The following is a 43551-nucleotide window of genomic DNA, read 5'->3' as shown; positions in this document are numbered from 1 at the left end:
GACCTGTCTCAGGCAAGAATGGCCCACGGCCCCAGCAGCATCAGCGTGCACACAGCCCGAAGGAGCGGCCATGAGCATCACGACCCGCACCCTGCGGTACCCCACCGGCAGCGAGAGCAAGCCCCTCGACGTCTACACGCCCGCCCGACCCGGCGGCCCGTGCGTGCTGCTGTGGCACGGCATGGGACCCGACGAGCGGGACGTACTGGCCCCGCTAGCCCGGGAGATAGCCGGGCTGGGCCCCACCGTCCTGGTCCCCGACTGGCGTGCGGACCAGCCCGACGAGGGCCGCGCCCATCTCACCGACACCCTGCGGTTCGTCCGTGACCAGGCACGTGACTTCACCGACGACTCCGAACGGATCGTCCTCGCGGGCTGGTCGGCGGGGGCGGGCGCCGCCCTGGGCGTGGCCCTGCACCCGGAGCTGTTCGACGGCTGGCGGCCCGCCGCGGTGGTCGGCATCGCGGGCGGCTACCTGCGCCCGGCGCGCACCACGGGCGTCCCGCCCCTCCACGCGCTGGACCGTGCGGTGGCGCCGGTGCCGGTACGGCTGGTGCACGGCACCGCGGACACCGTCATCCCCTGGCAGTCCTCACGGGAACTGCACGAAACGCTGCTCGCCCACGGCTGGGACTCACAGCTCAGCGAACCGGCCACCGACCACGCCGGGGTGCTCGGCTGCACCTACGATCGCGCGACGGCCCGGTGCGTTCCGGCATCCGACGCTCCGGTACGGGACCTCGGGCGGGCGACGGCCCGGATCGTGGCGGACGTGGCGCGGTCAGCCGGGCGGGGGTGAGGGCGTTCCGGACACGAAGCCGAGAATGTCGCGAACCGCTTCGCCCAGACTCCCTGCCGTTCTTGACGATGATGTCGATGTACTCGGCTCGGTGACTTCGCCTTCGGTGAAGATGTACACCTGACGGGGGCGGCTCCCACGTCCCTTCGCGCGCCTTTCTTGCGGGAAACGCTGTCCCCTCCCCTTGGCCTCGCCATCAGACGTCGTCCGCCTCCGTTCGTGCCAGCTCGTCCGTCCGCAGCAACCGCCGCCCGATCTGCTCCTCCGACACCTTCGGTACGGCCCCGAAGGAACCGGCGAGGTACGACGCCATCAGGTCCTCTTCATCCGTCGGTTCCCACTCGGAGATCGACGACAGCTCCGTCGCGCCCCGCTCGTCCTTCTCGGTGAGCCAGAGCTGACCGGGCGCTACGAACGAAAGCTCCTGCTCGTCGCGCAAGGACCGGACGTTCGCCACCCTGAACCTCGGCAGCATCCGGTCTCCTTCGTGACGCCCAGATCAACCATCCCGCCCGGTCCTACCGGCCCATGCCGCCGGATACGCGGCGGCGGCCGACCTGTCCAGCAGGTCGGCCGCCGCGCGATGCCATCCGGTGAAGGGTCCTGCTAGACGAACGAGTTGATCTCGATCGTCTCGGTACGGCCCGGACCCACACCGATCGCGGAGATCGGCGCGCCGGACATCTCCTCCAGCGCCTTCACGTACGCCTGCGCGTTCTTCGGCAGGTCGGAGAAGGTCTTCGCCTTGGTGATGTCCTCGGTCCAGCCCGGCAGGTACTCGTAGATCGGCTTCGCGTGGTGGAAGTCGGTCTGGCTGAACGGGAGTTCGTCGACGCGCTTGCCGTCGATCTCGTACGCCACGCACACCGGGATCTGCTCCCAGCCCGTCAGGATGTCGAGCTTGGTGAGGAAGAAGTCGGTGAGCCCGTTGACCCGGGTCGCGTAGCGCGCGATGACCGCGTCGAACCAGCCGCAGCGGCGGTCACGGCCGGTGGTGACGCCGTACTCGTGGCCGATCGAGCGCAGCTTGTCGCCGTCCTCGTCGAACAGCTCCGTCGGGAACGGTCCCGCGCCCACCCGCGTGGTGTAGGCCTTGAGGATGCCGATGACCCGGGTGATCTTCGTCGGGCCGACGCCGGTACCGGTGCAGGCGCCGCCCGCGGTCGGGTTCGACGAAGTGACGAAGGGGTACGTGCCGTGGTCGACGTCCAGGAGCGTGCCCTGGCCGCCCTCCATGAGGACGACCTTGTTCTCGTCGAGCGCCTTGTTGAGGACCAGCGCGGTGTCGGCGACGTACGGCCGGATCTGCTCGCCGTAGCCGAGCAGCTCCTCGACGATCTGTCCGGCCTCTATGGCCCGCCGGTTGTAGAGCTTGGCGAGGATCTGGTTCTTGCCGTCGAGCGCGGCCTCGACCTTCTGCTCCAGGATCGACTCGTCGTAGAGGTCCTGGACGCGGATGCCGACGCGGTTGATCTTGTCGGCGTAGGCCGGGCCGATGCCGCGGCCGGTGGTGCCGATCTTCCGCTTGCCGAGGAACCGTTCCGTCACCTTGTCGACGGTCGTGTGATACGGCGTGATCAGGTGCGCGTTACCGCTGATCAGCAGCTTGGACGTGTCCACGCCCCGCTCGTTGAGTCCGCTCAGCTCGGAGAGCAGGACCGCTGGGTCGACGACGACACCGTTACCGATCACCGGAGTGCACTCCGGTGAGAGGATTCCGGAAGGGAGGAGGTGGAGCGCATACTTCTGGTCGCCTACGACAACCGTGTGGCCGGCGTTGTTGCCGCCCTGGTAGCGCACCACGTAATCCACTGATCCACCGAGGAGGTCGGTGGCCTTTCCCTTGCCCTCGTCACCCCACTGAGCACCGAGCAGCACAAGTGCGGGCACAGGCGTACACCCCTTCCGGGCGGGGCATGTCCAAGGTCAGGGGGCGCACGTCTGGCGTACGCCGATACCCGAACCGTCGAACCGGCTGCCCCGGAATAGACGAAGCCCCTGGCGCAATAGCGCAAGGGGCTCTTGCACAAGGATGCTACCCGAGGAAGGACCGAGGTGTCGGCTCCAGATCCCGCAGCGAGCACCGAGCATCAGCTGCTGGTGGTCATCGACCCGGTCGCCCGCCGTGCGGACGGCGAGTCCGTACGGATCGCGAAAGACGTGTTGTGCGCCGGGGCGCACGCCAAGATCTGCCTGCCCGAGGGGCCCGAGGAGTTCGCCCGGGTGCTCGGCAGACGGGGCAACCGGCGGCTGGTGGTGATCGGCGACGACCGGGCCCTGGTCAGATCGGTGACCCTGTTGCACCGGGAACGGGACAGGGCCCGCGGCGCCCTGTCCCTGGTCCCGGTCGGCCCGCCGCCCGCACTGGAGCTGGCCAGATCACTGGGCGTCCCGGTCGGCGCGGTGGCCGCCGCCCGGTCGGTCCTCGACGGCGCCGTGCGCTGGCTGGATCTGCTGGTGGACGACAGCGACGCGGTGGTCCTGGGCGGTCTGCGCCTCCCCACCGCGGACCCCGCGCCGCCGGGGTGGGGCCGGACACCACCGGGTTCGGTGTGGCATGCGTGCCGCTCCCTGGTACGCACGCTGGTGGGCCCCGCCCCGGCCCGTGCGGCGCCCCCGGCGCAGCGGCTGCGCGTGGAGGCGGACGGGGTGCTGCTCACCGACCTGCACCAGCCGGTGACGGGCGTCTCCGTCTCGTCACGCGGCGGCGCCGGGAAGGCGGAGGTGGTCGTCGAGCTGCCGTCGGGCGACCTGATGACAGCGGAGGCCCTGGCCGTGACCGTCTCCGGCGCGGACTTCCGGTACCGGCGGGACGGGGTGGTGGGCGGCCCGGTACGGACCCGGACCTGGACGGTACGGGCGGGGGCGTGGGGGCTGACGTTGCCGGTGGGATGAGTCCGGTGGGCGGCGCTGACCTGCCGAAACGGTCCTGGATATCCTCGCCGGGAGGGGCGGAAAGAGCACGAACAGGGTGGGGATCTCATGAGCGAACCGGCGGACTGCGACAGACCCGGGCCAGTACCTGCGGCACTGGACCTGCCCATGACCGCGCAGGCCCTCGACCGCTACCGGTCACGGGGCCGCACCCTCTCGCTGACCGGCGCGGGCACCTGGATTCTGTGGGCCGTCGCTGTCCTGGTCGGGCCGGGAACTCTCGGAGGTCTTACTCCGCTCCTCGGGATCACCGCCCTGACCCTCGTACTGACCGGGCTCGGCACCCTGCTGCGGGCCCGGACGATGCGGCGGACACTCGCGGCCCGGCCCTGGGTGGCGTGCCGCGCGGATGCGGCCCCGTACCAGTGGCTGGGCAGCGCGACCGCGGTGGTGCTGTGCGACCCGCAGGACGGCGGGCTTACGGTGCTGAACATTTCCGCTCAGCGACAGCGCCTGCATCTGGCGCTGCCCGGACCGGACGGGGTGCTGTGGTGGTGCGGCGACCCGAAGTCGGGCGGCGTGCTCATGCGACCGGGCACCTGGCAGTTGGTGCGCGGCACCCCGATCCGGCGCCGGCACATCAGAGAACGGCTCGCGCGGGCGGCGCAGGCGCGGGGGCTCATGGCCCTGCCCCCGCCTTCACAGCCCCAGCCCCACCTCCAGCCACAACCATGGCCCCAGCAGCCCCCCGTCGCCGCAGGCCCGCCGACCTCGGCCCCGGCCGCCGGTAGCCCGTTCCAGGACGGGCACGGACGGCGACGGCGGTTCGGGATCTTCCGATGGGTCGCCCTGCTGGGGGCCGTCCTTCTGGGGTTCGGGATATACGCCGAGGTGGCGTCGGAGCACGATCCGCAGATCGACCTGCACGTGGTGAGCGAGAGCCCGGCCGGACACTGCACGGTCCGGTGGACCGACCCCTGGGAACACCGCACCCGCACCGGTCCGTTCCGGTGCGACCCGGACCGGGGCGCGCTGCTCGCCGACTGGGACACCGGCTGGCTGGTGTCGTACGGACCGTGGAAGGGCGACCTCTACAACTCCGACCTGATCGGCAGCCCCGCCAACGACGCCGTCGTCCCGATCGAGCTCATCGGCCTGCTGATCTCCGGCGGGGGGCTCGTGGGCGGCACGGTCGCCTCCGTACGCAGACGGCGTCCAGGAGCACACGCGGCAGGCGCCGCACATGCGAAGGCGATGGGGACGGCGGCGGAGGTGCAGGCCCGGATGAAACCCGGCGCCGGGCCCCCGGCCCGGACGACCTACGCGGCGCTGGCAGAGCGGGCGCGACTCCAGCACGTCGCGGATGAACGCGCGCGTCCCGAGGCCGATGTCCGCGAAGTGGCGTGGTGGCGGGTGCGGGGGCTGCGCAGGACCAGCGGGCTGACGGCCGTCGCAGGTGCGCTGGGCGTGGCCGTCCTCCCCTGGGTGGTGTACGCCGTCCGGGGCGGGATCCCGTTCAACATGAAGGTGCTCGCGGTGGTGTGGGCCGCCCTCGCCGTGCTCAATTCCTGGCGGGCGTGGAACAACGGGATCCCGGCCGCCCGCCTGATCGCCCGCGCGGCCCGCGCCCCCGTACCGGTGCCGAAGCGGTACGTGCTGCTGTCCGCTCCCGACGGCAGCAAGCACGCCCTGGTCCTCTTCCCCCCGTACGGCGGGGACGACGACCAGCCCGAGGCGATGATCCAGCTGGTGCCCGGAAACGCGAAGAAGCCCTGGCGCGGGCTGCCCGGCGAGCCGGTCGGCACGGTGGAGCTGCGCGGCTGGGTCGACGTGAACCCGCCGGTGGTCGTGGGGTGGATCGACGGCCGGGCGTACTGGCCCCAGGAGCCGTACCAGGAACTGAACCCGAACAGCCCGGACCTGTCGGGGTTCTGACCACCCCGCGTCCTGACCCGGCGTGATCCAAACGAGAGGCCCTAGCCGAAGCGTTCCTCCCGGTACGCCCGCCACCGCTGCATCATCGTCCCCAGCTCGCCCTCCAGGAACTCGAAGAAGGCCAGCGTCTCGCCCATCCTGCGCCCCGCGGGCGAGTCCGGGCCGAGGTTCTCGACGCCCTCGCGCAGGGTGTTCTCCCAGCGCCTGAGCACCAGGTCGCGGTTGGTCAGCGACTCGTACCACTGGTCGCTGTGCACCCGGAAGCGGTCCCGGCGTGATCCCGGTTCCCGTTCGCGGGTGATCATGTTCACCTGCGCGAGGTAGCGGACGGCGCCGGAGATCGCGGCGGGGCTGACCTTGAGCTGCTCGCCCAGTTCGGCCGTGGTCAGCGCGCCCGAGTCGGAGGCGAGCACCGCGGCGAAGATGCGGGACGGCATCCGCTGCATGCCCGCCTCGGTGAGCTGGGCGGCGAAGCGTTCGACGAACCGGGAGACGGCGTCGTCCACAGGCTGTGCACGGCCGGGGCCATGAGAACCGTCCGCACCGTCGGCCGTGTCGGCTCCGTCCGGTCCGGCGTGCTTCGTCGTCATCCTTGGATCGTCTCCCCAACTCGTATCGCGACGGCTCGCGACGGCCGTATCGCGGCAGTCCGTCACGCGACAGCCTGCCCGCATCGCGGTCCCGAGTTTATACGGCTCCTTTTCATACGCTTCCTTAACTTCACAACTTTGTGAAATCCCGGTACTTTCAGAAGCATGACCCTGGCCGATCCTGCCGACGACGTAGCCGTCGAAGTAACCGCACTGCACAAGTCGTTCGGGCGGACCCCCGCCCTGGACGGCCTCGACCTCACCGTCCGGACCGGCGAGGTCCACGGCTTCCTGGGCCCCAACGGATCCGGGAAGTCCACCACCGTCCGCGTCCTGCTCGGACTGCTGCGCGCGGACTCGGGCACCACCCGGCTGCTCGGGCGCGACCCGTGGCACGACGCGGTGGAACTGCACCGGCGCATCGCCTACGTGCCGGGCGACGTCACCCTGTGGCGGAGCCTCAGCGGCGGCGAGATCATCGACCTGTTCGGCAGGCTGCGCGGCGGGCTCGATCCGGTGCGGCGGGCCTCGCTCGTCGAGCGGTTCGAGCTGGACCCGACGAAGAAGGGCCGTACGTACTCCAAGGGCAACCGGCAGAAGGTCGCCCTGGTCGCCGCGTTCGCGTCCGACGTGGACCTGCTGATCCTCGACGAGCCGACCTCCGGTCTCGACCCGCTGATGGAGGAGGTCTTCCAGCAGTGCGTACGGGAGGAACGCGACCGGGGGCGGACCGTGCTGCTGTCCAGCCACATCCTGAGCGAGGTCGAATCGCTCTGCGACCGGGTGAGCATCATCCGCAAGGGGCGGACCGTGGAGACCGGTTCGCTCGACGAGCTGCGGCATCTGACCCGGACCGCCATCGTCGCCGAACTGGCGCGCGTGCCCGACGGGCTGGCGCAGCTGGCCGGGGTGCACGACCTCGACGTCCGCAGCACCCACCTCCAGGGCGCCGACGTCCAGGGCACCCGCGTCCAGGGAACTCACGTCCGGCTCCAGGTCGAGACGGACCAGCTGGACGCGGTACTCAGATCGCTCAGCGCCGCCGGGGTGCGGTCGCTGACCAGCGCGCCGCCGACGCTGGAGGAGCTGTTCCTGCGGCACTACGCGGCCGGGCCGGTCGACCCGCCGGAACCACACCGGAACACCCGGCCCCCGAACGCCCAGCCGCCGACCACCCCGAGCGGGAACGCCTCGCAGCCGAATCCCTCACACCCGGACACCCCGCACGACAACACCCCTGCCGAAGAAGGGACGGTGTCCCGGTGACCGCCGTCGCCCTGCCGCCGCGGGCCGGCACGGCCTCCCGGAGTTCGCGCCCGTTCGCGGGCACCGGGGTCCTGTGGAGGCTGGCCCTGCGCCGCGACCGGATCATGCTGCCGGTCTGGGCGCTGGCTCTCGGCGGCTCCTACGCGTCCGTCGTCTCCTCCCTCTCCTCGCTGTACGGCACGGCTGCCGAGCGCGCCGATCTCGCCAGGTCCATGAACGCCAACAGCTCGCTGCGCGCGCTGTACGGGCCCGCGTTCAGCGACTCGCCCGGCGGGCTCACCGCCTGGCGGATGGTCGCCTTCGGGGCCGCGCTCGCCGCCGTACTGAGCCTGGTCGTCGTCGTACGGCACACCCGCGAGGAGGAGGAGACCGGCCGTCAGGAACTGCTCTCCTCGGCCATGGTGGGGCGGCGCGCACCCCTCACCGCCGCGCTGCTCACCGCGCTCACCGCGCAGGCCGCACTGGCCGCGGTGACGGCCGCGGGTCTGGTCGCGTCCGGTGTACCGGGCCGCGGTTCGGTGGCGCTGGCCCTCTCCGTGGCGGGTGTCGGGGCGCTCTTCGCCTGCACGGCGGCCATCGCGGCGCAGTTCACCGAGAGCGCGCGGGCCGCGAAGGGGATCACCGCTGCGGTGATCGGCGCGGCGTACGTACTGAAGGCGGCGGGCGACGCCACCTCCGACGACGGTTCGGCCGTGTCGACCTGGCTGTCGCCGATCGGCTGGGCCGAGAACGTACGCCCCTACGCGTCCGAACGCTGGTGGGTGCTGGGGCTCCTGGCGGCAGCCGTCGGTGTCCAGGCCGTCCTCGCGTACGCCCTCGCGGGCCGCCGTGACGTCGGACTGAGTTTCCTGCCGGCCCGGCCGGGGCCCGCGCGGGGCGGACTCGGCACGGCGGGTGCGCTGGCCCGGCGGCTCCAGCGGGGCAGCGTCCTCGGGTGGCTCGCCGGGTTCCTGGTGACCGGGGTGGTCTTCGGCGGCATGGCAGACGGCGCCGCGGATCTGGTCAGCGGCAACTCGGGTGCCAGAGAGATCTTCCAGCGGATGGGCGGCCACGCCGGCCTGACCGATGCGTTCCTCTCGGCGATCACCGGGATGCTGGGCATGGTCACGACGCTGTTCGTCGTCGCCTCGGTGCTGCGGCTGCACGGCGAGGAGACCTCCCAGCGCGCCGAACCGCTGCTCGCCAACGCGGTCGGCCGGCTGCGCTGGGCCGCGGGCCATCTGGTCGTCGCCTTCGCGGGATCGGCGGCCGTACTGCTCGCGGGCGGTGCGGGCATGGCCGTGGGGTACGGGCACCGCCCCGGCCCGGTCGTCGGCGCCGCCCTGGTGCAGCTCCCCGCGGTCTGGGCACTGGGCGGCCTCACCGTCCTGCTGTACGGAGCCGCCCCGAAGGCCGCACCGGCCGCCTGGGGGGTGGCCGGGCTCGCCCTGGCCCTGGGGTGGATCGGCCCGGTGCTGAACCTCCCGCAGTGGGCCCTGGACCTGTCACCGTTCGGGCAACTGCCGAAGCTGCCGGGCGCGGCGATGGACTGGACACCGGTGCTGGTGCTGACCGGGGTCGCGGCGGCGCTGGTGGCCGCGGGCCTGACGGCGCTGCGCCGCCGCGACCTGAGCTGCTGAGCACGGGGTCCCTCTCAGCCCGGGGTCCGTCTCAGCCCGGCCCCTCTCGGCCGGGGGTCCCGCTCAGCCCGGTCCCGCTCAGCCCGGGGCCGGCGTGGCCGCCGCGTCCTCCGGGGGTGCGGCCGAGCGCAGCGGCACCTCCCGTACGTACCAGGCGACCGCGCACCCCACCGCGGCCAGCACCGCGCACCCGGCCGCCACCCCGTGCAGCCCGCTCGCCGCCGCCTCCGGGAAGCCCGCGGCGCCCGCCGTACGGCCACCGAGTCGGGAGGTGAAGACCGCGCCCAGCAGCGAGACCCCGAGCGAGCCGCCGATCGTCCGCAGCAGCATGACGGTGCCGCTGGCCGCCCCCATGTCGCGCGGTTCGGCGCTGTTCATCGTGATGACCATCGTGCTCTGCATCAGGAACCCGATGCCGAACCCCACCACGACGGTGAGCGCCGAGGCGACCACCGTCCCCGTGTGCGCGCCGAGCAGCAGCAGGAGCAGCGCGCCCAGCGTCAGGACGGCCCCGCCCAGGAGGGGGTAGACGCGGTAGCGGCCGGTGCGGCTGATCAGCCGGCCGACCGTCAGCTGCACGGCGAGCATGGCGAACATCAGCGGGAGCAGCAGCAGCCCCGTCTCCGTCGCCTCCGCGCCGCCGACCAGTTGCAGGTACTGCGGCAGGTACGTCATGACGCCGAGCATGACCGCGCCGGAGAGGAAGCTCAGGATCTGGGCGAGGGTGAAGTTGCGGTCGCGGAAGAGGCGTGGCGGGATGACGGGTTCGGCCGCGGTGCGTTCGACCCGTACGAACCAGACCGGTGCGGCCACCCCGACCGCCCCCAGCGCCAGGATCTGCGGCGAGGACCAGGCGTACGTGGAGCCGCCCCAGGTACCGAGCAGCGTGAGCGCCAGGATGCCGGTGGTCAGCAGCAGGACGCCCGCGACGTCGATCCGCGCCCTGATCCGCTCGCTGCGCAGCGGAACGCACAGGCCGACGATCAGCAGGGCCGCCGCCCCCGCGGGCACATTGACGTAGAACGTCCAGCGCCAGCTCAGCCGGTCGGTGAGGAACCCGCCGATCAGCGGGCCGCCGATGAACGCCACCGGCATGATCACGCCGATCATCGACTGGACGCGCCCGCTCTCGCGCGGCTCGATCAGCACACCGATGACGGCCATCGCACCGACCATCAGGCCGCCCGCGCCCAGCCCCTGGAGCGCGCGGAAGGCGATGAGCTGCGCCATGGACTGCGCGAGTCCGCAGAGCATCGAACCGGCCAGGAAGAGCGCGACCGCGGCGAGGAAGGCGCCCTTGCGGCCGTACAGATCGCCGACCTTGCCCCAGACCGGGGTGGCGACCGCGGTGCAGAGCAGATACGCCGTCACCACCCAGGAGAGATGGTCGAGTCCGCCGAGATCGCGCACGATCGTGGGCAGGGCGGTCCCGACGACGAGGCCGTCGAGCATGGCCAGGAACATGCCGAGCAGCAGCCCGAGGACACCGAGTCTCAGTCGTGCGTCCATGGCGGTCAGCCCTGGTAGGGGCGGACGGCCTTGGCGTCACGCAACGCGTGTGCCCACCAGGTGAGTTGGTCGAGCATCGAGGTGGCCGCCGCGTCGCTCGCCGGGTCCCTGACCCGCCCCTCCTCGTCGAAGCAGCTCCAACCGCCGTGGAAACTCACGGTGTTGCGCACGGTCACCGCGTGCAGCTCGGCCAGCACCCCCCGCAGGTGCTCCACCGCGCGGAGCCCGCCGGACACCCCTCCGTACGAGACGAACGCGACGGGCTTGGCGTGCCATTCGGTGTGGTGCCAGTCGATGGCGGCCTTCAGCGGCGCCGGGTAGCTGTGGTTGTACTCGGGCGTGACGATCACGAACGCGTCGGCCGCCGCCAGCCGGGGCGAGATCGCGGCGAGCGCCTCGGTGGTCCCTGCGGGCGGGGGACTCCCGAACGCCGGGAGCACCGTGGGCAGCGGGATCTCGGCCAGGTCGACGGTTCCGGCGGCCAGATCGGTGCGCCGGTCGAGATGGCCGCGCATCCAGTCGGCCACGACGGGGGCGAACCGGCCCTCGCGGGTGCTGGCCACGATCATCGCGACGCTCAGACGGTCCTCGCCGGGGCGGGTACGGGTATCGGCCGGGCTGTTCTCGCTCATGGGTCCCCCAGGGTTCGGCCCGCGTCGGCAGCGTGTACGCCGTATCGGGATGCGTACAACGTACACACCAGCGCGTACGCCGTCCACCGCTGATACGTTGTACACATGACGGCCGAAGAGCACGCGCAGCCCCAGCGGCAGAAGTCCCTCTGGGAACGGCTCGACCGCCCGGCCCCCGCGCCCCGCGCCTCGCTCTCCCCCCGGCAGATCGCCGACGCCGCGGTACGGATCGCCGACGCCGAGGGGCTCACCGCGGTGACGATGCGCCGACTGGCCACGGAGCTGGGCGTGGCCCCCATGGCCGCGTACCGCTACGTCTCCGGCAAGGACGAACTGCTGGAGCTGATGATCGACCGGGTCTACGTGGACGCCGACCTCTTCGGCGACGCCACCGGCTGGCGGGAGACCCTCCGCGCCCTCGCGCTCGGCACCCGGCAACTCGTCCTGGCCCACCCCTGGCTGGGCCAGCTCGCCTCACCGCGGGCATCGGTCGCGCTGACCCCCGGCCGGTTCGCCGTACTGGAGCGGGCACTGACCTCGCTGGACGGCCTCGGCCTCGACCCGGACACGATGCACGCGGTCTTCGTCACCGTCAGCTCCTTCACCCTCGGCCAGGCGTACGCAGAGGTCGCGATGCGACAGCTGATGGCAGCCGAGGGCTGGGCCAGCGGCGACGACGTACGCGGAGCGCTGGCCCCGCAGATGACGTACCTGATGAACACCGGCAAGTACCCGACGTACCGCAAGGTGCTCCAGGGGAGCGCGCGCAAGGACGACCCGCTCTGGCAGTTCGAGACCGGACTCGACTGCGTGCTGGACGGGATCGCGGCCCGGACGGGGATCTGAGCGGCGGGCCCGTCCGGAGCCGGCCGGCGGCGGCGATCCACCCGGCCGCGACCCGGCCGACGGACGCTCAGCGGATGTAGCTCTTGAGCTCCTCGGTGTCCAGGTCGATACCCACCGGGTCGGGCAGCTTCAGCTTCGCGCCGAAGTCCACCCCGTGCTTGTCCCGGTAGCGACCGCTCGCCGGGTCCGGGTCGCTGAACACGGTCACCGTGCACGCGTCACGGTCGATCAGCAGATACAGCGGAATCCCGGCGCCCGCGTAGGCGGCGGGCTTCTCCTTGCGGTCGCGGCGGTCGGTGTCGGAGTCGGAGTCGGAGTCGGAGTCGTACGAGGTGATCTCGACGGTCATCAGCACGCCGTCCGGTTCGGCCCACTCCCCCTGTCCGGCGAAGTTCCCGATCCGGGCGAGGGAACCGGCCGGACGCGCCCGGCCGTTTCGGTACGAGTCGACCTTCAGTCCCAGGTCACCTGCGTACAGCCCCAGTTCGGGCCGGAGCTGCATGCACCGCTTCTGCAGCCACCTGACGATCTCGGAGTGATTCCCGTCCGTCATGCCTCTGACGCCGATCCGTCCGTCGATGAACTCCAAGCGGACCGCGTCGGACTCCCGGTCGACGAGTTCGGCGATCCGCTCGAACTCGTCGACCGTCATCTGTGACGTGTGCTCTGTCCTGCCCGCCATGCGGCGCCCCCTTACGTGCGGGCAGCCAGTGTGAACGGGCCACAGCCCCACCGGACGGACACCAGCCCCTTCCCACTCGTCCGAGTGACCGTCACCCCGGCCTGACCAGCCCCGCCTCGTACGCGAACACCGCCGCCTGGGTCCGGTCGCGCAGCCCCAGTTTCACCAGGATCCGGCTGACATGGGTCTTCACCGTCGACTCGGCCACGATCAGCCGGGAGGCGATCTCCCCGTTCGACAGACCCTGCGCGATCAGGACGAGCACCTCCGTCTCGCGCTCGGTGAGGTCCCCCACCGTGGCGAGTGTCGGCTGCCGGGGGGAGTCGGAGAGCCGGGAGAACTCGATGATCAGCCGCTTGGTGACCGTCGGCGCGAGCAGCGCCTCGCCGGAGGCCACCACCCGTACGCCTTCCGCCAGTTGACGGGCTGAGGCGTCCTTCAGCAGGAAGCCGGAGGCGCCCGCGCGCAGCGCCTGGTAGACGTACTCGTCCAGGTCGAAGGTCGTCAGGACCAGCACCTTCGCCGACGCGTCCGCCGCCACGATCTCGCGGGTCGCCTCGATGCCGTTCAGTTCGGGCATCCGGATGTCCATCAGGACGACGTCCGGGCGCAGCGCGGCGACCTGCGCCACCGCTTCGAGGCCGTTGACCGCCTCGCCGACGACCTCGATGTCCGGCATCGCGTTGAGCAGGACCGAGAAACCCTCGCGGACCATGATCTGGTCGTCGACGATCAGGACCTTGATGGTCGGTGCCGCCTGGGCTCCGGCATTCGTTCCGGCATTCGTTCCGGCGGTCGCTCCGGCATTCGTTCCGGCGGTCATGCGGACTCCTCCACGGAGCGCTGCACCGGGAGGAACGCCGCCACCTCGTAGCCACCGTCCTCCGTGGCCTCGGCCGTCATCTCGCCGTTCAGCATGCTGACCCGCTCCCGCATCCCGGTGATGCCGTGCCCCGCGCCCGGTATGGGGTGCTCCCTGCCCGCCGGGGGCGGCTTGTCCGGCGCGTGCTCGACCGGGCCGCTCGGCGGGCCGTTGACCACCCGCAGGCCCAGCCCGCCGAGTACGTAACTGATCTCCACCCGGGCCGCCGCCCCCGGCGCGTGCCGCAGGACGTTGCTCAGCGCCTCCTGGAGGATGCGGTACGCCGACAGCTCGACGCCCTGCGGGAGTTCACGTACCGCGCCGGTCACCGTCTTCTCGGTCGTCAGGCCCGCGGCGCGCACATTGGTGAGCAGCCCGTCCAGTTCGGCGAGTGTGGGCTGCGGGGCGTCGGGCGCCTCGTAGTCCTCCGCCCGTACGACACCGAGCACCCGGCGCAGTTCGGTCAGCGCCGCGACCGCGTTCTCTCTGATCACCTCGAACGCCCTGGTCAGCTCAGGCGGCGGGTCGGTGACCCGGTAGGGGGCCGCCTCCGCCTGGATGGCGACCACCGACATGTGGTGGGCGACGACGTCGTGCAGTTCGCGGGCGATGGTGGTGCGCTCTTCGAGGAGGGTCCGCTTGTCCCGTTCGATGGCGGTGACGGTCCGCTGGACGGTCACCTCGCGCCGCGCCTCACGACGGATCTGCACCGTGGTCGTGATCAGCAGGGCGACACCGGTGAGGAACAGCATCAGCGGGGCGTCGGAGTACCGGCCGATCCCGGCGACCGACCCGATGAACAGCCCGTACACCGCCGTTCCCACCCACATCCAGCCCGCGGTGCGCGGCCGGGACCTGGCCGCGACCACCGTCACCACCGTGAAGTGCGCGAGGAAGGGGCCGGCCGTCCAGGGCCAGGCGCCGGTATTGCCGAACGCCGAGACGAAGGGGGCGATCAGCAGCGAGAGCCACCAGGCACCGACCGGCCTGACCAGCGTCATCGCCACGACACCGGCGGGCAGGAGCGCCGTCAGCACCCGTATCGGGCCGCCGTTCCCGCCGTCGTACCCCAGCACCGCCGTGATCAGCGCCGCGCACAGCACCACGGCGTGCCGGGTCCGGCGCGTGTACGTCCGCAGTCCCCGGGGCAGCAGCCGGCGGACCCAGGGCTCCGTCTCCGACGGTTCGAGCGGGCGGTAGGCGAAGGCGTCGTGGAACAGGTCCTCGCGCAGGCCCGCCAGGGCACCCGCTGCCAGCCGGGACTCGGGGATCCGGGTCTTGCTCCCGGCGTTGGTATCGGTCACACGGATCACGGTAGGCGGCGGGGCGCTCCCGGTCGTCCGCACTGGTACGGATCCTGCCGGGTCATCCTCAGGTACTACCGGGCCCGGCGCCCGGCCCACAGGGCTACGCCGTGGCGAGCCGCGCGGCCCACAGGGCTACGCCGAGGCGAGCCGCGCGGCCCACCAGGCGGGTCGCCCCGTCCGCCCCAGGCGAGCTGCCCGGTCCACCACGCGGGTCGCTCGGTCCGCCGGACGAGCTGCCCGGCCCACCAGGCGAGCTGCTCGGTCCGCCAAGCGACCCGCTCCGCCTACCAGGCGAGTTGCTCGATCTCCGCGACCACCACCGCGCACGCGTCCGCCGCCGGGTCGAGCAGCGCGAAGTGTCCCACCCCGTCGAGCAGCGTCACCCCGACCAACTCGCCCTCCCCGGCCGCCGCGTCGGCGTACGCGTCGGTCACCCGCGTCGGGACCGTGGCGTCCAGCCGGCCGTGCACCACCGTCGTCGCGACGCCGGTGGGCAGGAGCGCCGCCGGGTCCGCCCACAGCTCGTTCCCGCCCCCGGACAGGAACTGGTCCACCCCGCCCCCGCACACGTCCAGCTCCCGCGCGACACCGAAGTGCGCGATCGGCGCCAGCGCGACCACCCCGCGGAAGGGCGGCGTGGACCGGTGCCAGGGCGCCTCCGGCGGCAGGACGTGCCGGGCGGCGGCCCACAGTGCGAGCTGCCCGCCCGCCGAGTGCCCGGCGAGGACCGTCCGCCGCAGGTCGGCGCGGGGCAGCAGATCCGGTACGAGTACGGGCAGCGCGTCCAGCGCCGCGGCCACATCGTCCAGGGTGTCCGGCCAGCGGCCCGCACTGCCCGGCTCCGCGCCGCCGCGCCGGTACTCGACACTGGCGACGGCGAAGCCCCGGCGCGCCAGGAAACCGGCGAACGGGCTGATGTGCCGCCGGTCGACGCGCTGCCGCCAGACACCGCCGTGCAGCACGACGACGAGCGGAACGGCCCCCTCGCCGCCGTGCGGGGAGTAGAAGTCCACGACCTGGTCCGGGTGTTCGCCGTATGCCGCAGTGGCATCGGGCGCCACCGCAGGGTGCGCGAAGACCGCATCGGCCTCTGCGTCGTCCGACATCCGGCTCCAACCTCTCCTCGCAACGGGCTGAACTGCTGCCCTGACCAGCGGGGACGCTATCAGCCCAGCACCTCCCCCAGAACCCGTGCGGCACGCAGCGCATCACCGAAACTGACGTAGAGCGGGGTGAATCCGAAGCGCAGCACGTCCGGCGGCCGGAAGTCGCCGACGACACCGCGCGCGATCAGCTCCTTCATGACCGCCCCGGCGTTCTCGCACCGCAACGACACCTGGCTGCCGCGCTCCGCGTGGACCACCGGTGTCAGAGATTCGAGGCGCACACATTCCAGGAAGAAGTCCGTCAGGACGAGTGATTTGGCCCGCACCGCCTCGATCGTCACTCCCTCCCAGACATCGAGCGCCGACTCCAGCGCCAGCATCGACAGGATGTCGGGGGTACCGACCCGGCCGCGCACGACACCGTCCGCCGGGGCGTATCCGGCAGTCATGCCGAACGGGTCGGCGTGCGAGTTCCAGCCGGGCAGCGGGGAGTCGAAGGACGCCTGGAGGTCGGGGCGCACATAGAGGAAGGCGGGCGAACCCGGGCCGCCGTTCAGGTACTTGTACGTACAGCCGACGGCGAAGTCGACGCCGTGCGCTTCGAGTCCGACCGGCAGCGCGCCCGCGCTGTGGCAGAGGTCCCAAACGACGGCCGCCCCCGCCGCGTGCACGGCGGCGGTCACGGCGGGCAGGTCGTGCAGCCGGCCCGTGCGGTAGTCGGCGTGGTTGACCAGGACGGCGGCGGTACGGGGACCGACCGGATCGCCCGGTACGTACGGGACGATCCGCCGGGAGGTCATCCGGGCCGCGGACTCCGCGAGGTAGCCGTCGGTCGGGAAGGTCGTCGCGTCGACGAGGACCTCGTCGCGGTCGGGGCCCGCCAGCCGGATCGCCGCGACCAGCGCCTTGAAGACATTGACGCTCGTCGAGTCGCCGACCACGACCGTGCCGGGCGCGGCACCGACGAGCGGGGCGATCCGGTCGCCGATCCGCTCCGGGGCGGTCCACCAGCCGGACTCCTCCCAGGACCGGATCCGCAGCGCGCCCCACTCGTGGGTGATGACCTCGCGCATCCGGTCCGGTACGTGGCGCGGCAGGGCGCCGAGGGAGTTGCCGTCCAGATAGACGGTGTCGGGGTCGAGGGTGAACAGCTCGCGGATCGGGGCGAGTTCATCGGCGGCGTCGAGCGCCTCGGCCTTGCGGGCCAGGGCGGACAGGTCCGGCTCGGGAGACATCGGCTGGTCCTTCGGCTGGGCGGGACGGGGGGTGGGTACCGGGTGCCGAGCGGCTACGGGGTGCCGAGCGGCTACCGGGTGTCGAGCGGCTACGGGGTACTGGTCCGGCAACGACGCGGCAGCGGTCCAGGTATCGCCCGTCTCCGCCTCAGACATGGCTGCGCGCGGTCCACAGTTCGGGGAAGACGTTCTTCGCGGCGCGCTTCTCCAGCCAGGCGACCCCGGCCGATCCGCCCGTACCGGTCTTGGAGCCCATCGCCCGGCGGGTGGCCACCAGATGGTCGTTCCGCCATCGCCACACCAGCTCGCCGACATCGGTCAGCGCCTCACCGAGACGGACCAGCTCGGAGTCCTGCGCCCCCGCGTACACGGCGGTCCAGACCGCCTCGACCTCGGGCGAGGGCTCGTACTTCCCGGCGGGATCGCGGTCGAGCACCGCGGCGGGCACCGCCTGGCCGCGCCGGGCGAGGAACCGCAGCGCCTCGTCGTACAGGCTCGGCTCCTGGAGGGCCTTCTCCAGCTCGGCGTGCGCCCGCGGGGCACCACGGTGCGGGACCAGCATCGACGCGGACTTGTCGCCGAGCAGGAACTCCATGCGGCGGTACATCGCGGACTGGAATCCGGACCCCTCACCGAGCGCGCCGCGGTACGCGTTGAACTGGGCCGGGGTGAGCTGGGCGAGCGGGCGCCACGAGTCGTTCAGGGACTGCAGCTCGTACGTGGACCGCTTCAGCGCCGCGAGAGCGACCGGCAGGTCGTCACCGCGCAGCGCGGCCGATGCGGTCTCCCACTCGTGGACGATCACCGTGAACCACAGCTCCATCACCTGGGTGGTGACCAGGAAGACCATCTCGCCCGGATCGTCGGAGCGCAGATGCTGGAGGTGGGTGAGGACATCCGCCTGGACGTAGTCCTCGTACGGGGTGGTGCCCGCGAAATCGAGGTTCGGGGCCGGGTCGTGCGCATTCGGGGCCAGATCGTGCGAGTTCGGGGCCGGGTCGTGCGAGTTCGGGGCCGGGTCGTGCGAAGGCGTAGACATCGCTGTCTCCTCGATGGTGCTCCAGGTAGCGGTCCGCCCCTTCCGTCGACAGGTGGGCCCCGGTCCCCAGCCTTCATCATGAGCGCCGTTCCCGCCCGGCGGCAAGAGAAGCAAAGGGCCGGACACGGAGCGTGTCCGGCCCTTCACCGTGCCGCCGGTGCCCGGCGGCCCCGCTCAGCCCAGCGTGTCCGCCGCGGCCGGGGAGGAGTCACGCAGGAACGTCGTGCAGCGCTCGTACTCCTCCTCCTCGCCGATCGACTGCGCGGCACGGGCCAGCGCGTGCAGGGCGCGCAGGAAGCCCCGGTTCGGCTCGTGGTCCCACGGCACGGGCCCGTGGCCCTTCCATCCGGCCCGGCGCAGCGAGTCGAGGCCGCGGTGGTAGCCGGTACGGGCGTAGGCGTACGACTCGACGACCCGGCCGTGCTCGAAGGCGTCGTCAGCGAGCTGCGCCCAGGCGAGCGAGGACGTCGGGTACTTCGCCGCCACGTCGGAGGGCGCGGCACCGCCCGCGAGGAGCTCGCGGGGTTCGGGGTCGTCGGGGAGACGGGTCGGGGGAGGTCCCCCGAGCAGATTCTCGTGAATGGCCATGAGTGACAGTCTGCCTGCCCCACCAAGGCCCGCCCGCCACGGGGCGCCGCAGGCCACTCCCGGCCACCCGGCCCCGCCCCATCTCAGCCCGCGATCCCAACCCGCCCAATCCCGGCCCACGCGATCCCCGCCCGCCCAATCTCAGCGCACGCCCACGCGATCCCAGCCGCCCCGACCAACCCCAACCCGGCCAATCCCAGTCGACCAATCCCAGCCCGACCCGGCCAATCCCAGCCCGTCCGGCGATTGAGGACACCTTTCAGCCCGCGCGGCGCTTGAGCGCACCCCTCAGCCAGCCCGGCGCTCGAGGGCACCCTTCAGCCCGCACAATCTCAGCCCGCCCGGCGATTGAGGGCACCCTTCAGCCCGCACAATCTCAGCCCGCCCGGCGATTGAGGGCACCCTTCAGCCCGCCCGGCGCTTGAGGGCATTCCCAGCCCGTCCGGCGCTTGAGGACCAGGGGCCCGGGGGCAGCGGCCCCCGACTACGGCGCCACCGCCCGAACGGCCCGCACGAGCGCGTCCACCCCCGCCTCCGCCTTCGACCGCGCACACCCCACGTTCAACCGCACGAACCCCTCGGCCCGGTACACCGCCCCCGGCATGATCGCCACCTTCTCGACCTCGATCAGCTGCCGCTGGAGCGCCGCCTCGTCGACACCCAGCGGACGCAGATCGATCCACGCGAGGTACCCGGCCTGCGGCGGCACCCACCCCAGCTCGGGAAAGGCGGAACGCAGCCGGTCCGCGAGCATCGACAGATTCCCCGCCGTGTAGGCCCGCACGGCGTCCAGCCACCCCGCACCGTGCCGGTACGCCGTGATGTGGGCCGTCAGGGAGAGCACCGCGGGTGAGGCGAGCCCCTCGCCCTTCTCCATGCGGGTGAGGAACTCCGCCCGGTCGTCCGGGTCGCCGATGATGCCGTACGAACCGGTCAGGGCCGGGAAGTTGAACGCCTTGCTGCCGGACGTGACGAGCGCCCAGCGCCCGCTGCCGTACCGGGTCCAGGGCAGATGACGGTGGCCCTCGTGCACGAAATCGGCGTGGATCTCGTCGCTGATGACCGCGACGCCGTACCGCTCGGCGAGCGCCGCGAAGCGGGTCAGCTCGTCGTGGGTCCACACCCGGCCCGTGGGATTGTGCGGCGAGCAGAGCAGCAGGACCTTGCTGTCCGGGCGGGCGAGCTGCCGCTCCAGCTCGGCGAAGTCACCCACCGGGCAGCCGCGCGGCTCCCGGCCGAGACCGGTCACCGCCTTGGTGAAACCGTCGTACGTGGGGGTGTGGACCACGACCCCGTCGCCCTCGTCCGTCCACATCTGCAACAGCTGCGAGAGCTGGCTGAGCACGGACGGCCCGTACACGATCCGGTCGGTGTCGATCCCGGTGTCGTACCGGGTCGCGTACCAGTCGCGTATCGCGGCCCGGAAGTCCCCGAGCCGCCAGTCCGTGTAGCCGAAGACACCGTGGGCGATCCGCTCCTGGAGGGCGGCGAGCACCTCGGGCGGGGAGCGGAAGTCCATGTCGGAGATGGTGAACGGCAGCAGCCCGTCCACCCCGAACCGGTCCGCGACACCGTCCCACTGGATGCTCCAGGTGCCGCGCCGGTCGACGGGCGTATCGAAGTCGTACGTCCGGTGCTCCCCGTACTCCATACCGGTCTCCTTCTCCGTCTCCATGTGCGGCACCCCTCTGACTGATCTGAGAATCACGAACCGACCTGAGAATCCCGAAACGCACGGACGCCCTCGGGCCTCGGGCATGACGCGGGCCCGGCATCCTTCGTCGGATACCGGGCCCGGCGTACGGAATTGCTCACGGGCAGGTGCCCGTCGCGTGAGGCGGCTGTCCCACGCATCGGGCGAGTGCCCGTTACTTGAGGCGGGTGCCCGTGGAGCGCAGGTTCGCGCAGGCCTCGGTCACGCGCTTCGCCATACCGGCCTCGGCGGCCTTGCCCCAGGTGCGCGGGTCGTAGGTCTTCTTGGAGCCGACCTCGCCGTCGACCTTCAGGACACCGTCGTAGTTGCGGAACATGTGGTCCACGACCGGGCGGGTGAAGGCGTACTGGGTGTCGGTGTCCAGATTCATCTTCACGACGCCGTTCTCCAGCGCGGTGGCGATCTCCTCCTCGGAGGAACCGGAGCCGCCGTGGAAGACGAAGTCGAACGGCGCGTTCTTGCCGTACTTGGCGGCAACGCCCTCCTGGAGGTCCTTCAGCAGCTCGGGGCGGAGCACGACGTTGCCCGGCTTGTAGACGCCGTGCACGTTGCCGAAGGAGGCGGCCAGCAGGTAGCGGCCCTTCTCGCCGAGGCCGAGGGCCTCGGCGGTGCGCAGCGCGTCGTCGACCGTGGTGTAGAGCGAGTCGTTGATCTCGTGGCTGACGCCGTCCTCCTCGCCACCGGTCGGGGTGATCTCGACCTCAAGGATGATCTTCGCGGCGGAGGCCAGCGCAAGCAGTTCCTGGCCGATGGAGAGGTTGTCCGCGAGAGTCTCGGCGGAGCCGTCCCACATGTGCGACTGGAAGAGCGGGTTGCGACCGGCCTCGACGCGCTTGCGGGAGACCTCCAGGAGCGGACGTACGTAACCGTCCAGCTTGTCCTTGGGGCAGTGGTCCGTGTGCAGCGCGACCGTGACCGGGTACTTCTCGGCGACGATGTGCGCGAACTCGGCGAGCGCCACCGAGCCGGTGACCATTTCCTTGGCGTACTGGCCGCCCAGGAACTCCGCACCACCGGTGGAGATCTGGATGATGCCGTCGCTCTCGGCCTCCGCGAAGCCGCGCAGCGCCGCGTGCAAGGTCTGGGTCGAGGTCACATTGATGGCCGGGTAGGCGAACTTGCCTGCCTTCGCCCGGTCGAGCATCTCGTTGTAGACCTCGGGGGTTGCGATGGGCATCTGTCCGCTCCTTGGGATGTGCGGGTGTGCGTAACTGGTCCCTGACCTGGGGGCGACTTCATCGTCGCCCCCATCTTTCCAGACTCTTGGCGCGGCTCCACCTGGCGTGGTGCCTTGACGTGTGCAAGAGGGGCGTGGTTTCACGTGAAACCACGCCGCCCCTGCCGACGCGCTGCTACCGCTCCGACATCGCCGCCCTCATGTGCCGGCCGGCCTCAGAGGTCCAGATCGCCCTGTCCGTACGCGAAGACGTACGGCACCCCGGCCTTGGCGATGACCTCGGCCGCACCGGTGTTGCGGTCCACGATCGTGGCGACCGCGACCACCTCGCCGCCGGCCTCGCGCACGGCCTCGACGGCGGTCATCGGAGAGCCGCCGGTCGTGGTGGTGTCCTCGACGACCAGGACCCGGCGTCCCTTGATGTCCGGGCCCTCGATGCGGCGCTGCATCCCGTGGGTCTTGGCGGCCTTGCGCACGACGAACGCGTCCAGCGTCTTTCCGCGGGCTGCGGACGCGTGCAGCATGGCGTCCGCGATCGGGTCGGCGCCCAGCGTCAGGCCGCCGACCGCGTCGAAGTCCAGGCCGTCGGTGAGGTCCAGCATCACCTGTCCGACCAGCGGCGCGGCCACGCCGTCCAGGGTGATCCTGCGCAGGTCGATGTACCAGTCGGCTTCGATCCCCGAGGAGAGGGTCACTTTGCCGTGGACCACGGCCTTGTCCTTGATGTGCTGCAGCAGGTCAGCGCGTACGTCAGTCATACCCCCGAGCTTAGAGGCGGCCCGGCCGTAGAGGCGGACGGGACCGACCCCCCGCCGGGCTGGGGGGCAGTCGGGGTTCAGAGGCCGCCGGGCCCGGAGCGGCCGGGCCCGGCGGCAGTCCGGGCTCAGAGGCGGCGCCAGCTCCAGGTCGTCGCGATCTCCAGCGGATCGATCGGCGTCACCAGGCGGGGCAAGGTGTTGAGGCCGTTCGGCGGGCCGGACTGCGGCTCGACACAGACCGCTTCCTGCTGCTCGTCGTAGACCACCACCCACTCGTCGCGGCTCTGCACCTTCAGCTCCAGCTGCCCCGGCCAGGTGAGGGTGACATCGACACCGTCCGGCATCCCGAAGCAGTCGTCCCAGGGGCCGGGGAGCGGGTCGATCCGCTTGCCCGTGGGGAGGTGATCGTCGCCACGCTCCTCCTGCCAGGCGGGCTCGAAGTCGATCCGTACGTCCTCGCCGGTACCGAGGTTCCGGTTGAACCAGGGGTGCCAGCCCGCCTGCGCCGGGAACGAGTCGTCGTACGTCTCCACACCGAAGGCGAGGGTCAGGGAGTCCTCGGCCAGCTCGAAGGTCTGAGTGACCCGGCCGGTGTACGGCCAGGGGTCGGCCAGGTCGTAGGTGAACACGGCGGCTGCCTCGCTGGTGCGGGCCGTCCGCCAGGCCGTGTTGCGGCCGGTGCCGTGGATGGCGTGCGGCGGGGAGTTCAGCGGCAGCTGGTGCGGTTCACCGCCGTTGCTGAACAGGCCGTTCCTGGTGCGCCCGCACCAGGGCACCATCGGGAAGCAGCCGAACTTGGCTCCCTGGCGCAGCAGTTCGGTGCCGCCGATACGGAGGCTTCGGATACGGCACCCGTTCTCGGGGCTCACGGTCAACTCGACGTCGCCGGCGACGAGCCGGACCTCTTCGCTACTCACCTCTTGACCCTAAGGGCTGTCCCGACCGGCCACCCGGCCGATCCCCTCGCCCGAACCCCGTCCGGCGCTCCGGATCAGCGGCGGCGCCGCAGCGCCCGGCCCACGACCACGGCCGACGCCAGCGCCAGCGCCGCCGCCGGGGCCGCCCACCGCAGGGTCGCCCCCGCCTTGACGGACGACGGGGCGGGCACAGGGGCGTACCGGCCGCGCGGCGGGGCGTGGTCGACCTCCTCGGCGCTGCGGCCGATCATCGTGCGCCGGGCGTGTGCGGCCTCCTGCGGGGGCTCGCCGGCGGGGATGAACTCCGCCTCGGACACCGGGTCCAGCGACGGCGGCGGAACCTCCGCGTCGAAAACGGACGGCGTGACATCGCCCTCGGAACCTGCCCGGGAACCAGCCCCGGAATCCGCTTCGGAGTCCGGCTCGGAATCCGCATCCGCACCCGCACCCGAATCCGCACCCGAATCCGCAGGGGCGTCGGCCCCGACCTCGGCCCCCACCCGGTCCCCGAACCGGTCCAGCAGGCGCCCGGCCGCCGCCAGCGCCGCCTCCGGGCTCAGTTCCGTCAGGCGTCCGCCCTCGCCACCGGCCGTCCCCGTGAACGTCAGCGTCGTGCCCGCGTCCGTCCCGGTCAGCCGGAGTTCCAGGGCCAGTGTCACCGAACCCGGCCCGCGGGCCTCCGCGCCCTCGCCCGTGATCGTGAAGCCGCCGTCCCGTTCCGCGAGGTGCAGCGCTCCGCGGTACGTGATCGTGTGACCGTCGACGCGGACCTTCAGCCGACCCGCGAGCGGGCCCTTCGTATCGTCCGCGTCCAGCTGGAGCCCTGGTACACAGCGGGCCACACGGGCTGGGTCCGTCAGGACCCGTCGGACGGACTCTGCCGGAACCGGAACGAACACCTCATGCTCCATAGGAGTCGAGCCTACTCAGACACAGCCGACACGTCTGCCTTTCGGTCCCCACCGGTACCGCCCCCACACCCACTCGTCCCACTCCCACCCGTCCCACTCCCACCCGCCGCCCTCACCCGGCCGTCACCGCGTGTACCGCGGGTGCACCAGCGTGGACGGCGGCAGCCCGTCCCACCGGACCGCCGGCCGGGACCAGGCCCCCGTACCGAGCGGCACGGTGTCCGGGTCCCCGCGGGCCGCCAGGACGAAGCCCCAGTCGTCGGCCGCCCGGGTCGTCCCGCTCGACCGGTCCGGTCCGGCCGCGAAGGCCGGTCTGCGGCCCGACGCCCGGTACGGGACGGCCCGCAGCCCCGCCGACCGCACCGTCGCGCCGACCGTCCAGAAGCTGTGCGGCCGGGCGTCGACCGGCCCCGCGTGGACGGCCAGCCTGCCGCCGGGTGCCAGCACGCGCGCCACCAGCCCGTAGAACTCCTGCGAGTACAGCTTGGTACTCGCGGTGATCCCGGGATCCGGCAGATCCGAGACGATCACGTCGTACCGGGGCCGGGGCGAGCGCAGCCAGGTGAACGCGTCGGCGGTGACCACGTGCAGCCGCCGGTCGCGGTACGCGTGACCGTTCAGCGCCGCCAGCCCCGGGTCCGTACGGGCCAGCCGTACGACGCCGGGGTCCAGCTCCACCACGGTCACCGACGCCACGTCCCGCCGCCGCAGCACCTCGCGGGCCGCGAGGCCGTCCCCGCCGCCCAGGATCAGTACGTCGCGGTGCGGGCCGCGCATCGCCGGGTCGACCAGCGCGCGGTGGTACCGGCGCTCGTCCAGGCCGTTGACCCGGAGCCTGCCGTCCAGGAAGAGGTTCAGGGTGCCGTGCCGGGAGCGGGTGAGGACGATCTCCTGGACACCGGTCTGCAGCGCGACCCGCACATGGGGCCCGTACACCGCACGCCGTGCGGCCTGTTCGAAGTCACCGACCAGCGCCGTCGCGGTGGCCAGGACGGCGAGCACCAGCACGTTCACGACGATCAGGCACCACCGCGCCCGCACGGTCAGATCGCGCCGGAACAGCCACAGCACCAGCGCCCCGCCCGCCACCGCGTTGACCGTCCCGGTGAGCAGCGCCCCGGTGAGCTGCCCCAGCACCGGCAGCAGCAGGAACGGGAAGGCCAGACCGCCGACCAGCGCGCCCACGTAGTCCGCGGCGAACAGGTCGGCGACCGTGCCGCCCGCGTCCTGTTGCGAGACCCGCTGGATCAGCGTCATCAGCAGCGGGATCTCCGCGCCCATCAGCACCCCGATCGCGAGCGAGAAGCCGACGAGCGCGTACCGCGAGCCGCCGCCCCAGGCGAACGACGCGTACAGGACCAGCGCCGAGCCACCGCCGATCAGCGCCAGCGCCGCCTCGACCAGCCCGAAGCCCACGGCGGCGCGGACCCGCAGCCGTTTGGCGAGCAGCGAGCCGATGCCCATCGCGAACACCATGACGGACAGCACGACGGAGGCCTGGGTGACCGAGTCGCCGATCAAGTACGAAGCGAGCGCGACCAGTTCGAGCTCGTACACCAGTCCGCAGGCCGCGCAGACGAAGACGGTGCCGAGCACGAGGAGCCGGCCGGTCCGCGGCCGTACGGAGAGTCGCGCGGCCTCGGTCCCGGGGGGTGCGGACTGGTCGATCATGCAGCGGACGCCACGCCATGAGACGCGCCCAACTCGTCACCCACAGAGGTTCAATGAGGCTTCGGCGGGGACCCGGACCCCGACCCGGGTACGGGTGACCACCAGCTGTCCTTCCTGCGGGTAGGCGTGCCAGGTACGCCAGTGCACCTGGCCCTCGTGGCGGCGCGCCAGCATCGCGGTGAAGGCGTGCGGCGAGCCGGGGAACGTCCCCGCGAGGCCGTTCGGATGGTCGGCCACCAGCGCGAGCAACTCCTGCGCGCGCCCCGCGAACGAGCACGCGGAGAGGGTCTCCACGCAGGCGGCGAACTCGTACCCCCAGTCGCCGACGCGCTCGGCCACGCCGAGGGGTAACGGGGTGCTGCTTCCCGGAAGGCAGGCGACGGTCTCCGAACAGAGACCGCCGTCCTCCTCCAGAATCACCTGGTGGGAGGCGCCGAGAAGCCTCATCTGGAGCTTGGCGCCGTCGAGTTCGAGATCGAGGACCGCGAGCGCGGGCAGCGGCTCGCGCCCCAGCGTCCACGCCAGATCGGCCGCGCGGGTATCGGTGTAGGCAGTACTGAGGGTCGTGAGCATGGGTGGGCTCCACAAACACACAATCGACAGGTGGACGGGGGTATCCCCGGAGCAGGTGCCAGGGACAGAGACGCCGGCATGGGCCACGGTCAGGTCTCAGGTCCGAGGGCTGCTTCTTCTCACTGCGAGGGAATCACGAAGTACATGTCGCTCACAGCGTTTTTACCCAACTTGGAGTGGATACCGGGTTGTTTCCATCCCCTGGGGGGCTTGGCTGTTCATACGTTCAACAAGGGCGCCCTAAGCGGATCTTGGGACAGCCGGCACACCGGAATCACACCCTGCCGAACAGAAAGCGCCCGCCGGGTGGTCGACCCGACGAGCGCCTTCAGGAGGAGAGGGGGGAGCCCCTCCTCCGGTCCTTTCCGAGCGTCAGCTGGAACCTCCACAGCCTCCGCCGCCTCCGCACGACGAGCCCCCTCCGCAGGAGTGACCACCGCCACAGGAATGACCACCTCCGCAGGAATGGTGGCCGCCCGAATGACCCCCGCCGGAGGAGTGGTGGCCTCCCGAATGACCGCCGGAGTGGCCTCCCGGGTCACTGCTGGGCGCGCCTCCGCCGTCCCCGGCCCACCAGCTGTGGCCCGCGGCGCCTCCGGCCGCGCCGCCTCCCGCGTACGTACGCCGCTTGCCGTCCCGGCCGCGTATCCCTCGCGCGATCACCACCACGACCACGACGGTCGCCACCATCACCAGGATGAACAGACCCATGGCCCTCACCTCTCCTCCGTCCCCCAGGAACGAGATCCCCCGTCGGCCCCCGCCCCGGTCCCGGACTGTCGCGTGACAAGGGGATCCCCCGCCCGTCCCGGCCCAAGCAGAAGTTGAGGAAGTCCAGAGGTTCGGCGCAGGATGACCGCCATGACCTCTACGGGAAGCCCCACGGGACGCGTCGCAGGACGGCCGCTGCTCAACCGACGCCTCGACGGGCTCGGAACGACGATCTTCGCGGAGATGTCGGCCCTGGCCACCGCGACCGGAGCGATCAATCTGGGCCAGGGCTTCCCGGACACCGACGGCCCGGCCGCGATCTCGGAATCGGCGGTCCGCGCGATCCGCGACGGCCGCGGCAACCAGTACCCGCCGGGCCCCGGCGTCCCCGAGCTGCGAACGGCGATCGCCGAGCACCAACAGCGGTTCTACGGGCTCACGTACGACCCCGACACCGAGGTCCTGGTCACCGCGGGGGCGACGGAGGCCATCGCGGCGACGATGCTCGCCCTCCTGGAGCCGGGCGACGAGGTCATCGCCTTCGAGCCGTTCTACGACTCGTACGCCGCCTCCATCGCCATGGCCGGAGCGACCCGCGTCCCCCTGACCCTGCGCGCCCCCGACTTCCGCCCGGACCTGGACGCGCTGCGCGCCGCCGTCACCCCCCGGACCCGGCTGCTCCTGCTCAACTCCCCGCACAACCCCACCGGCATGGTCCTCACCCCGGACGAACTGACGGCCATCGCCGAACTGGCCTGCGAGCGCGACCTGTTGGTCGTCACCGACGAGGTCTACGAGCACCTGGTCTTCGAGGGCGGCCACCACCCCATCGCGGCCCTTCCCGGCATGCGCGACCGCACCGTCTCGCTCTCCTCCGCCGGCAAGACCTTCTCCTTCACCGGCTGGAAGGTCGGCTGGGTGACGGCGGCCCCCGACCTGGTCGCCGCCGTACGCACCGCGAAGCAGTACCTGACCTACGTCAGCGCCGGGCCGTTCCAGTACGCGGTCGCCGACGCGCTACGCCTGCCGGACAGCTACTTCACCGACCTGCGCGAGGGTCTGCGCACCAAGCGGGACATCCTGGCGGCCGGGCTGACGGACGCGGGCTTCGAGGTCTACCTCCCTCACGGCACCTACTTCATCACCACGGATATCGCCGAACTCGCTCCGCATTCCCATGCGTTGGACTTCTGCCGCACTCTCCCCGAACGCTGCGGAGTGGTCGCCGTCCCCAACTCAGTCTTCTACGACCACCCCACCGCCGGGCGCACCCAGGTCCGCTTCGCCTTCTGCAAGAAGACGGACGTCCTGCGTGAGGCAGCCGACCGGCTGGCGCACCTCGCCGACTGAGCCGTCGAGGAAGCGGCACGGGAAGGCAACGCGCCCTGGCCGGGCAGCCGCCGCAGGCGGTCCGGCCAGGGGGAGCCAGGCCCCGGGAACGGCCAGCCCGCCGGAATGTCCAGCCACGGGCCGGAACGGGAACCCATCATTTGATGACTTCCCGGCGCCCGCCTGCCACTAGCCTCCTTCACGGGACGCCCCACGGCGGTTCCGGGCACTGCCGGTCCACACGGTTGACCGAGCAGACACGCCCCTTCCGTATCGGCAGCCGCCCGCACGGCGGCCTGCCCCGAGAACGGTCACGTTCCACGGCCGGGAGAGCACTGTGGCGATGGAAGAAGCGGACGAGGCCGACGTGACTGCCGAGACAGACGGGACGATCGAGGCAGGCACCAAGACCGAGGCAGGCGCCATGAGCAGCGAAGGCGGAACCGGGGACGAGCGGCGCGGCAACGACTACCGCGTCGACATCGACGGGGACGCCCGGGGCTCGGTGGTCGTCGGCGACCACAATCTACTGGTCGACGCCCAACACGGCTCCTCGGTAACCCTCTTGGTGCAAGGCCAGCGCCCCGTACCCGTACGCCGGGACCAGATCGCGCTGCTTCCACGCCGGCAGCAGGAACTGGTAGGCCGAGCGGCGGAGCTGGCGGCCCTGGATCAGGGCATCCGGGACGGCGGGCTGGTCCAGCTCTACGGCCCGTCCGGCAGCGGCACCAGCATGCTGCTGCGCCACGCGGCGCACCGGCTGGCTCCCGCACCGGACGGGCTGATCTACCTCAACGCGGCCGACCGTGAGGTGGCCGATCTCGCCCAGGAGATCTTCGAAGCCTGCTACGACGCCGTGGGCTACGCGCCCTCGGCCACCGAACTGCGGCGCCTGATGGCCGGGGTGCGGGTGGCCGTGTACCTCGACAATGCCGATCTGACGCGAGAACAGACCCTGGCGCTGGCCGACATGGTCCCCGACGCCGCCCTGGCCCTCGCTTCCCACGGCCCCTCGCTCCTGACCGAGGACGGCGCACTGGTGGAGCTGGCCGGGCTGGACCGCGCGGCCAGCCTGAAACTGCTGGTCCGCGCGCTGCAACGGCCACTCGCCGAGGACGAGCTCGACACCGCCACGTCCCTGTGGCAGGCCGCGCAAGGCCGACCGCTGCATCTGCTCCACGCGGCGGCACTCACCCGGCTCCGCTCCCCTGACGCCCGGCTCCCGCTGCCGGGCGAGGTGGCGGAACTGCTTCCCCTGCTGCTCGACGGGCTCGACGATCCATCGACGAGCGTGCTGCGGCTGTTGGCCACCCTGGACGGCGCGGAGCTGGCTCGGACTCACATCGGCGCGCTCACCGAACTGCCGGACGCGGCGCGGGTGTGCGAGCAGCTGGCGGAGCTCGGCCTCCTCCGGGCCGAGCAGTACGGCTACCGCTGCGCGCAGGACGTCGTGGCAGCCGTACTCGACCGGGCCGCCGGGCTCTTCCCGGTCGAGGCGATCTGTGCCCACCTCGCCGACTGGCTGGCGCAGCCGGGTACCACGGCCGCCGAAGTCGCCGCACACAGTGTGGCGTTGGACCGGGCGGCCACGCTGGCAGAGGCCGCCGGCCGACCCGAACTGGCGGTACGGATCTCCCGCGCCGCCTCCCCGGCGATGGCCCGTTCGCTCCGCTTCCGGGCCTGGGGCAAGCTGCTCGGCCGAGGCTGGAGCGCCGCCCAGCGGGCCGAGGACAAGCAGGCCGAGACCTTCTTCGTCCATGAGGAAGGGATCCGCAGCCTGCTCACGGGGCGTCGGGTGATCGCGGCAGCACTCCTGGGCGAGGCCGCTCTGCTGTGGAAGGCACTGGGCGACCTCCACGGCGCCACCGCCGCGCTCAACGCCCAGCACTTCACACCGGCGTTGACCAACCCGCTCCCCGCGCCGGCACCCGGACTGCCCGGGACCGCCCCCCTACACACCGCCCCGGCACACGGGCTGACCGGGACCACCCCCGCACACGCCGCCCCCGCACACGGACTGCAGTCGCACTCCGTGGCCTCCCACATGGCGAACCTCTCGCCCGCGCCGTCCCAGTCCGCCACGACAGCGGCCGTTCCACACGCAGCGGGCCACGGCGCAGCCCAGGCAGCACACCCTGCGGCCGGGCATGCCGGCGCGGGCCACGGCACGGCGCAAGCGGCGCACCATACGGCCGCGCACACCGTCGCGAACACATCCACCGCAGCCGGCGGAGTCACCACGACCGCCGCAGCTGCGACGACGGCCACGGCTGCCGGTTTCGCCGGCGGGAAAGCCCTGCTCATCGCTGTGGCCGTCCTGGTCGTCGGCACGACTGCCGCCGTCACGATCACCACGACCGGAGGATCCGGGGGCGGAGGCGGGGCCGGTGGTTCGAAGGGCCTCCGGGCACCGTTCGACAGCGCGGTGGAGGCCCTGGCCCAAGCGCCAGGCCTCCGGTACCAGGGCGACTGGAACGTCAAGGAGTACCTCAACGACGTCACTGTGACGGCCCACGGCGAGGAGTTCGGCACCAGTCATCTGACCGAATCCACCCTGGACACGGACCAGGACGCCCAGGACCTGCTGAGCGTCGGCGGCAAGGACTACTCGCGGTGGCACGCGGCAGACAGCGCCGCGGGCGATCTGCATCTCTGGACGTACGACGACCTGGGCGACAGGGACAGCAAGGGTTCCAGTCGGCTGACACAGGAGATGTCTCTCTACCCGAGCCCGTCGAAGCTGGCCAAGAAGTTCACGCAGGCGCTGGCCGACCAGCCGCGACTGCCGTCGGCGGAGAATCCGCAGACCACGGACATCAACGGCGTCCCGGCCCTTCGCGCCGACACCACCGTCGGGTATCTCTACGTCTCCAAGGACGCGCCGTATCGCGTGCTGCGCTGGAAGCCGCCGAGCGCGCTGGGCGGGGGCTTCGACCCCAGGGCCCCGCTTCCTCGCGCCATGGAGGCCCGTACCCCGCTGTCGGACACCACATCCATGGATCTGACACCGGTGGCCCCCACGGAATCCGACAGGATGTACAACTCCCTGGAGCAGTACACGAAGGACCTCACCACAGCGCGCTACGGAACCCTGGACTTCAACCAGAAGGAGGAGGGCAGCGGCGTCAACTGTGACTCCGACGGGTGCCACGTCAAGGAAACGGTCTCCTCGGATGTCCTCGCCAACGACAGCATCGTCCGGAACCTCGGCCAGGTCGATGTCGTGATGACGGTGGGCTCCCTCGACATCGATGGCCATCCCGCAGGCACGTGTTCGAGCGAGCGCCAGACGATGCAGGTATCCGGGAACAGCATCAGCGGCACCCTTACCTGCGACGATCCGGCGGGCGGCGCGGTGTACGACCGAGTCAGCGCGGAATCGCAGCATCAGGCGGACGCCAACGGGACGGACTCGTACTGGGACCATGCCGAAGACATCACGATCGAAGCCCTGGTCCTCAAGAGCTCCGAGGTCGATCAACTGCTCGCGAACGAGAGGCAGGAGCAGGCGGCACGGTGATCCGCAGGACCGTTGGCGCACCTGCGGACGGCGGTACTTGCCTCGTGCGGGGATCGTCGCTCCCGCCGGTCTCCAAGGCCGAGAGGGGTGGCGGCCCCCGTCTCCCCTGCGGTGGGATAGCGGACCATGATGCGCACGCAGCTCGCCAGAGCCGGAACCCGGATCGTGGCCGGTGTTTCGCGGGAAACGAGCCGTCCTCGGCACATCCGTCGCCGTGCTGGCGACTCTCGGCGCGGTCCTCGTCGTGCTGGGGCCTCTGTCCTGGCTGATAGCCGGGGACACGGTCCGCAAACTGCCGGGAAAGGACCGGGCGGACGCCCTGAACGCCGTGCGCCAGACGGTACTGGCCGCGCTGGCGGGCGCGACGGTGCTCGCCGGGCTGGTGTTCACGGCCCGTACCTACCGTCTCTCCCGGCGAGGACAGGTGACGGAGCGGTTCCGGGCAGCCGTCGGTCACCTGGCCTCGGACAAGCTCACGGAACGGATCGGAGCCATCTACAGCCTGGAACACGTGATGGCGGAGTCAGCCGAAGAGCACAACACCGTGGTCGGGGTACTCGCGGCCTTCATCCGCGAGAACGCCAAGCGGGACACCCCGCCGAATCCCGAATCCCGCCCTCCGGAGGAAGGGATGCGGGAGCCCGTCCCTGCCTGGGGAACCGAACCCCCCGCCGACATCCGCGCAGCGTTCGACGTACTGGCCCGCCGGCCCGAACGCCACGAGCCACGACGCGTCGACCTCAGGTCGACCACCCTCACCGGACTCATGGTGCGCAGTTTCGACTTCGAAGCTCCGCCCCGCCTCACCTGGATGTACTTCACCTGGGCGGACCTACGACGCGCCGACCTTCGCGGTGCGGACCTGACCCACGCGATCCTCAACGGCGCCGACCTCTGCCTCTCCTCACTGCGGAATGCCCGGCTGGACCACGCGCAGTTCATCGGGGCGGACCTACGGGGTGCGTCGCTCGGCGGAACGACCCTGCTCGGCGCCGACCTGACCGGCGCGGATCTCAGGGACACCGGCAGCCTGACCGCGCAGCAACTGTCGGCCGCCGTGCTCGACGAGACGACCCGGCTGCCCTCGGAACTCAGCGACGACCCCTGGGTCGCGGCCCGGCTGGCGGACTGCCGCGCCTGGCGGGACCAGCATCCCGCGCAGCCGCCGGCGCCGCTCCCACCACCGACAGCCCCGGTACGCCGACCGCAGTGAGCGACACGCAGACGTTCTGGATGCCCACCGGACCAACTCGGCTTCGCCGGAAGGCGGGTGGATGGCGGATGACACACGTGCCGTGGTCTACAGCAGTTCCTGGAACATGTGCTGGAGCTGTCGTGCGGTCGAACGCCGGGCGGGGGCCTTGATCAAACCGGTCAGGATGATCTCTTCGAACGCGGGGGACGGACGCGAGCGGGCGCTGAACGGGAACCAGCCCCCGTCGATTCAACAGGCCGCCCGCAAGGATGCCCTGCGAATCTCCCCGTCCTCATCGGGCGGGCAGTCCCGGCAGCGGCCGGGTTCAGCGGCGCGGAAGGCGCGTTCGCAGCCGCCGTCGCAGGTCTGCCAGGGCAGGACCGCCGGTGGGACGGTGTCAACGCCCGTGTCAGGTACGGCGAGCGGCAGGTCCCGGAGCCGGTAGGCCAGGAGGTGGGCCGGGCGGGCTCGGATGGGGTTCGGGAGTCCGGTGGTGAGCAGCGTGACGAGGTCGTCGTGACCGATCCCGTGCGCGAGCCACTGGGTGATGGCGGGCGCGAGCTGCGCGGCTTCCCGCTGGGACAGGATCAGTCGGGGGTCACGGAGGCGCAGCGAGGCGAGGACGAGGGCGGCCTGCGGGTCGGACTCGGCGAGAGGGGTGAGCGGGTGCGGCGGCCCGGACGTGGCGGGTGCCACCGCCTCGGTCCGCGTTTCGGGCGACGCGGCCTCGGTCACCGTGTCGGGCGACGCGGCCTCGGTCACCGTGTCGGCGGCGGGGTCGGGGTCGGTTCCGGCGATGGCATCCGGCCGGGACAGCGGCCCAAGTACCCGCTTGTGTAAGGGTGTTCGGGGACGCGGCGGCACAGGCGGCCGATGTGTGGGGGTATGCCGGGCCGGGCCGTCGAGTCGAGCCGGTACATCGTGGAAGTACGTCCGCGTGCGGATCAGGCCGCCGGGCCCCCGCTCGCGCCGCCGTTCCAGGTACCCGATCTCCTCCAGCTCCCGAAGCGCCCGGGAGATGAGGATCTCGCCCTCGGTGAAGTGCGCGCACAGTGCGGTGATGCTCACGGGGGCGCCGTCCGGCAGCGACAGGATGTACGCGGCGACGCCGATCGTGACGGCGCTTCCGGGGCGCTGCACAAGGGCGTTGGCCAGCACGGTGAAGTCGGCGGTGAGGCGGGTACGGATGTGGATCACGCCGGATGTCGATGCTCCGGTGTGGGCGCGCAGGCGCGCACTAGACTGCTGTTCAGCCATTGGGAAGGTCGGTCTTCCTGAGAGGTCAGGCCTCGTCCGGGATTCGCAGTCCCGGCCGAGGCCGTCTCATGTTTGTGGGGTTGTTTCGGTGAACGTAACCGCCAACCTCCCACCCCTGCAAGCCAGTCACCCGTGTGGGTGACGCGGTGGAGGGCAGGGTGGGAGGGTGGGTGGGTAGTTCTTCCTCTTCAGTTCTTCGGGGAGGCCCGTGGCCGTCCGGGCTCCCGTCGACAAGGTCCCGGCGGGGCCGGACACCGGCTCGCCGCCCGCCTATCCGACCGCAGGCGCGACGTCTGCGGCGTCCCCCGCGCTGTCCCCCGCGCCGAGGTCCGCACGCGGCGGGAGGTCACGGGGCGAGTGGTCACGGGGCGAGTGGTCACGGGACGGGAGGTCACCGGCCGGAAGGTCAAGGGACGGAAGGTCAAGGGACGGAAGGTCAAGGGCCTCCCGCTCTCCCCCGCCCTCGAACTGCGTCCGGTACAGCTCCGCGTACCGCCCCTCCACAGCGAGGAGTTCGTCGTGTGTGCCCCGTTCCACGATCCGGCCCTCCTCGACCACGAGGATCAGATCAGCGGCCCGCACGGTGGAGAGCCGGTGCGCGATCACGATGGCGGTACGGCCTTCCAGCGCTTCGGCGAGCGCCGCCTGGACCGCCGCCTCGGAGGTGTTGTCGAGATGGGCGGTCGCCTCGTCGAGGATCACCACACGCTGACCGGCGAGCAGCAGCCGCGCGATGGTCATGCGCTGGCGCTCGCCGCCGGAGAGCCGGTAGCCGCGCTCGCCGACGACGGTGGCGAGCCCGTCGGGCAGTGACCGGACAAGACCGTCGAGGCGGGCCCGGCGCAGGACGTCCCACAGCTCCTCGTCGGTGGCTCCGGGCCGGGCGAGCAGCAGGTTCTCGCGGACGGACTCGTGGAAGAGGTGTCCGTCCTGGGTGACCATCCCGAGCGTGGCGCGGAGGGACTCGGCGGACAGGTCGCGTACGTCGACACCGCCGATACGGACGGCGCCCGCGTCGGTGTCGTAGAGGCGCGGGAGGAGGTGCGCGATGGTCGACTTGCCCGCGCCGGACGAGCCCACGAGGGCGACCGTCTGGCCGGGCTCCGCGCGGAACGTGATGCCGTGCAGTACTTCGTCGCCGCCCCGGGTGTCGAGGGAGGCGACCTCTTCCAGTGAGGCGAGGGAGACCTTGTCGGCGGAGGGGTAGCCGAAGCGTACGGAGTCGAACTCAACGGAGACCGGCCCGTCGGGCACCGGCCGCGCGTCGGGTCGCTCCGTGACGAGGGGCTGGAGGCCGAGGACCTCGAAGACCCGCTCGAAGCTGACGAGGGCACTCATCACCTCGACACGCGCACCGGCCAGCGCGGTCAGCGGTGCGTACAGGCGGACGAGGAGCAGGGAGAGCGCGACCACGGCGCCGGGGTCGAGGCTGCCGCGCAGGGCGTAGGTGCCGCCGAGCCCGTAGACGAGCGCCAGGGCCAGGGCGGACACGAGGGTCAGGGCGGTGACGAACGTGGACTGTGCCACGGCCGTACGTACCCCGATGTCCCGCACCCGCCCGGCCCGCGCCGCGAACTCGGCGGACTCGTCGTCCGGCCGCCCGAACAGCTTGATCAGAGTGGCGCCCGGCGCCGAGAACCGCTCGGTCATCCGGTTGCCCATCGCGGCGTTGAGGTCGGCCGCCTCCCGCTGGAGCCTCGCCATGCGGGTGCCCATCCGGCGCGCGGGCACCACGAACACCGGCAGCAGCACGAGCGCGAGGATCGTGATCCGCCAGGAGATCGTGAGCATCACGGCAAGGGTCAGCAGCAGCGTCACCACATTGCTGACGACACCGGAAAGTGTGTTGCTGAAGGCGCGCTGTGCACCGATCACGTCGTTGTTGAGCCGGCTGACCAGGGCGCCGGTACGGGTCCGGGTGAAGAAGGCGACAGGCATGCGCTGCACGTGGTCGAAGACCGCGATCCGCAGGTCCAGGATCAGCCCCTCGCCGAGGGTGGAGGAGAGCCGGCGCCCGAGGAGGCCCAGGCCGGCTTCCGCGAGGGCGATGAGCGCGATGAGCAACGAGAGCCGGACCACCAGCCGCTCGTCGCCGCCGGACACGATCGCGTTGACGACGCGGCCCGCGAGGACGGGTGTCGCCACCGCGATCAGCGCGGTGACGACCCCGAGCAGCACGAACTGGATGATGCGGCGGCGGTGCGGCCGGGCGAATCCGGCGATTCCTCGGAAGGTGGCACGGGCGAACGGCCGACGCTCGGGACGGGCGTCCATGACGTTCCGCAACTGCGTCCAGGCTGTGGATTCCATACTCATGGAAGGACCGTAGGACCTCAAGCAGCCTTGAGGTCAACTGCGTTGCTTTCGTGCGCAGTTGCAGCCGCAGTGCGCGAAAACGGAAGCCCGGCCGGCACGGTGCCGAAGCACCTTCCGACCGGGCTTTCCGTCACGCCGTCACGACTGCGGGCTCCGTCACGGCTGCTCAGCGCGCCGTCACGACTACCCAGATGCCGTCACGACTGCTCAGGCGTCGTCGCCCGGCTTGTCGTCGTCGGAGCCCGACTCCAGGTCCTGCTCCAGGCCGAGCTGGTCGACGAGCCACTTGTCGAACTCGATCGAGGCACGGACCCAGCTGACCGTGGAGGACACGAAGTGCTCCAGTGCGACACCGGTGCCGATGAGCATCTGCGCCTCACCGATGAGCCGGACGCTGCCGTCGTCGTGGGTGTGGGTGTAGACCTTGGGCCACAGGGTGCGGCGGTTCCAGTCGTCGATCAGTTCGAGGAGCTGGAGCTTCTCCTCGATGTTGTGCGGGCGGTCGTAGAACGTCCGCACGGAGAAGACCTGCTGGTCGTCCTCGCCACGGAACATGAAGTACGTGCGGAATTCCTCCCACGGCGCGGCGAGGTCACCCTCGTCGTCCAGGACGTACTTCAGCTCCATCTGCTCAAGGAGCTGCTTGACCAGATCCTGGTCAGGGACGACGGGGCCCGCCGGTCCTGAACCCTGCGGATCGGGCTGGCCCCCGAAGTTCGGAATGGAGGACGGGTCGATGGTCATCTTTGAATTGCCCTTCGTACGAGTACCGCCATCCTCCCCCATGCCGGGCGGGGCATGGCAAGCCCCGCCGGGCCATATCCGCCACAGGCGGACAGGGTTTGCCCGATCATGGGTCGGCGGGCCTCGCCATGCGGTCGGTGAGCTGCCAGACACCGGTCGAGGGGTTACGGGTGTGGTCAGCCCCCGAGGGGTCCAGTTTCCGGGCCCGCTCCCCTGCGCTCGCGAGGCCGTCGCGGTACGCGAGGAAGTCCACCCGGGTCTTGTCGTACCCGGGTACGTGCCTCTGCAGCAGGGGCAGCAGCTTCTTGTACGTGTCGACATGCGCGCGGTGATCCGCGAAGTGGAGCAGCAGCCACACCTCGAAGCACGGGCGGGAAACGGCGGTCCGGATGCCGTGCCGACGGCCGAGTGCGACCGCATCGGCCACATCCGGGAACTCGTCGACGTCGAAGACGCACCACACCTCGTCGTAGCCGTCCCGGTTGAGGTCCCGCTGCCCCCGGGCGTACGTACGAGCTGGGTCGGGGAACACGCCTTGCCGCGCACCACCACGGACACGGCCGGGTTCCGGAGGTGGTCACGGAGCCCCTGGAGGTACTGGCGCTCGGTCTCCTTGCTGCCGCAGACGATCAGAAGCGTGCGCGACGACCTGCGGACCGGCCCCCGGCGGCGGCCCGACCCCTCACGCGGAAACGCCCTTGCCATGTGCCCCCCAGTACTTCCTGACCATGTCCTCGAAGGCCGTCTCCGGCAGGAGCGGCACCGCGCCATAGCTGCCCGCGAGGTAGCGCCGCTCGAAGTTCTCGCCCTTGCGCGGCTTGAAGTCGCTGAGCGGATAGAGCTCGGACGCACCGCTCGCGGCGTCCTTCTCGACGAACCACACCTGGTCGCGGCGGAGCACCTGCTCGCCGAGCATCGTGCCGAGGAGGGAGGCTTCGTGGGTGGTGAAGATCAGCTGGGCGCCGAGCGGATTCAGCTCCGGGTCCTGGAACATGGCGACCAGCTTGGCGGTGAGCAGGGGGTGCAGGCTGACGTCGATCTCGTCGACCCACAAGGGCGTTCCGTCCACGATGGCGGGGAGAGCCGAGGTCACCATGTTCAGCCAGGTCTTCGTACCCGCCGATTCCGCGTCCACCGGCAGCACGAACTCCTCGTCCCCGACCCGGTGGACGAATTCGAGTGATGCCGATGCGGCTGCTTTGACGGCGTCCGGGAGGGCACGCCCCGCAGGGTCGGCTGCGTTCCGGGCCAAGACTTCCCGCACCAGCTCGTCCGCCGCCGCCGGACCACGGCGGATGCCATGGACTCCCAGGTCGGCCACGGCCAGCAGATCCGCCCCGAGCGACAGCCCCATCTCCTCGAACGACTCGAACATCCAGGCCGCGAGGGCCCCGGCCCGGGTGATCGACTGGCGGGTCGAATCCTCGATCACGCAGGGGGACACCAGCGCCGCCCACACCGGCCCCAACCGCTTGTGCGAGGCCTGCGCTGCGGCAGAGAGGTAGAGGCTGTTCGGCCGCACCGTCCGCTCGACGGCCACCCGCTCGCCGGTCAGCGTCGCACCGTAGGTCATCGTCATGTGCTCGCGCTCGAAGAGCACCCGCCTGCGACCCCGGGGGTAGGCGTACAGCCACTCCTCGGTGACCTCGGCGTCGGTGATACCGAACCCGTACACGTACCGCACCCCGTCCACCAGGACGTCGACGGCGTACGACGAGGGCTCGTCCCGGCTGCCGTGGTCGAGCAGGAAGGGACGCCGGGGCACCTGGGCACCGGGCAGCCATCGCGCTTGTGAGTCACGCACCGCCTCGGTGAAGAACCGGTACGCGTCCACCACTGTCGACTTCCCGGACGCGTTCGCACCGTAGATCGCCGCGACCGTCACCGCAGCATGGTCGCCCTCGTACGCCGGGACGAGATTCAGTTCCTGCGGCTCGCGCAGCGACCGGTGGTTGGCGACACGAAAGCTGAGCAACATGGCCTGCCACACCCCCGTTACATGCCCTTGTGAACAAGTGATTCGCGATTTTCGCGCCTCAGCGAATTCTAGTTCCCCTTTTGGCACACCAACAGGCCCGCCACCCACAGGAGTGACGGGCCTGTCGTACAGCCGTTCCGCGCGCCTACTCCCCCCGCCCCACGATCAGCTCGTCCCCCACCCGGTCCACCCGCACCGTGTCGCCGTCCGTGACCTCGCCCGCGAGGATCTCCTTGGCGAGCTGGTCGCCGATCGCGGTCTGGATCAGGCGGCGCAGCGGCCGGGCGCCGTAGGCCGGGTCGTTGCCCTCCTGGGCCAGCCAGGCCAGGGCGTCCGGGGTGACGTCCAGGGTCAGCCTGCGGTCGGCGAGGCGCTGGGCGAGGCGGTCGATCTGGAGGCCCGCGATGTGGGCCAGCTCGTCCTGCGACAGGGCGGAGAAGACCACCAGGTCGTCCAGCCGGTTCAGGAACTCCGGCTTGAAGGAGGCCCGTACGACGTCCAGGACCTGCTTCTTCTTCTCCTCCGGCTTGGTCAGGGGGTCGACCAGGTACTGACTGCCGAGGTTCGACGTGAGGATCAGGATGGTGTTGCGGAAGTCCACCGTCCGTCCCTGGCCGTCGGTGAGCCGGCCGTCGTCGAGGACCTGGAGCAGCACGTCGAAGACCTCGGGGTGGGCCTTCTCGACCTCGTCGAGGAGCACCACGCTGTACGGGCGCCTGCGGACCGCCTCGGTGAGCTGGCCGCCCTCCTCGTAGCCGACGTATCCGGGCGGCGCGCCGACCAGCCGGGCCACCGAGTGCTTCTCGCCGTACTCACTCATGTCGATGCGGACCATGGCCCGCTCGTCGTCGAAGAGGAAGTCGGCCAGCGCCTTCGCCAGCTCGGTCTTGCCGACACCGGTCGGGCCGAGGAAGAGGAACGAGCCGGTGGGCCGGTCCGGGTCGGCGATCCCGGCGCGGGTGCGGCGTACGGCGTCGGAGACGGCCCGTACTGCCTCGCCCTGCCCGATGAGGCGCCTGCCCAGCTCCTCCTCCATGCGCAGCAGCTTCTGCGTCTCACCCTCCAGGAGACGGCCCGCGGGAATGCCGGTCCAGGCGCCGACCACGTCGGCGATGTCGTCGGAGCCGACCTCCTCCTTGACCATCGTGCTTTTCGTGTCAGCAGTCTTGGCGGCCTCCTGTTCGGCCTCGGCGGCTGCCTCCAGCTCCTGCTCCAGGCCGGGGATCTCCCCGTACAGCAGCTTGGAAGCGGTGTCGAAGTCACCGTCGCGCTGGGCACGCTCGGCCTGGCCGCGGAGTCCGTCCAGGCGTTCCTTCAGCTCGCCGACGCGGTTCAGGCCCTGCTTCTCCTTCTCCCAGCGGGCGGTGAGACCGCGCAGCTCCTCCTCGCGGTCCGCGAGGTCGCGGCGCAGCTTCTCCAGTCGCTGCTTGGACGCGGCGTCGGACTCGTTCTTGAGCGCCAGTTCCTCCATGCGCAGCCGGTCGACGGAGCGCTGGAGCTCGTCGATCTCGACGGGGGAGGAGTCGATCTCCATCCGGAGCCGGGAGGCCGCCTCGTCCACCAGGTCGATGGCCTTGTCGGGCAGGAAGCGGGAGGTGATGTACCGGTCGGAGAGGGTTGCGGCGGCGACCAGTGCCGCATCCGCGATCTGCACCTTGTGGTGCGCCTCGTACCGCCCCTTGAGACCGCGCAGGATCGCGATGGTGTCCTCGACCGTCGGCTCGGCGACCAGCACCTGCTGGAAACGCCGCTCCAGGGCGGGGTCCTTCTCGATGCGCTCGCGGTACTCGTCGAGGGTCGTCGCACCGACCATGCGCAGCTCACCGCGGGCCAGCATGGGCTTGAGCATGTTGCCCGCGTCCATCGCCGAGTCCCCGCCGGCGCCCGCGCCGACGACGGTGTGCAGCTCGTCGATGAACGTGATGACCCGGCCGTCGCTCTCCTTGATCTCGGCCAGGACGGTCTTCAGCCGCTCCTCGAACTCACCGCGGTACTTCGCACCGGCGACCATCGCGCTGAGGTCCAGCGAGACCAGCTGCTTGTTCTTCAGCGACTCGGGCACGTCACCCTTGACGATGCGCTGGGCCAGCCCTTCGACCACGGCCGTCTTGCCGACGCCGGGCTCACCGATGAGCACCGGGTTGTTCTTGGTTCGCCGGGACAGCACCTGCACCACCCGGCGGATCTCCTGGTCCCGGCCGATAACCGGGTCGAGCTTGCCCTCGCGGGCGGCGGCCGTGAAGTCCGTACCGAACTTCTCCAGCGCCTTGTACTGACCTTCGGGGTCGGGGGTGGTCACCCGGCGCCCTCCCCTGCTCGTCTCGAACGCTTCCAGCAACTTCTCGGCACTCGCGCCCTGCCCCGTCAGCAGTTCACCGGCCTGGCCGCCCTTCGCGGCGATCCCGATGAGCAGATGCTCCGTCGAGATGTACTCGTCACCCAGTTCCTTCGCCCGCTGCGCGGCGTCGGCGATGACGGCGAGCACCTCACGGTTGGGCTGCGGGGGCGCGACGGTGGACCCGGTCACGCTGGGCAGCCCGGCGAGCAGCCGCTCGGCCCCCGCCCGTACGGCCGCCTGATCGGCCTCGACGGCCGCCAGCAGGTCCACCACGTTCTCGTTTGCTTGTCGGCCTCGCCCCGCCAGGAGGGCGAGCAGCAAATGGGCGGGGGTCAGATCGGGGTGCCCGTCGGACACGGCCCGGCTGCTCGCCGCGTTGATCGCGTCCCGGCTCTTGTTCGTCAGCTCGGCATCCACGTGTGCGCTCTCCTCCTGGCGGGGCAGGTCCATCCGTACCTGCGGCAGCAATCGGCACCTGTCGCAGCAATGACTCCATCAGCATGCGCAAAGTTGAGTCTATTCCACTCAACCAGTAATCGGCGAAGTCCCACCGGACAGGTCCTGGCTTCACAGCTATGGCCATTGACCCACGCAATCCCCGTACGACCTATCCCAGCTTCTGGCGCGGGTACCGCCTCTGCACCTCGACGGCGTCGCGTGGGGGCGGTTCACCGCACGCGGCCCCGGAACGGACACGGGTCGCGGCCTGCCGGGTGACGGGTGGGCGCCGGGCGGGCGCCGGGCGGACGCCGGAGGGGCGTGCGGGCGGCGCCGGAGGGGCGTGCGGGTCTTCCACCCGGACCACGCCCGGCCTCCGCACGCAGCACAGCGGCGCCACCGTGTTCAGGTCACGGTGGCGCCGCTGTGTGGGGGAAGTACCTGAGCGATCTGGTTACGACGGGGGAATCGCTTCAGGCACTGCGGGGGATGGCTGCATTGGGCTCGACACCGAACAACTGGTGGTCGCGCCGGTCGAGATTGACGAAAACCATGCCGTAACGAATGACACAGCGGACAGGCTGTGGTGCACCCCGGGGCTTGCGCAGGCACCGGTATGCGCGAACGTCTTCGTCTTCCTCGCGTACGACCACGATCGGCTCGCCGAACAGGGTGACCATCAACGAATCACCACGGTGCGGAATGGCCGTGACGAGGTCGATGAAATGCCACCCGGAGCGGTAGGCCACAGCCATCTCGCGCTGGAAGACTCTGTCGTCCGGTGGGACTGTCATGCGCCTGCGGATCCGACGTGGGCCGGAGCGATCTCCCAGGTGACCTCGCCGGGCTGCGAAAGCTTGGCGTTCGCGGGGATGCTCTCCCAGGTGACCTCACCGGGGGGCGCGGCCACGACATCGGCCGGCGTGCTCTCCCACGTCACCTCACCGGGGTTCGCCACCGTGCTGTGAGCCGGGGACCCCTCCCACGTGACCTCGTAGCTGGCCACGAAACCAAAAGCCGCCGCTGCTACGGCAAGTGCACAAACCGAACGAACCATCCTGGACATGGACGATCTCCACCTCATGTGATCCCTACCTCCCTCCCCCGTACTGAAG

General features: G+C 71.2%; 36 protein-coding genes. 9 read left to right on the top strand and 27 right to left on the bottom strand.

Annotated elements, in window-relative coordinates; genetic code table 11:
• Window positions 1-70: 70 nt before the first annotated feature.
• Window positions 71-799, top strand: coding sequence for an alpha/beta hydrolase (locus tag NBY69_RS21040; protein WP_250302617.1), 729 nt, complete (start codon window positions 71-73; stop codon window positions 797-799).
• A gap of 196 nt (window positions 800-995) precedes the next feature.
• Here NBY69_RS21040 and NBY69_RS21035 read toward each other — a convergent pair whose 3' ends face one another.
• Window positions 996-1274 (bottom strand): hypothetical protein, encoded by a 279-nt coding sequence (locus NBY69_RS21035; RefSeq protein ID WP_250302615.1) that lies wholly within the window; start codon window positions 1272-1274, stop codon window positions 996-998.
• Window positions 1275-1405: 131 nt separating this feature from the next.
• Complete coding sequence (locus NBY69_RS21030; protein ID WP_250302614.1) at window positions 1406-2689, bottom strand: adenylosuccinate synthase; 1284 nt, start codon at window positions 2687-2689, stop codon at window positions 1406-1408.
• Between the two features lie 165 nt (window positions 2690-2854).
• Here NBY69_RS21030 and NBY69_RS21025 point away from each other — a divergent pair, with 165 nt between their 5' ends.
• Both NBY69_RS21025 and NBY69_RS21020 read left to right on the top strand, forming a co-directional pair.
• Window positions 2855-3694 (top strand): diacylglycerol kinase, encoded by an 840-nt coding sequence (locus NBY69_RS21025; RefSeq protein ID WP_250302613.1) that lies wholly within the window; start codon window positions 2855-2857, stop codon window positions 3692-3694.
• A 147-nt stretch (window positions 3695-3841) separates the two neighbouring features.
• Entirely contained in the window at window positions 3842-5608 is a 1767-nt protein-coding gene (locus NBY69_RS21020; protein ID WP_250302612.1) for a hypothetical protein, read from the top strand.
• Between the two features lie 41 nt (window positions 5609-5649).
• Here NBY69_RS21020 and NBY69_RS21015 read toward each other — a convergent pair whose 3' ends face one another.
• On the bottom strand, window positions 5650-6198 hold the full coding sequence (locus NBY69_RS21015) for a GbsR/MarR family transcriptional regulator (RefSeq protein WP_250302611.1): 549 nt from the start codon (window positions 6196-6198) through the stop codon (window positions 5650-5652).
• Between the two features lie 165 nt (window positions 6199-6363).
• Here NBY69_RS21015 and NBY69_RS21010 point away from each other — a divergent pair, with 165 nt between their 5' ends.
• Together NBY69_RS21010 and NBY69_RS21005 are read left to right on the top strand one after the other, a co-directional pair.
• A complete protein-coding gene (locus NBY69_RS21010) occupies window positions 6364-7464 on the top strand; it encodes an ABC transporter ATP-binding protein (protein WP_250302610.1) in 1101 nt (366 codons plus the stop codon).
• A complete protein-coding gene (locus NBY69_RS21005; protein ID WP_250302609.1) occupies window positions 7461-9083 on the top strand; it encodes an ABC transporter permease in 1623 nt (540 codons plus the stop codon). Before NBY69_RS21010 ends, NBY69_RS21005 begins: the two co-directional genes overlap by 4 nt.
• A gap of 78 nt (window positions 9084-9161) precedes the next feature.
• Here NBY69_RS21005 and NBY69_RS21000 read toward each other — a convergent pair whose 3' ends face one another.
• Together NBY69_RS21000 and NBY69_RS20995 are read right to left on the bottom strand one after the other, a co-directional pair.
• The gene (locus NBY69_RS21000; protein WP_250302606.1) at window positions 9162-10592 is read right to left on the bottom strand and encodes an MDR family MFS transporter; all 1431 of its coding nucleotides are present in this window, start codon (window positions 10590-10592) and stop codon (window positions 9162-9164) included.
• Window positions 10593-10597: 5 nt separating this feature from the next.
• Window positions 10598-11224: an NADPH-dependent FMN reductase gene (locus NBY69_RS20995; RefSeq protein WP_250302605.1), complete on the bottom strand. Its 627-nt coding sequence runs from the start codon at window positions 11222-11224 to the stop codon at window positions 10598-10600.
• A gap of 105 nt (window positions 11225-11329) precedes the next feature.
• On the opposite strand from NBY69_RS20995, the gene NBY69_RS20990 reads away from it, so the two are divergent.
• Window positions 11330-12070: a TetR/AcrR family transcriptional regulator gene (locus NBY69_RS20990; protein WP_250302603.1), complete on the top strand. Its 741-nt coding sequence runs from the start codon at window positions 11330-11332 to the stop codon at window positions 12068-12070.
• Window positions 12071-12137: 67 nt separating this feature from the next.
• Here the strand turns inward: NBY69_RS20990 and NBY69_RS20985 are convergent, their stop codons facing one another.
• The 14 genes from NBY69_RS20985 to NBY69_RS20920 all read right to left on the bottom strand — a co-directional run bounded on the left by NBY69_RS20985 (window position 12138) and on the right by NBY69_RS20920 (window position 26610).
• Window positions 12138-12752, bottom strand: coding sequence for a Uma2 family endonuclease (locus tag NBY69_RS20985; RefSeq protein ID WP_250302602.1), 615 nt, complete (start codon window positions 12750-12752; stop codon window positions 12138-12140).
• Window positions 12753-12843: 91 nt separating this feature from the next.
• Window positions 12844-13575, bottom strand: coding sequence for a response regulator transcription factor (locus tag NBY69_RS20980; protein ID WP_284348759.1), 732 nt, complete (start codon window positions 13573-13575; stop codon window positions 12844-12846).
• Window positions 13572-14927, bottom strand: a complete 1356-nt coding sequence (locus tag NBY69_RS20975; protein WP_374211311.1) for a sensor histidine kinase — start codon at window positions 14925-14927, stop codon at window positions 13572-13574. The genes NBY69_RS20980 and NBY69_RS20975 overlap by 4 nt, the downstream gene beginning before the upstream one ends.
• 278 nt (window positions 14928-15205) lie before the next feature.
• Window positions 15206-16027, bottom strand: coding sequence for a S9 family peptidase (locus NBY69_RS20970; protein ID WP_250302598.1), 822 nt, complete (start codon window positions 16025-16027; stop codon window positions 15206-15208).
• A 59-nt stretch (window positions 16028-16086) separates the two neighbouring features.
• Window positions 16087-17262 (bottom strand): kynureninase, encoded by a 1176-nt coding sequence (locus NBY69_RS20965; RefSeq protein ID WP_374211309.1) that lies wholly within the window; start codon window positions 17260-17262, stop codon window positions 16087-16089.
• A gap of 148 nt (window positions 17263-17410) precedes the next feature.
• On the bottom strand, window positions 17411-18301 hold the full coding sequence (locus NBY69_RS20960) for a tryptophan 2,3-dioxygenase family protein (RefSeq protein WP_250302596.1): 891 nt from the start codon (window positions 18299-18301) through the stop codon (window positions 17411-17413).
• A 174-nt stretch (window positions 18302-18475) separates the two neighbouring features.
• Entirely contained in the window at window positions 18476-18889 is a 414-nt protein-coding gene (locus NBY69_RS20955; RefSeq protein WP_250302594.1) for a DUF3151 domain-containing protein, read from the bottom strand.
• A gap of 484 nt (window positions 18890-19373) precedes the next feature.
• Window positions 19374-20564: a MalY/PatB family protein gene (locus tag NBY69_RS20950; RefSeq protein ID WP_250302592.1), complete on the bottom strand. Its 1191-nt coding sequence runs from the start codon at window positions 20562-20564 to the stop codon at window positions 19374-19376.
• A 193-nt stretch (window positions 20565-20757) separates the two neighbouring features.
• Window positions 20758-21780 carry a class II fructose-bisphosphate aldolase gene (fbaA, locus tag NBY69_RS20945; RefSeq protein ID WP_250302591.1) on the bottom strand — a complete coding sequence of 341 codons (1023 nt, stop codon included), beginning with the start codon at window positions 21778-21780 and terminating at the stop codon, window positions 20758-20760.
• A 215-nt stretch (window positions 21781-21995) separates the two neighbouring features.
• A complete protein-coding gene (pyrE, locus tag NBY69_RS20940) occupies window positions 21996-22538 on the bottom strand; it encodes an orotate phosphoribosyltransferase (RefSeq protein WP_250302588.1) in 543 nt (180 codons plus the stop codon).
• A 125-nt stretch (window positions 22539-22663) separates the two neighbouring features.
• Window positions 22664-23455, bottom strand: coding sequence for an aldose 1-epimerase (locus NBY69_RS20935; RefSeq protein ID WP_250302586.1), 792 nt, complete (start codon window positions 23453-23455; stop codon window positions 22664-22666).
• Between the two features lie 74 nt (window positions 23456-23529).
• Entirely contained in the window at window positions 23530-24366 is an 837-nt protein-coding gene (locus tag NBY69_RS20930) for an SRPBCC family protein (RefSeq protein WP_250302584.1), read from the bottom strand.
• 123 nt (window positions 24367-24489) lie between these two features.
• Entirely contained in the window at window positions 24490-26037 is a 1548-nt protein-coding gene (locus NBY69_RS20925; RefSeq protein ID WP_250302583.1) for a polyamine aminopropyltransferase, read from the bottom strand.
• Between the two features lie 36 nt (window positions 26038-26073).
• Complete coding sequence (locus NBY69_RS20920; protein ID WP_250302581.1) at window positions 26074-26610, bottom strand: DUF2617 family protein; 537 nt, start codon at window positions 26608-26610, stop codon at window positions 26074-26076.
• An 852-nt stretch (window positions 26611-27462) separates the two neighbouring features.
• Here NBY69_RS20920 and NBY69_RS20910 point away from each other — a divergent pair.
• From NBY69_RS20910 to NBY69_RS20900, 3 genes are all read left to right on the top strand, one after another.
• Window positions 27463-28671 carry a pyridoxal phosphate-dependent aminotransferase gene (locus NBY69_RS20910; RefSeq protein ID WP_374211308.1) on the top strand — a complete coding sequence of 403 codons (1209 nt, stop codon included), beginning with the start codon at window positions 27463-27465 and terminating at the stop codon, window positions 28669-28671.
• A 346-nt stretch (window positions 28672-29017) separates the two neighbouring features.
• Window positions 29018-32170, top strand: a complete 3153-nt coding sequence (locus NBY69_RS20905; RefSeq protein WP_250302577.1) for a hypothetical protein — start codon at window positions 29018-29020, stop codon at window positions 32168-32170.
• 214 nt (window positions 32171-32384) lie between these two features.
• A complete protein-coding gene (locus NBY69_RS20900) occupies window positions 32385-33383 on the top strand; it encodes a pentapeptide repeat-containing protein (protein ID WP_250302575.1) in 999 nt (332 codons plus the stop codon).
• A gap of 231 nt (window positions 33384-33614) precedes the next feature.
• Here the strand turns inward: NBY69_RS20900 and NBY69_RS20895 are convergent, their stop codons facing one another.
• The 8 genes from NBY69_RS20895 to NBY69_RS20860 form a co-directional block, all read right to left on the bottom strand.
• Window positions 33615-34622, bottom strand: coding sequence for a hypothetical protein (locus NBY69_RS20895; RefSeq protein ID WP_250302573.1), 1008 nt, complete (start codon window positions 34620-34622; stop codon window positions 33615-33617).
• A gap of 270 nt (window positions 34623-34892) precedes the next feature.
• The gene (locus NBY69_RS20890; protein ID WP_250302571.1) at window positions 34893-36938 is read right to left on the bottom strand and encodes an ABC transporter ATP-binding protein; all 2046 of its coding nucleotides are present in this window, start codon (window positions 36936-36938) and stop codon (window positions 34893-34895) included.
• A 207-nt stretch (window positions 36939-37145) separates the two neighbouring features.
• Window positions 37146-37682 carry a YbjN domain-containing protein gene (locus NBY69_RS20885; RefSeq protein WP_250302569.1) on the bottom strand — a complete coding sequence of 179 codons (537 nt, stop codon included), beginning with the start codon at window positions 37680-37682 and terminating at the stop codon, window positions 37146-37148.
• A 106-nt stretch (window positions 37683-37788) separates the two neighbouring features.
• The gene (locus NBY69_RS20880) at window positions 37789-38214 is read right to left on the bottom strand and encodes an RloB family protein (protein WP_250302568.1); all 426 of its coding nucleotides are present in this window, start codon (window positions 38212-38214) and stop codon (window positions 37789-37791) included.
• Window positions 38215-38364: 150 nt separating this feature from the next.
• Window positions 38365-39660 (bottom strand): ATP/GTP-binding protein, encoded by a 1296-nt coding sequence (locus NBY69_RS20875; protein ID WP_250302567.1) that lies wholly within the window; start codon window positions 39658-39660, stop codon window positions 38365-38367.
• 145 nt (window positions 39661-39805) lie between these two features.
• Window positions 39806-42415: an ATP-dependent chaperone ClpB gene (gene clpB, locus NBY69_RS20870; RefSeq protein ID WP_250302566.1), complete on the bottom strand. Its 2610-nt coding sequence runs from the start codon at window positions 42413-42415 to the stop codon at window positions 39806-39808.
• Between the two features lie 494 nt (window positions 42416-42909).
• Window positions 42910-43230 (bottom strand): (2Fe-2S)-binding protein, encoded by a 321-nt coding sequence (locus NBY69_RS20865; protein WP_250302565.1) that lies wholly within the window; start codon window positions 43228-43230, stop codon window positions 42910-42912.
• The gene (locus tag NBY69_RS20860; RefSeq protein ID WP_250302563.1) at window positions 43227-43442 is read right to left on the bottom strand and encodes a hypothetical protein; all 216 of its coding nucleotides are present in this window, start codon (window positions 43440-43442) and stop codon (window positions 43227-43229) included. Before NBY69_RS20860 ends, NBY69_RS20865 begins: the two co-directional genes overlap by 4 nt.
• Window positions 43443-43551: the final 109 nt, after the last annotated feature.

It is taken from the genome of Streptomyces sp. A 4/2, assembly GCF_940670765.1.
Classification (GTDB): Bacteria; Actinomycetota; Actinomycetes; order Streptomycetales; family Streptomycetaceae; genus Streptomyces.
Note: the sequence above shows the minus strand (reverse complement) of the source record. Positions and strands in the feature narration are given on the sequence as shown.

What these genes read in the sequence shown, in the direction of transcription:
- NBY69_RS21040 (WP_250302617.1), top strand. Translation starts at nt 71, where the DNA reads ATGAGCATCACGACCCGCACCCTGCGGTACCCCACCGGCAGCGAGAGC.
- NBY69_RS21035 (WP_250302615.1), bottom strand. Translation starts at nt 1,274, where the DNA reads ATGCTGCCGAGGTTCAGGGTGGCGAACGTCCGGTCCTTGCGCGACGAG.
- NBY69_RS21020 (WP_250302612.1), top strand. Translation starts at nt 3,842, where the DNA reads ATGACCGCGCAGGCCCTCGACCGCTACCGGTCACGGGGCCGCACCCTC.
- NBY69_RS21015 (WP_250302611.1), bottom strand. Translation starts at nt 6,198, where the DNA reads ATGACGACGAAGCACGCCGGACCGGACGGAGCCGACACGGCCGACGGT.
- NBY69_RS21010 (WP_250302610.1), top strand. Translation starts at nt 6,364, where the DNA reads ATGACCCTGGCCGATCCTGCCGACGACGTAGCCGTCGAAGTAACCGCA.
- NBY69_RS21000 (WP_250302606.1), bottom strand. Translation starts at nt 10,592, where the DNA reads ATGGACGCACGACTGAGACTCGGTGTCCTCGGGCTGCTGCTCGGCATG.
- NBY69_RS20995 (WP_250302605.1), bottom strand. Translation starts at nt 11,224, where the DNA reads ATGAGCGAGAACAGCCCGGCCGATACCCGTACCCGCCCCGGCGAGGAC.
- NBY69_RS20990 (WP_250302603.1), top strand. Translation starts at nt 11,330, where the DNA reads ATGACGGCCGAAGAGCACGCGCAGCCCCAGCGGCAGAAGTCCCTCTGG.
- NBY69_RS20985 (WP_250302602.1), bottom strand. Translation starts at nt 12,752, where the DNA reads ATGGCGGGCAGGACAGAGCACACGTCACAGATGACGGTCGACGAGTTC.
- NBY69_RS20980 (WP_284348759.1), bottom strand. Translation starts at nt 13,575, where the DNA reads ATGACCGCCGGAACGAATGCCGGAGCGACCGCCGGAACGAATGCCGGA.
- NBY69_RS20970 (WP_250302598.1), bottom strand. Translation starts at nt 16,027, where the DNA reads ATGTCGGACGACGCAGAGGCCGATGCGGTCTTCGCGCACCCTGCGGTG.
- NBY69_RS20965 (WP_374211309.1), bottom strand. Translation starts at nt 17,262, where the DNA reads ATGTCTCCCGAGCCGGACCTGTCCGCCCTGGCCCGCAAGGCCGAGGCG.
- NBY69_RS20960 (WP_250302596.1), bottom strand. Translation starts at nt 18,301, where the DNA reads ATGTCTACGCCTTCGCACGACCCGGCCCCGAACTCGCACGACCCGGCC.
- NBY69_RS20955 (WP_250302594.1), bottom strand. Translation starts at nt 18,889, where the DNA reads ATGGCCATTCACGAGAATCTGCTCGGGGGACCTCCCCCGACCCGTCTC.
- NBY69_RS20950 (WP_250302592.1), bottom strand. Translation starts at nt 20,564, where the DNA reads ATGGAGACGGAGAAGGAGACCGGTATGGAGTACGGGGAGCACCGGACG.
- fbaA (WP_250302591.1), bottom strand. Translation starts at nt 21,780, where the DNA reads ATGCCCATCGCAACCCCCGAGGTCTACAACGAGATGCTCGACCGGGCG.
- pyrE (WP_250302588.1), bottom strand. Translation starts at nt 22,538, where the DNA reads ATGACTGACGTACGCGCTGACCTGCTGCAGCACATCAAGGACAAGGCC.
- NBY69_RS20930 (WP_250302584.1), bottom strand. Translation starts at nt 24,366, where the DNA reads ATGGAGCATGAGGTGTTCGTTCCGGTTCCGGCAGAGTCCGTCCGACGG.
- NBY69_RS20925 (WP_250302583.1), bottom strand. Translation starts at nt 26,037, where the DNA reads ATGATCGACCAGTCCGCACCCCCCGGGACCGAGGCCGCGCGACTCTCC.
- NBY69_RS20920 (WP_250302581.1), bottom strand. Translation starts at nt 26,610, where the DNA reads ATGCTCACGACCCTCAGTACTGCCTACACCGATACCCGCGCGGCCGAT.
- NBY69_RS20910 (WP_374211308.1), top strand. Translation starts at nt 27,463, where the DNA reads ATGACCGCCATGACCTCTACGGGAAGCCCCACGGGACGCGTCGCAGGA.
- NBY69_RS20895 (WP_250302573.1), bottom strand. Translation starts at nt 34,622, where the DNA reads ATGGCTGAACAGCAGTCTAGTGCGCGCCTGCGCGCCCACACCGGAGCA.
- NBY69_RS20890 (WP_250302571.1), bottom strand. Translation starts at nt 36,938, where the DNA reads ATGAGTATGGAATCCACAGCCTGGACGCAGTTGCGGAACGTCATGGAC.
- NBY69_RS20885 (WP_250302569.1), bottom strand. Translation starts at nt 37,682, where the DNA reads ATGACCATCGACCCGTCCTCCATTCCGAACTTCGGGGGCCAGCCCGAT.
- NBY69_RS20875 (WP_250302567.1), bottom strand. Translation starts at nt 39,660, where the DNA reads ATGTTGCTCAGCTTTCGTGTCGCCAACCACCGGTCGCTGCGCGAGCCG.
- NBY69_RS20865 (WP_250302565.1), bottom strand. Translation starts at nt 43,230, where the DNA reads ATGACAGTCCCACCGGACGACAGAGTCTTCCAGCGCGAGATGGCTGTG.